Origin of the sequence: Anaerococcus lactolyticus S7-1-13, from assembly GCF_000758765.1 — a bacterium.
In the GTDB taxonomy this organism is placed as follows: domain Bacteria; phylum Bacillota; class Clostridia; order Tissierellales; family Peptoniphilaceae; genus Anaerococcus; species Anaerococcus lactolyticus.
Genome location: NZ_JRMW01000019.1, coordinates 1 through 57,671 on the forward strand (window position 1 = coordinate 1; position 57,671 = coordinate 57,671).

A 57,671-nucleotide genomic window follows, 5' to 3' on the forward strand; every position below is an offset into this window, starting at 1 on the left:
CACCTGTTCCCATACCGAACACAGAAGTTAAGCCTTATAACGCCGATGGTACTGCTCGGGCAACCGTGTGGTAGAGTAGGAAGTCGCCAAATAACTAAGGATTCACATTAAAGTGAGTCCTTTTTTAGTGCATACTTTATATTAATCTTAAAACGAGATAGTAGAGGTCGGGGAACCCTGAAATATATGTAGGAAGTCGCCAAATAACTAAGGATTCACATTAAAGTGAGTCCTTTTTTAGTGCATACTTTATATTAATCTTAAAACGAGATAGTAGAGGTCGGGGAACCCTGAAATATATGTAGGAAGTCGCAAATAGTCAAGGATTCACAGAGTTGTGAGTCCTTTTTTAGTGTTAAAAATATTTTTTATTAGTAAATGCAATTTAATATTAATCTTATAACAAGATAGTAAATTCTGGACAATCTTTTATAAGAAAATCGATTTAATGTAATCATTAAAAGCTATAAGAAAAGACGATAGTGTAATTGACTACCGTCTAATATTGATATTATTTCATTTCGTTTTTTTCTAAGTCCTTTAATGTTATGCCTTTTTCGTTTTTCCAACTTGTTCTTCCATTTGCGTTTGTCCCTAAAACAAAAGCAGCTGCATAGGATGGACTATTAAATAAATAGTTTTTATTCAACTTTCCATCTACAATTTCATTTTTATCTATACATTCCTCCCTCAATTTTTTTATTGATTTTGGAATAGCAATAGAGTCTATAATTTCTATCATACTATCTTTTAATACTACAAAACCTTCATCTGTTCTTTTACATTTTGCTTCTATCTGTCTATTTGACTTACCACTTTTTCTTGAAAGATAGAGGATTGACCCTTTGTCATTATTATTTTCATATTTTTCTTTTGTATCCTTATCAACTATAGGAACGAATATTTTATAGCCTAAGACACCAAGAACCATTTTCGAATACTCTATAAAATCTTCCAAATCTGATTCTTTTTCTTCGGTTACATTTCCTGGGTTTGGATCATTTCCATTTCTTACTTTGTACCTATCTACATCTATAGCCATGTTGGTAAATTTATTCTCTAGATATGAGATTTCTGTCGGCCCGAATGAGTTATTCTGTGTAGTTAACATGACTGCTTCAGAAAAGTATATTTCATCTTTTAAGTGTTCTGATACCCTAAATAGAACTCCCTCACCATTTTTTCTTATTCCTGCTTGGCCGATATAAACTTCGTCTTCTCCATCATCGTTCTTGCTAAATAAAAAATAAACTTCACTTTGTTTTAAATCTTGTCTATCTTTGCACTTTTCAAGATATGGCCTAGGAACTTTATAAGCTAAGCCTGTCCAATTTGATAAGGTACACTTTATTCTACCGGTAACTTCTCCATCCATAAGAAAAAGATTAAAATTTTTGCTATTTTTCATCCTAGAGCTCCAAATATTATATAATAATTACATTATACTAGTTAATATTTTTTTATTTATCATTATTTTAATAAAGATGTTTTTTGTTAGATCTAGTTTTGAAGTGCTGAATTTGACGAGTATAAGAAAAATCTTTAAAATTTATAAAAAAATTTTTATTATCGTGTTTAAAACAAATTTATCTGGGTAATATAATAATAAGAAAAATAGTTTTCTTACCCACTGGCACAGGGATTAAGAAAATTGAATAGTCTTTATGGGTTTGTTTGGTTTTGATGCTTTTATGGACGGCTGGTGATTTATGAGTTTCTAGTATATCTACTTTGCTCATAGATTTATAGAAAAAGTGGTGGAAGATAAGTGTAAAAGATGAGCCATCTGACGTTTTTCTATAAGATAGGTTGTAAAAGTTTAATTGGAATCGGATGATTTTATAAAAAGAATTGTCAGCATGTTACTAATAAAAAAGAAGATTTCACATATAATGGAAAGTTTCATCAAGTCTATGGACTTGGATATAGAAAGGATGATAAATGGTGATTGAACCTAAATCAGAATGCTGTGCCGGTGGGGAAAAATAATCGACTTTGAAGTGTAAAGAAATTTCAAGGTCGATTTTTTATTTGGAATTTTTTATAGGGTTTAACTTGTTATAAAAACGGATTTTTGAATATCTTTTGGTATAAATTTTATGGACCAATATGTTTATTTTATGAAATGAATGTATTGGTTTTTTATTATTTTTCGTCTTCTCGGACTTTTTTTATAAAAAAATGAAAACAACTATTGCGAATGATTTGCATTGGATGTATGATAGTACTTATTGCAAATGACTTGCATATTAGGAGGAAGATTTAGATGAAACATTTTAGAAATTTATTTTTTATATTTCTCCTTGCTGGGCTTTGTTTAACATCTTGTGGCAAGGAAGATAAAAATATTGAAAATAAGACAGTGGAAGATCAGAAAGTTGCAGGCAAGAAGACTATTTATGCTAGTTTTTTTCCTGTAGCTGAATTTGTTAAGATGATAGGTGGCGATAAGTATGAGGTTAAGACTATTATAAAAACAAGCGAAGAGCCTCATTCATTTGAACTCACTAGCCAAGCTATGAAGGACCTTGAAGGTGCAGACTTGATTGCTTACAATGGGGCTGGAATGGAGTCTTTTATTGACGATTTGAAGGATAATGTCAAGGATGATGATAAGTTTTTAGATTTGTCTGATGGCCTTACCCTGCTTGATTCTTCTAAGGAAGGGTCAGATATGGCGTCTATAAATCCTCACACTTGGCTTTCTATAAAGAATGCTAAGGTTATGGTTGATAATATTTACAGAAAGCTTGCTAGCATGGATCCTGCTAATGAAAAATATTATAAGGATAATCTTGATAAGGTGCTTGCTAAGTTTGATGACCTTGATAAGAAGTTTACTGATGAGCTTGCTAAGGTTAAGGATAAGGAGAAATATTTTGTAGTCTCCCATGCCGCCTTCAATTATTTGGCAGATGATTATGGTCTTAAGCAAGTGGCTGTGACTGGGATTTCTCCTGAAGAAGAGCCATCAGCTAAGGACCTTAAGACTATTGCAGACTTTGTAAAAGAAAAAAATATTAAGACTATATTTTTTGAGGGCAAGGCAACTCCTAAGGTTGCTGAAACCCTAGCAAAAAACACTGGCACAAAGACTTCAACCCTTTATACAATGGAAAATCTTGATGACGATATGGTAGCTAAGGGTTATATAGGTCTTATGGAAGAAAATTTGAAGGCCTTGGTTGAATCTTTCAATGAATAGAGAAGTTTTGAAGGTAGAAGGTCTTAGTTTTGCTTATGAAAAGGATCTAATCCTGGATAATATTAATTTCGAAATTCATGAAGGAGACCTCGTTGCCCTTGTTGGGGCGAATGGGGTTGGCAAGTCTACACTTTTAAAGTTGATTTTGGGGGATTTGAAGGCTAAGAATGGTCAAATACAAATATTAAATGATGATATAAGGAAGGATAACCACTACAGGGACCTGGCTTATATTTCACAAAATGCAGTTGCTTCTTATAGAAACTTTCCTACAAGTGTTGAAGAAGCAATTAAAATACATCTTTCGTATTTAAAAAAGAAGTCTAACCCAAAAGAATTGATGGAAAAACTTGGCTTGTATGAACATCGTAAAAAAGCTCTAAACGAATTGTCTGGTGGACAAATTCAAAGATTTGCAATAAGCCTTGCTCTTATCAAAGATGCAAGCCTTATTCTTTTAGATGAGCCAACTACAGGTATTGATGAAGATTTTTCTAGGGATTTTTTTGAAAACCTCAAAGAGCTCAAGAAAGCTGGAAAGACCATAGTAATAATTACCCACCAGCTTGACATGGCTGGGGACTTTGTGGACTATGCATTGAGGATAAGGAAGGGAAAAATCGAAAGAATAAGCAAAGATAAGCTTAGTTTGTGAGGTAGTATGCTAGATATATTTGAATATGAATTTATGCAAAGAGCCTTTATAGTAGGTGGACTTTTGGCATTGATTTTGCCCTGCATGGGCCAACTTGTCCTCCTTAAAAGGCTTTCGATGATAGGAGATACCCTTTCACACTCATCTCTTGCTGGCCTTACCATAGGCCTTGCCTTCGGCTTTAGCCCGATTCTTGCGGCAATTATTGCCTGCCTTTTTGCGGGGCTTTCCATAGAGTTGATTAGAAATAAATTAAAGAGCTACCAAGAAGTTTCGACAGTTATTATTCTCGCAGCATCTATTGGATTAGCAGGTATCTTTTCATCAATGGTCAAAAACACCAATGCAATTTCTTCTTATTTGTTTGGTTCTATTGTGACAATATCCGATGAGGAATTTTACTTGGTGATAGGAGTGGCGGCACTTGTATTAGCTATTTATTCTATACTTTATAAAAAACTTTACCTAACAATTTTTGACCAACAAGCTGCGAGGATTATGGGCATAAATACTAGGATGATCAATTTGTTTATAACATTTTTGACAGCTATCACAGTTTCTATTTCAGCCAAAACCATCGGCTCTTTGATAGTATCTTCCATCTTGGTTATACCTAGCATTTGTGCTATGCAATACACCAAAACTTACAAACAGACCTTGTTATTATCAATAGGATTTTCGATGATTTTTGTATTTTCAGGACTAATTATATCTTATTATTTAGATTTAAAACCAGGCTCTGTAATTGTTCTAATATCAGTTTTATGGCTAATTCTTAGCCTAGTAATAAAGAAAAAATAAAGGGGAAACGATGAAAAATAATAAAAATATAGGAAAAGCAGTCTTATTTGCTTGTATTTTTTTGACAAGTCTAAGCTCATGCTCCATGTTTAAAAATAAGAAAGAAGAAAAAAATCTTCAACAAAATCAAGTGAAGACAAGCCAAAAAGTCACATATGAGGCTAAAAAAACTAGCCTTAAAAAAGACACTACTACAGAAGTCTTGGTTGATGCTGAAATCAAAAAGGAAGACATAGTTAAGGTAGTAAAACATGGTGACCATTGGCATGTATTTACCAAGGATGGTAGGGAAAAAATAACCTATACTGACCCAAATCAAATAAAGGATACAGGTCATTTTGAAATGGTGAGTGTAGTAGGTAAAAACCAACTAAAAAATAAGAATGTAGTGGCAATTAAAAAGCACGGTGACCACTATCATGTCTACCTAGCAGATGGGACAGAGTATCTTACTTACGAAGACCCATCAGCTCTATTTCCTAATATAAAGATAGGAATTTATACAGGAAGCCACGGTCAGCAAAATGCTGGCAAAAGCAAGGCTCAAAAGGTGGCAGAAAATAAAAAGGTAAAAGAAAAACTAGAAAAAGATGACGAAAGAGTTATCAAAATTCTCAAGCATGGGGACCACTACCACATCTATACATCAAAGGGCAACGAATTTGTGACCTACGAAGACCCAAGGAGCCTATATCCAAATGCATCTTATGGAATATACGTTGGTAACCATGGGGATAGGAAAAAGATGATAGCCAAAATCCTTAAAGAAGATAAGGAAATGCAAGCCAAGAAAAAAGAGGCAGGCTTAGAAGATGAGATAGAAAACTCTGATAAACTTAAAGAAGACGACAAGCTGGTAAAGGTAGAAGAAAATAAGAAAACTCATAATGTAGTTAGCATATTAAGACACGGCGATCATTGGCATGTATACACATCAGATGGAAGAGAGTACATAACTTACTCAGACCCATCATCTTCTTATCCAGATGTAGCTGTGGGCACCTACCACGGTAGCCATGGGGACAAGAAAGAAAACCAAGGTAAGGGAAAGCCTGAAGATAATAACAAGGATAAGAAAGAAAATCAACAAGAAGAAGGCTCAAGCGAAGATAAACCAACAAATCCAACAGAAGACAGAAAGACAAGGATAGAAAAGCTTAAGATTTTAAGTGTCCTTGGTCAAAAAGGAGAAGTTGACCGTTATGATATAGTGGAAATTTTAAGACATGAGGACCACTACCATATTTATGACTCAAAGGGCAGAGAAGGCGTAACTTATGAAAATCCTAAAGACCTTTATCCAAAAGCTAGCTATGGTCAATACCAAGGAAGCCATTCAGCTGAGGGCAAAAACAAAGATAAAATCAATTGGCCAGAAGGTATCACAAAAATAGTGGACCATCGTGATCACTGGCATCTCTACAGGGGTGATGATGAAGTAGCGGTAGTTTATGTTAATCCGAGAGATAGGTACCCAGAAGCTGAATACATCAAAGACTATGTCGATGTTGGAAATGTAGAAGTGGAAGATAAAGATTTGTTCACTTATGATAGCGTAGATTCTGAAAAGGTTGACGGCATAGAGTCAGTTCTTAGTGATAACCTAAGAAGCATGACAGGCTATGGAAAATTGAACGACGGGATCCCAATTATGGGAACTGATGATAAAGAGGGAGAAGTATTTTACTGGCTCCACGGTAACCACTATCACGCCCTAAGCATAAAAGACTTGGTAAAAATGGAAAAGGCTGGTGCATTTAAAGGATATACAGCAAGACAAGTAGTAGCAACATTGAAATATAAGATTGCTTATCCAAAAACAGACCTAAGTTATAAATCAGATTTAAATATTGACGAGATTAAGGCTTATCTAAAATCTTATTATAAAATAAGTGATGATAGTAGAGTTTTCAGTTTGGGTGGAGAAAAAATTGATATATACACTGGAGATGTTACAAATAATTTCCATATAAGTCAATTCGAAAAGAAAGATGGAAAAATATCTTATAAAGGAAGTCTACCTAAAATACTCAGTGATGAAGAATTAGAAAAAAAAGAAGAAGAGAAGAAAAAAGAAGAAAAACAAGATAAGGAAGAGAAGCAGGATAAAGAAAATAATAATAAAACAGAAGAAAAACCATCAAAGGAAAATTCTAACGAAAAAAATGACGGAAAAAAAGATTCTGAAAATAACGAAAAAAATCTAGAAGAAGAGGGTCAAAAAGAAAAGGAAAAAGAAGAGCAAGAGAAAGAAAATCAAAATAATGATTTATCGGGTTATGCAAGTAGGGAAGAAGCAGAAAAAGCAGCCTCAAAAGCCCTAAAAAGTAACCCTGCAAAAGACTATTACGAAATCTTTCAAGGAGAAAATGGAAGATGGTTCTATACCCTCAAAGCAAACCAGAAAAAAAGCGCTTAGATGATAAGTCTAAGTGCTCTTTTGTTTGGTGGGATTTCGTATTTTATAGTATAATCTAGCTAATAAAACTTTGGAGCGAGCCCTATGGATATAAATTTCAAAAACCAGATATTGAATGATTTCTCAATCGATGAAGAAGAATTTTTTTCAAAAAACAATATTTTCACCTGCAACAATCCCTCTTGTGATTTTCTATTTTTTAATAGGGCCGATTTTTCTGCAATTTGCACATCTGGTAAGGTATTTATGAGGGCGACAAATCCAGACCTTATAAAGAAACTAAGGGAAAAAATTATCGCTTATCAAGGGGCATGGTTTGCTGAGGCAGCTAATATTAGAGAGCTTGAAAAAATTTTGGGCGAATTTGAGATGGGGATTGATAATTTCTTTCCTTTGATGAATTTATCAGATAGGGAAGTGGGGATGAGAGATTTTGATTTTAAGAGGATAGGCAGGAATGAAATCCAAAATTTTAAAGACCTAGCAAGGATGAGCTTTTGTTTTGATGAGGATGATAGGTTGGGACTTGCTTATTATGATGGGGACAGTTTGATTGCCCTTGCAGGTGCATCCTATTCTGGCAAATACCTCTGGGATATAGGCCTAGAGAAATTTAGCAGTGATGATAAGTACCAAGGCCTTGCTGCTTCGCTTTTGAGGAAGCTTTCCTTGCTTATAAGAGAAGAAAATCCAGATATTAGCCCAATAACAACTACCCAATTTTCCCACACCAAGTCGATAAACACTTCTATAAGGGCAGGATATGAGATGAACCTTTGCATTACTGGATCAAAGAAAATACAAGGATAAAAGAGGGCTTTTATCTTGACAAATGGGTCCAAAGAGGTAATTTATAAGAGTAAATAATTTTGGAATATAGCCAAGCTGGTAAGGCACCAGATTCTGACTCTGGAGAGCGTAGGTTCGAGTCCTACTATTCCAGCCAAATTCAAAATCCACCGACAAGAAGTCTGTGGATTTTTTTAGATTTTTGCAAGATTTCATTGATATTTCTTATCTTATAGTTTTTCTCAACAAAAAACCAACCCTCTTAAGGATTGGTTTTGTCTAGGATTTCCTAGCTTGGAATTCTTTTTTTTCTTAGAAGTCTACCTTTTCTCCGTAGTAGGCTGCGTGGTAGATTTTCTTGATGTCTGCTGGGCTTGTTTGTCTTGGGTTTGTGAGAGTGCAAGCGTCTTTGAAGGCATTTTCGCTCATCTTATCTAGTACCTCTAAGAAGTCTTTTTCTTCTATTATGGTATTTTTGCCATCTTTGATGGTTGCTGTGATACCTACAGCTGCATTTAATTTTCTGATTTCTTCAGCTATGTCATCAACGCCAAGGATTCTTTCGATTTCGTCATACTTATCGCAAGCTTTCCTGTTGTAGTCGATTATGTATGGTAACATGATTGCGTTAGCTTCTCCGTGGGTTAGGTGGAAGATACCGCCGATTTTGTGGGCCATAGAGTGAACTATACCAAGGGAAGCATTTGTAAATGCCATACCTGCTATACAAGATGCAATGTGCATTTTTTCACGAGCAACCATATCATCACCCTTGTCGTAGGCAGCCTTTAGGTAACCGAAAACTAATTGGATGGCTCTTATAGCGTATGGATCTGTAAAATCATCTGATGCAGTAGATACGAAAGCCTCAACAGCGTGGGTCATTACGTCCATACCGGTTGCTGCTGTGATTTTTGGTGGCATAGTTGCTGGAATTCTCATATCAAGAAGGGCTACTTCTGGAACAAAGTCTGGGTGAACAAGTGGGTACTTGATTTCTTTTTCTGTGTCAGTAATTACTGAGAAAGCAGTGATTTCACTTGCTGTACCAGATGTAGATGGGATACAAATCATCCTTGCCTTGTTCTTTAATGGTGGGTTGTCAAAATTTGCAAGTCTTTCGAAATCCCATTCAGGGTGTTCATAAAATACCCACATAGCCTTAGCGGCATCCATTGCAGATCCACCACCGATAGCGATGATCCATTCTGGTTCAAATTCAGCCATCTTAGCTCCACCAGCTAGGCAGGTTTTAACAGATGGGTCTGGTTCTACACCGTCGATTATCAAAACTTCCATACCGGCTTTTTCTAATTGTTCTTTGGCTTCATCAAGAAAACCAAATCTCTTCATAGAAGATCCACCAGTAACGAGTACTGCTTTTTTTCCCTTGAGGGTAGATAAGTATTCGAGTGCGTTTTCACCATGAACTATGGTGTTTGGAACTGAAAATGTTGTATAAGTCATAAATTCCTCCAAATCTATATTTTGTTAATTAATTAATTAACAATCTACTTTTAATATACTTCTATCTCTACAAATGTAAAGGTTTGCCTTTTGGTAGGATTTAAGATTTTTTTTGCAAGGATTGAATTAGGATACAAAACCTTATAAGTATAACAAAATTAAAGCTCGGAGCAAATAATCATGTCTATCCATGGGAAAAAATCATTTTAAAAGTATAATTAACCATAACTACATTAATACATAAACTAATTAAAGGAGATTTTTATGGGCACATCATTGGCTATGAAAATATTAAAAAAACACTTATTAAGGGGAGAGCTAAAGACTGGCGAAGAGGTTGCCATAAAAATTGACCAGACCCTAACCCAAGATTCTACTGGAACTATGGCATATCTCCAACTCGAGGCTATGGATATTAAAGATGTAGCGACAGAAAATTCTGTGGCTTATATTGATCACAATATCTTGCAAGCAGGTTTTGAAAATGCCGCTGACCATGAATTTATAAAGTCAGCTGCCAACAAGTTTGGTATTAGATTTTCTAAGGCCGGTGGTGGAATTTGCCATCAGGTCAACCTCGAACAATTCGCCAAACCAGGCGACACCCTCCTAGGCTCTGATTCTCACACACCAACAGGTGGGGGCATGGGAGAGCTTGCCATAGGCGCAGGTGGTCTTGAAGTGGCTGTTGCAATGGCAAAAGGATTTTATTTTGTGAAGGTGCCAAAAATTTACAGGGTAAAGCTCATTAATTCTTTAAATCCAGCAGCTAACGCCAAGGATGTTATCCTCTATATCCTAGGCAAACTCACTGTAAAGGGTGGCACAGGCTATATTATGGAATATACAGGAGAGGGCGTTAAGTCGCTATCTGTAACAGACAGGGCAACCATTTGTAATATGGGGGCTGAGCTTGGAGCGACAACTTCCATTTTCCCATCAGATGAAAATACTAGAGCATATTTAAAAAGCCAGGGCAGGGAAGAAGATTATTTAGAATTATCAGCTGATCCTGACGCTTTTTATGACGAATCAATAGAAATTGACTTGGCAGAAATAAAGCCTGCTGTGGCAAAACCACATTTCCCAGACCAATATTCTAAGGTTAAAGATCTTGGCAAGATAAAACTAGATCAAGTTGCCATTGGTTCTTGCACAAATTCTTCCTATATGGATTTGATGAAGGTGGCAGCCATTCTCGATGGCAGAAAGGTCCACCCAGATGTATCCCTAGTTATTTCTCCAGGATCTGCGACAATACTAGAAAAAATCTCAGAAAATGGAGCCTTGGCAACCATGATAAAGGCAGGGGCAAGAGTCCTTGAATCTGGTTGTGGACCATGCATAGGTATGGGCCAAGCGCCAAGGTCTGGAGGCGTTTCCCTAAGGTCTTTTAACAGAAACTTTAAGGGCAGGTCTGGAACTATGGATGCACAAATTTATCTAGCAAGCCCAGAAACTTGTGCAGCAAGTGCTGTTTTAGGCTATATTGCCGAGCCATCTGACCTTGATTATAAAGCGGATTTTGAAAAAAATGTAAATTTCAACCACACAGATGCTTATTTTATAGAACCAGAAAAAGACCTATCAAAGAGAATCAAGGAAACTGTCAAGGGTAAAAACATCAAGCCATTCCCAAGGGCAGAGAAAGCTTGTGATATTGATAAGAAAGTCGTTTATAAGGCTGGCGACGGGATTACAACTGACGATATTTGCCCATCAAACGCTCATCTTTTGCCATTTAGGTCTAATATTGCCTATCTTTCAGAATTTGCGTTCACAACAAAAATTGATGATTTCAAGAAAAGGTGCGAGGAAAATGCTGGGGGCATCATTGTTGCTGGCGAAAATTATGGCCAAGGCTCATCAAGAGAACACGCTGCCCTTCTTCCTTTGTATTTAGGAATTAAGGCTGTTGTTGCCAAGTCTTTTGCGAGAATCCATAGGTCTAACCTCATAAACAATGCCATCCTACCTTTGGTTTTTGAAGATGAAAGTGATTACGAAAAAATTTCTGAATACGACCATATAAAAATTTCCAACATGGAAAAGTCAATCGAAACTGGCGAATTTATCCTAGAAGATCTTACAAAAAATATAAAAATAAAATTAAGGGGAGATTTTTCCGACAGAGAAAAGGAAATTCTTCTTGAGGGTGGCTACTTAAATTACGCGAAAAACCTAGATTTGGAGGCAAAATGAAAATTACACTTATAAAAGGTGATGGAATAGGTCCTGAAATCACAGCTGCTATGAAAAAAGTTGTCGATGCCTTAAAAATCGACCTAGACTTTGAAGAAATAAATGCGGGTCTTTCTGTTTTTGAAGAAGAAGGGGTCTATATTCCTCAAAGGCTTTTTGATTCTATAAATAAAAATAAAATCGCTATTAAGGGTCCTATTACAACTCCGATTGGCCATGGCTTTAGGTCTATAAATGTGGAACTTAGAAAAAAATTCGACCTTTTTGCCAATATCAGACCAATCAAGGCGCCAGGACCTCTTGACCTAAAATTTGAAGGGGTCGATATGGTGATTTTTAGAGAAAATACTGAAGACCTTTATGCTGGAGTTGAGGAACAAATTTCCCCAGATGAGGCGCATTCTATAAAAATTATCACCAGAGAAAAATCTGAAAGAATTATCCAAAAGGCCTTTGAATATGCAAAAGCTAATAAAAGAAAAAAAGTTAGCATCATTACCAAGGCCAATATAATGAAACTTTCTGACGGACTCTTTCTTGAAGTTGGCAGAGAAGTCGCTAAAAAATTTCCGGATATAGAGTTTGAAGAGCTTTTGGTTGATAATACTGCCATGCAGATGGTGATGAATCCTGGTCGTTTTGATGTCCTTGTGACAGAAAATCTTTACGGAGATATCTTATCAGACCTCGGAGCTGGTTTGGTTGGTGGACTTGGTCTTATGCCAGGGGTTAATAAGGGCAAAGATATTGCAATTTACGAATCTATCCATGGGTCTGCACCTGACATAGCAGGGAAAAATCTTGCTAATCCTATTGCCATGATTTTGACCCTTTGCCTCCTTCTTGACGATATAAATGAAAAGGAAAATGCAGAAAAGATTAGAAAGGCAATTTATAAGACTTTGGCAGATAAGAAAAATCACACCAGAGACTTGGGTGGGGATAATACCACAAATGGCATGGCTGACGCGATTATTTCAAATCTAGGAATTTAAGATGGATAAGTTATTAGAAGAAAAATTGAAGTCCTATGCTGAGGAAATCGAAGAAGCTACAAGGATTGACAAGGAAATTTACGAAAAATATTCCATAAAAAGAGGTCTTAGGAACAAAAACGGGACAGGCGTCCTTGTTGGGGTGACTAAGGTGGGCGACGTTTGTGGTTATGAAATCAAAGACGGGGAAAAGTTGCCGGCAGAAGGCGAGCTTTATTATAGGGGTTACCCTCTAACAAGTTTGGTTCATGACATAGAAAGCACTGAAAGACTTGGTTTTGAAGAGGTAATCTATCTTTTGCTATTTGATAGACTTGCCACAAAAAACAAGCTTGAGAGATTTAAAAAAATCTTAGCAGAAAATCGTAAGCTCCCTCCGTATTTTATTGAAGATACCATAATGAAGGTGCCAGGCGCTGATATTATGAATAAGATGATGAGGTCCATGCTTGCCCTCTACACCTATGACGAAAATCCAGACGGGACAGATTCCTTAAATGTCCTAAGTCAGGCCCTATCACTGATTGCTAAGATGCCTTTAATTGCCATTTATTCCTACCAGGTAAAAATCCACAACTTTGACAAGAAATCTTTGATAATCCACAATCCTGATACAGAAAAGTCAATAGCTGAAAATATCCTAGCCATGTTAAGGATAGACCAGAAATATACAAGCGAAGAAGCTGCAATTTTAGACTTGCTTCTTATTATCCACGCCGAACACGGTGGAGGAAATAATTCTGCCTTTGCAACTCACGTAGTATCATCATCGGGTACTGATTCCTATTCGGCTATGGCAGCAGGTCTTGCCTCTCTCAAGGGACCAAGGCATGGGGGAGCTAACATTAAAGTTGCCAAGATGATTGACAATATCAAAGCAAATGTAAAAGACAAGGAAGATAAGCAAGAGATAAAAGAATATCTGGAAAAGATTTTGGATAAAAAAGCCTTCGATGGTGAAGGTTTGATCTATGGCCTGGGCCACGCAGTCTACACACTTTCTGACCCAAGGGCAGTGCTTTTAAAGGAAAAGGCAAGAGAGCTTGCGAAAATTAAGGGCAGAGAAGCTGATTTTGCCTTTGTAGAAAATATTGAAAAAATCGGGCAAAAATTGATTCAAGAAAAATTTAATCGAGCCTATCCACCATGTGCCAACGTCGATTTGTATTCGGGGTTGGTTTATGATATGTTGGGGATACCTCGCGAATTATTCTTGCCAATTTTTGCTATAGCAAGGACTGTCGGTTGGTCAGCTCACAGGTTAGAGCAAATCGCCGATAAAAAAATAATCAGACCCGCCTACAAGTCCCTAAGTGAAATGAAGGATTACATAAGCTTAGATGAGCGAGGTGGAGAGGTTTAAAAGTGTGTCTATCAGCACACTTTTTTTATGATTAAAGTATAGTAAGGGGAGAAGGGAGCGAAAATGAAAGGCAATTTAGAAACAAAAACAAATTCACAAAGGAATATAGGCCTCGATATGACAAGAATTTTGGCGTTTTTGTCTGTTATTGGTGTGCACTTTTTCCTAAATACAGATTTTTATAAAATCCCTGTAAGAGGCAAGCGAATGCTTATCCTAGCGATTATAAGAACAGGTTTTATGGTTTGCGTACCCTTGTTTTTGCTCCTAACCGGCTACTTGGTTTCAGCGAAAAATGTCCCCCTAGAGGCAAAGAGTTTAAAAAAATATTATAAAAAAATCATCCCGATTCTTTTATCATACGCCCTTGCCATGGCACTAATCTTCGCTATTTTTAGGCTTAGTGGAGATGGGTCCTATACATTTCAAAAGTTGGTTTTTGGCATCCTTGGCTACAAGGAATATTCTTGGTATGTTAATTTATACATAGGTCTTTTCCTCTTAAGTCCGTTTTTGGTAAACATTTGGACAAGTATTAAGGATAAAAAAACTCACCTAATTCTTCTTACAGTTTTCTGCCTTTTGACAGTGGGACCAACAGTTTTTAACGTCAATGACCTAACTAGCTTTAAGGCAATTTTTTCAGCCTACGATGACAATAGGATAAACCATCTCTTGCCAGGTTGGTGGTACAACATTTATCCACTCACATATTTTTTTCTAGGAGCCTACCTTAGGACCTATGTTGACTTTAAAAAAGTAAGGCCAGCAAAAGTTTTTCTTTGTTTTATTTTGATAATTTTTGCATCTGCAAGCTATAATGTTTGGAGGTCGCATGGAGGAGTTTTTCAAATTCGAGCTTGGAATTCTTGGGGAAGTTTGCAAAATACAGCAAGCTCCATTTGCTTATTCGTTTTGATAAACTCCCTAGCACCAGAGGGCGTCAATGAAAAATGTAGAAGATTTTTAGCCTACATATCAAAATTGACCTTCGCAGCCTATGTCGTATCACCAGCCAGCGATAGGTTTGTTTATGGTTTTGTAAATACAAATTTTGGTGGCGTGAAAGCATCTATGACCTACATGCCTATTATAATCCTAACTTCAGCCACCCTAGCCTTGGTTATGGCAGCAGGAGTTGAATTTATCAAGGGAAAAATTTTAAGCAAATAAAAATTAGCAAAGGCTGTTTTGATTTAGGAAAGTATAAACCAGTTTTAATTTTTTTGGAAATTAGGACTGGTTTTTGTTAGGAAATTTTTACTCTTAAGGCTAAGAGATTTGAGGGATGAGATAAAAGAAAGTGGGCTTAAAGATAAGCTAGGAATATTTTTATGAACCTAAGTAACTGGGATGTTTGATTTTAAAAACCCCAACAAAAAAGAACGAAGATATTTCGTTCTCAGAATGTCGACAAAGTATATAAACATACGTCATTCCGACAGAGAATCCATCAGGATTCGACGAGGAATCCCATAAATTGCAGGATTCTTCCTCACTTCGTTCGTCTGAATGACATCAGAAAATGACTTTGTCTATAGCCCGAGAACGAAGATATTTCGTTCTTTTTTCTAGCCTTCAGGGGTAGGAATAAAACCATTTGAAAGCTTGATTTGGGAGGGCTATTTTTTCTTGATTCTCTTTCTTGTGTCAAGGGCTACTGTTAAGATTATTAGGATACCCTTGATTATAATTTGTACATAGGAGTTAAGTCCTATGTATAAAAGACCATAGTTTATAACTTGGAGGATGATTGAACCAAGGACTATGCCTGGGATGGTTCCTATACCTCCAGAGAAGGATACGCCTCCTATTAGACAGGCTTCAATGGCGTCTAGGTCGTAGGCGTCTCCTGTTGTTGATGTTACAGATCCTAGTCTTGGTCCTTCGAGGAAACCAGATAGACCATACATCACACCAGAGATTATGAAGACTATCATGATTGTTCTTGTAACGTTGATACCAGAAACTTCAGCAGCCTCTGGGTTGCCACCTACGGCAAACATATTTTTACCAAGGACTGTTTTATTCCAGATAAACCACATGGCTACAGATGCTATGGCAGCGTAGATTATGAGGTAAGGAAATTGTAATTCAGTGCCTGGTATATGGAAACCACCTCTTACGAGGTTGGCATATCTCTCGTCAAAACCACCGATTGGTTGAGGACCAAATGGGTTGGCTGCGATGAATAATTGGAGGATACCAAAGATTGCAAGTTGGACACCTAGAGATGATATAAAGGCGTGGAGTTTAAGATATGCTACTCCAAAACCATTTATAGCTCCACAGATAGAACCAATTGCGATGGCTGCCAAAAGTCCAACTATAATTGATGGATTTTGTATATTTGGGAAGAATTTTTGGGCAAAGCCTGGTGACTGCAAGAGAGCACCAGCTATGGCTGCTGTAAATCCGACTATCCTACCTGCTGAAAGGTCTGTACCTGCGAGGATTAATAGACCACCAGTTCCTAAGGCTATGAAAAGCCTAGTTGAGGTTTGGGACAGGATATTTAGAACGTTTTTTGGGTTGGTTATAAAGGTCGGATCAACTATAATTATGCCGGTTATAAGGGCGGCGATTATGATGATCAGAGCGTTATTTAACATAAACTCTTTAAAATTAAAAGGTTTTTTATTTTCTATTTTTTCCATTTTTTTCACCTATACATACTTAGCCTGTAAAGCCATTATCTTTTCTTGGGTTAAGTTTTCGTCGTTTCTTTCTATTCCAGCAAGCCTGCCGTTACTCATTACCATAATCCTATTGCAGACCATTTGTAGTTCCGCCATTTCTGATGAGATGAAGAGAACTGACTTGCCTTCTTTAGCGAGTTGTCCAATTAGCTTATAGATTTCATATTTGGCGCCAACATCAATACCACGGGTTGGTTCATCTAAAAGGAGCACATCTGGGTCTGTCAACAACCAACGTCCGATTATTACTTTTTGCTGGTTGCCACCAGATAGATTCATAATCTTTGTAGATTGGCTTGGAGTTTTAACTTCCATTGATTCAATAACCCTGTTTGTATCTTCCTTTAGGGCCTTGTCGCTAACTATGGAATGTTTGGCGTATTTTTTGATGTTGGCAATGGTTGCATTAAGCCTTATAGCTGCATAAGGAAAGATGCCTGTTGCCCTTCTTTCTTCTGTAACAAGGGCAAAACCATTCTTTATAGCTTCGATCGGATCCTTATTTTCTACTTCCTTGCCATGGATAAAAATTTGTCCACTCGCCTTTTGTCTTAGGCCAAAGATAGTTTCAACTAGCTCTGTCCTTCTTGAACCAACAAGACCAGCTATACCGAGGATTTCACCTTTTTTCAAATCAAAACTAATGTCTGTGACTGTTGGTTTATACTTGCCTGTGAGATTTTTAACTTCAAGCATGACCTCGTCTTTTATATACTCGTCAGTTTTAAGGTTTGAAGCATCTATTTTTCTACCTACCATTAGCTTTATGATTTCATCCTTGCTAAGCTCGCTAGCAGGTTTACAATCGATAAACTTGCCATCACGCATGACTGTTACAAAGTCAGAAATAGAAAGAATTTCTTCCATCTTGTGAGAAATATAGATGATTCCTACGCCTTGTTTCCTAAGTTTATTTATAATTTCAAATAATTTGTCAACCTCAGACTCTGTAAGAGAACTGGTTGGCTCATCTAAAACTAGGATTTTGGCGTCATAGGAAACAGCCTTGGCTATTTCTATTAGCTGTCTTTCAGCAACGGAATATTTACCAATAATCTTTTTTGGATCAAAGTTTAGACCAAGCTTATCAAACAAGTCTTGGGTTTCTTGGTTCATTTTCTTGGCATCAACTATGCCATACTTATTAGGGAACCTGCCGAGCATGATATTTTCTGCGACAGATCTCATAGACACTTGGTTTAGTTCTTGGTGGACCATGGCAACCCCACTATCTAGAGCATCCTTAGGGTCCTTGTAGGAAACTTTTTTGCCGTCTATGTAAATTTCACCTGAATCTGGAGTATAAATGCCGAAAAGGCACTTCATGAGGGTAGATTTACCAGCACCATTTTCCCCCATCAAGGCATGAACGGTGCCTCTCTCTAGGGAGAAGTCTACCTCGTCTAGGGCCTTGACACCTGGGAAGGTTTTGGTAATTTTTCTCATTTCTAATAAATTACTCATATCTTCCTCTCTATAATAATTCAGAGGCAAGGAAAAACCAATGCCTCTGAATAATCAACTATTATTTGCCTGTGTAGATTTGATAATCAATTCTGATTGATTTTTTATCTGCTCCAAGCTTATATTCTGTTCCTTCAATGAAGTCGCCGTTTCCTAGTCTATTTTTCATTGTTGTGATAAGTGCTTTTGCCATACCTTCAGCGTCTTGCTTAACAGTACCAGCCATTGTTCCCTTGTCGATTTCTGCAACAGCAAGGTCTGTAGCGTCTACACCAACAACTACCATATTGTCTTTTGATGAGCCAGTATTCATACCAACTGCTTGAAGAGCTGAAATAGCACCGATTGCCATACCGTCGTTATTAGCTATAACTGCATCGATATTATCTTGGTTGGTTTGTAGCCAAGTATCCATAGCTGTTTTAGCCTTATCTGTATCCCATTTACAATCTTGGAAAGCAACTTCTTTAACCTTGATGCCATTTTCTTCAAGAGTTTTAACAGAAAATTCTGTTCTTGCTTGAGCTTCTGGGTTATCAAGACCACCGTTAAGCATAACATAATCTAAAACACCATTTTTATTTCTATCCATGTCGCCTTTTTTCCAAAGATCTGTAAGGATTTGACCTTGCATCTTACCAGCTTCTGGAGCATCTGTACCGATGAATAAGAAATTTTTTAGGTCTTCTTCCTTCATAGAAGCAGTCATATCTCTGTTAAAGAATGCTGTTGGAATACCACTTGCTTTGATAGTTTCCATAGCTGTTGGAGCTGCAGAAATATCAACGATATTCATAAAGATTCCATCAACGCCTTGAGCGATAACGTTGTTAAGTTGGTCAGTTTGGGTACCTTGGTTATTTTGACCATCTTGGTAAACAAGTTCGATAGAATCATCTTCTTCGTCAAGTTTTTCTAGTTGTTGACGAACAGAAGCGATATAGGTATCAGAACCATTGTAAAGTAAAACTGCTATTTTTTTAGCCTTACCATCTGATTTAGCTTCTTTGCCTTCTTCAGCTTTTTCTTCAACTTTAGCTTCTTCCTTGCCTTCTTCAGCTGGCTTCTTAGAACCACAGCTTGTAACTCCAAGCGACAAAGCCATCACTAATGCTAAACTTGCGAATTTTCTAATATTCATAATTCCCTCCTGTGAATATTATAATAACGATTTCCCTATTGTCATAAAATTGTTAAATGGAATCGTTCCAACCTAGCAAAACGTTTTTTGTTTGCTATTGTATTTTAAATATATACTATTTACAAATTTCTGTCAACACTTTCTGACAATAATAAACATGAAGTTTTTCTAGAACCAGGCATAACATGTAAATCAAGTGATTTGAAGATGTAGTATTAAAAATTAGGTGACTACAAGGATCAGTAGGTAAAAATTAAGAAAGCTAAATTTAAATGTTAGAAAACAGAATAGAAAGTTTTAAGGAAATCAAGAGAAACAAAAAAATAAAAACAATGCTTAATTGTTAAAAAATGGGTAAATATTAAATGAGAAAAAAGATAAACGTTTTTATTGACAAGCTGAGTTTTGAGTATATATTAATATCGAACAAAAGCAAACACAAACAAACAAAAAGGAGGCAATATGAGCAAGGATATTTATTTGGGAGTAGACGGTGGAGGCACAAAAACAGCCTTTATTCTTGAAAAAGATGGAGAAGTTTTTTTGCACAAAGAAGGCACTATTCACCTAAGCCAGATTTCTAGAGAAGAATTTAAGAAAAGAATAGGTAACGCTGTAGAAAACCTTACCAAACAAGCTGGAATTAGTAGTGATGAGATCGCCTACACCTTTGTATCTGTGCCAGGCTATGGTCAGTACCCAGAAGATGAAGCTTTTATAGATGAAAGTCTAAGAGAAATTTTAGGAACAGACAATTTTAAGGTCGGCAATGATTGCCTAAATGCTTGGGCAGGATCCTTAAATGCTAAACCAGGTATAAACTTAATCTTAGGCACAGGATCAATAGGCTTTGGACTTGATGATAAGGGCAATTCTCTAAGATGTGGTGGTTGGGGTCCACTAATAAGCGATGAATCAAGTGGATACTACCTCGGACTTAGACTTATAAATTATTTCACCAAGCAAAGTGACGGCAGAATACCTAAAACCATGCTCTATGACCTAATGAAGGAAGAATTAAAAATCACCGATGATTTTGAAATAATTCCTATGGCTGAAGGCATGACTAGGGACGAGTTGGCAAGTGTTAGTAAAATTTTAGGAAAACTTATCGAAAACAAAGATGAATGTGCCCTAGAACTCATAGACAAGGCGGGCTATGAAGCTGCACTTACAATCAATACCCTAGCAAAAAATTTAAACTTTGATGGAAAAGTCCTAGCATCATATTCAGGTGGTGTTTTCAACCTAGGAGAGGCCTTAATAGTAAAAATTAAACAATACCTAGACTCAAACATAGACCTCGTCAAACCTTACGCCGACCCAACCCAAGGCGCTTTGATATTGGCGAAAAAGTTTTTCCAAGAAAATAAGTAAAGATAGTAAAAAGTATCTTGACAAAAAAAGCGATTACTTGTATACTGAAAACGAACAAAAACGATAAAAACAAAACACAAATAAACAAAAGACGAAAGGAAGAAATATTGAAAAATCATTTTCCAAAAGATTTCTTGTTAGGCTCAGCGGCGGCGGCCTATCACAACGAAGGTGCTTTTGACCAAGACGGAAAGGGCATGATGGTTGCGGATGTATTGCCTCACTCACCTCTAGATGGGAGAGATGACAATCCAGATACCTTCAACCTTAAACACCTCGGAGTGGATTTTTATAATAGATACAAGGAAGATATAAAACTTTTTGCCGAAATGGGACTTAGGGCTTATAGGACTTCGATTTCTTGGGCTAGAATTTTCCCTAAGGGTATAGAAGAAAAGCCGAATGAAAAAGCCCTAGCCCATTATGACGATATGCTTGATGAGCTAATCAAAAATGGAATAGAACCAATTATTACCATCACTCACACAGGTGAAACTCCTCTCTATTTGGCGGATGAGTACGGTGGATTCTTAAATAAAAAAGTAATCGACTACTATATAAAATACGTAAAAACAATAGTCGGAAGATACCATACCAAGGTTAAATATTGGCTAACGTTTAATGAAATAAATATTTCTAGCGACCAACCATTTTTCCACCTAGGTGTGAGCGACGAGTTAATAAAAAAAGACCCACAAGCCAAGGAACAACTTATTTTTAATACCTTTCTAGCCTCTTCAAGGGCGATAAAGGCTATTAAGGAGATAGATGAAAACGCTTTGGTTTCGCAATCAACAGCTATAGGTCCAATTTATCCATATTCTATGGATCCAAATGATAACCTAAGTGCTTATTTTGATAATAGAAAGATGCTTTTCTATCCGGAAGTACACGCGAAAGGAAAATATCCGGCTTGGAAGATAAAAGACCTTGAGGATAGGGGTATAAAGCTAGATGCTAGCCCAGAGGAATGGGAAATCATTAAAAATAATACAGTTGATTTCTTAGCTTTTTCTTACTATATGTCAGGTTTAAGCAAGGCAAATAGTGATAATGGTGAAAAAACCTACTCAAATGAAATGACTAAGCTTAAGAATCCTTACATTTCCTATACAGAATGGGATTGGCCAGTAGACCCAGTAGGTCTTAGGATTTTGGCTAATATGCTTTGGGATAGTTATCAAAAACCACTTATGGTTGTTGAGAATGGCTTTGCCAAAATAGAGTCACTCACTAAGGGAAAAGATGGACAGTTGACTGTAGAAGATGACTACAGAATTGAAGTTCTTAGAGAGCATCTCTTGGAATTAAACAAGGCCATGGGTGATGGAGTCGAGTTTTTAGCCTACACAAATTGGGCTGTAGAAGACTTTGTATCTGGCACAACAGGCACTATGAAAAAAAGATGGGGTTTTATCTATGTGGATAGAAATGACGATGGCTCAGGAAGTCTTAATAGATATAAGAAAAAAAGTTTTTACTGGTATAAAAAAGTGATTGAAACCGAAATGGATTTTTTATTTGAAAAAGACTATTTGGAAAAAATATAAGGAGGTAGTATGAAAGTATTTCTAGCATCCGATATGGATGGAAAAGGTCTAAAGGACGCCCTTGTCGAAGAAGTTAAAAGGCTTGGTTACGCTTATGAGGACCTAACACAAGATGGTTTTGACCTAGTTGATAGTTCAAATGCTGTTTGCAAAAAACTGCTTGAAGTTGATGGTATGTTAACATCAGGTTCAGATGACCAATCAGTAGGTGTTGTTATCGACAAATATGGAGCAGGCTCATATATGGCTTGTTCTAAACACAAGGGAATGATTGCTGCAGAAGTTAGCGAAGAAAGATCAGCCCTTATGACAAAAAGACACAATGGTGCAAGAATCCTAGTTATGGGTTCTGCTATAGTAGGTGAAGAACTTGCCAAATCATGCTTAAGATCATTCTTATCTCATGGTTATGACGGTGGCCGTCACCAAATAAGAATTGATATGCTAAACAAAATGCTTTAAGGAGGTCTTTTATGAAAATAGCTTTAGGATGCGATCATATAGTAACAAGTCTTAAGATGCAGGTATCAGACCATCTTAAGAGTTTAGGACATGAGGTTTACGATGTAGGCTGCTACGATAACACTAGGACCCACTATCCGATATACGGAAAAAAAGTTGGGGAGCTTGTAGCTAGTGGCGAATGTGACCTAGGAGTTGTGCTTTGTGGTACAGGTGTTGGGATAACAACATCAGTTAACAAGGCTTTTGGCACAAGGTGTGCCCTAGTAAGGGATGTAGAAACAGCAAGAGCAGCCAGAAGGGAATTAAATGCCAATGTAATAGGCTTTGGCGGAATGATTGTCGGAAAAGACTTGGCTCTTGAAATAGTTGATGGTTTCTTAGAAACAGAATATGAACCTAGCCCAGACAGAGAAAAAATAATCGAAAAGATTATGGCAATAGAAGAATCCTACAAGGATGACAAAGCAAAACAAGTAGCAAACGATGAATTCTTTACAGAATTTATTGAAAAATGGGACAGAGGCGAATATCACGATTAAGCAAAGGAGAAAAAAATGACAAGCGAAAAAAATTTAACAAGACAAGATATAGGAATGATAGGTTTTGAAATTGTAGCTTATGCAGGAGATGCAAGAAGTTCGCTACTTGAAGCTATTAAATGTGCTAAAAGAGGTGAATTTGAAAAAATTGATGGACTTGTAAGGGATGCTCAAGAAAATTTGAATATTGCCCATGCTAAGCAAACCGAAATGCTTGCTCTAGATGCTCAAGGCAAGGAGCTTGAAATAGGATTTATTATGATTCATGCCCAAGACCATTTGATGACAACAATGCTTCTTAAAGATATTGTTTACGATATTTGTGAGATTTACAAAAAATAAATAAATTTTAGGAGAAAAATATGGATTCAATAATTAAGGGAATAGAAAAAATTACCCCATTTTTCGAGAGACTTTCCAGAAATAAATACATGGTTGCCATCAAAGATGGCTTCATGGAGACCATGCCAATAGTAATATTTTCTAGTATCTTCCTACTAGTTGCTTATATACCAAATATTTTTGGTTTCTATTGGTCAAAAGAAATGGAAACAATACTAACTAAACCTTATGCCTTATCAATGGGTCTACTTGGTCTAGTTATGTCAATTACAACAGCTAAACACTTTACAAGTGGTCTTAACAGAGAAATGCCAATTGACAACCAAATCAACGCAACATCTGTAATGTTTGCTTCTCTCGTATCCTTCATGTTCCTATCAGTAGATCAAATTGAAGGTGGTCTATCTAATGGATTTTTAGGATCAACAGGACTTATAGCAGCATTTATTTCAACATTTGTAGTAGGTAACATATACAAGGTATGTATTAAAAACAACCTTACAATCAAGATGCCTAAGGAAGTTCCACCAAACATTTCTCAAGCTTTTAAAGACATAATACCATTCGGTATATGTTTAGTAATTTTCTGGCTATTTGATATGCTTGTTAGAAATCTTACAGGATCTAACCTTGCACAGGCAATAATCATACTAATCCAACCATTATTCTCAGCAGCAGACAGCTGGTTAGGATTAGCAATTATCTACGGAGCAATGGCATTCTTCTGGTTTATAGGAATCCATGGCCCATCAATCGTAAACCCAGCTATCAACGCAATAGCTTTTATAAACCTAGCTAACAATACAGCACTTTTCCAAGCTGGCCAACACGCAACAAACATTGTTACACCAAATACTGGTGAATTTATTGCAACTCTTGGTGGTACAGGAGCAACATTTGTTGTGCCATTTATGTTCATGTGGTTATCAAAATCAAAACAAAACAAGGCAGTAGGTAGGGCAGCAGTAGTACCAACATCATTCGGTGTTAACGAACCAATCCTCTTCGGTGGACCATTAGTATTAAACCCAATGTTCATGATTCCATTTATCTTTGCACCAATTGTAAACGTATGGATCTTTAAATTCTTCGTAGAAGTTTTAGGCATGAACTCAATGATAGCACAAATGCCATGGACAACACCAGGCCCAATCGGAGCATTTATTTCAACAGGTTTTGCTCCATTATCAATCGTAATGATGGCTATTATTTTAGTAGTAGATACTATAATTTACTTCCCATTCTTCAAGGCTTATGACGCTCAAATTTTAAAACAAGAGCAAGAAGAAGAAGCTCTATTAAGGGAAGCGGGTGTAGAATCTGAAGCAGAACTTGATGCAGCCAACAGAGCTGAAGAAGAAAGATTAATTGAAGAAGGCAAACAAGCAGACAAAGAGACAACAGTCCTAGTATTGTGTGCTGGTGGTGGTACAAGTGGACTCTTAGCTAACGCTTTAAACGAAGGAGCAGCTGAAAGTGGAGTTAAACTAAGAGCTGCAGCAGGATCTTATGGTTCTCATCACGACATTTTACCAAAATATGATGTAGTAGTTTTAGCACCACAAGTTGGCTCTTTCTATGAAGATATCAAACAAGATACTGACAGGATTGGTAATCAATTAATCAAGACAGCAGGTAAAGAATATATAGCCTTAACAAGAGATCCACAAGGAGCAGTTAAGTTTATACTTGAAAAAACTAAGAATAAATAAGAAGGACCTAGAAAGGGAAGAAAATGAAATTTAAAGACGATTTTATATTCGGAGGAGCAACAGCAGCCTACCAATGTGAAGGGGCTACAAAAGAAGATGGAAAGGGACTGGTATGTTGGGATGTATTCTATGAAGAAAACAACCTCTATAACCCAGACCCGGCTAGTGGATTCTACCATGAATACAAACAAGACATAGACAACTGTGTTAAATTTGGCATAAATGGAATAAGAGTTTCTATAGCTTGGACAAGGATCTTTCCAGAAGGCTCTGGAAAAGTCAACCAAAAGGGAGTTGACCACTACCATGAGTTATTCAAATACTGCCTTGACAATAATGTTGAGCCATTTGTTACTCTCCACCACTTTGACACTCCTTTTGAGCTAAACAAAAATGGGGATTTTACAGATGAAAAAGTAAGAGAAGACTACTTAAACTATGCAAAATTCTGCTTGGATGAATTTAGTGAAGTTAAAAAATGGGCGTCATTTAATGAAATTTGGCCATGGTCAGTTAATCAATTTATTACTGGCACCTTCCCACCAGGAAATAAATATAGGTTTGACCTTGCAGTAGAAAACATACATGGCATGCTAACTTGCCACGCTAAGGCTCTAAACTATTTTAAAGATAATAATAAAGAAGGAGAATTTGGTGTAATCCATTCCCTAGAAACTTATTATTCAATAGATGAAAATCCAGAAAATATCGAAGCGGCTAAGAGATATGATGCCATAGCAAATGGTCTATGTATTGAAGCTGTACTAGCAGGTGGCTACAGCAAGGAAACTCTTGATAGAGTAAATTACATCCTAGAAGTAAATGGATTTGACAAATTTGTTCCAAACCAAGCAGACTTAGCAGAGATAAAAAAAGCTTCCCCAAGAATAGACTTTTTAGGAATAAATTCTTACCAAGCCCATTGGATGAAAGAATACAACGGTGAAAACCTTCATATTCACAATGGTACAGGCGATAAGGGTTCATTCAAAAGCCAACTTAAGGGTATGGGAGAAGAAGTTAAGAGAGATGACATTCCAAAAACAGATTGGGACTGGTCAATTTACCCACAAGGCCTCTACGACATGATTATGAGAGTTTCAGCTTATGATAACTGCAAGAAAATTTATATTACTGAAAATGGTCTAGGTCTAAAAGAAGAATTGAATAGTGAAAAAACTGTAAACGACGATGCAAGGATAGACTATGTAAGAGATCACCTAAAGGCAGTTCTTAAAGCCAATGAAAATGGAGCAAATGTAGCAGGCTACTTCTTATGGAGTTTGATGGATATGTTTTCTTGGTCAAATGGATACAATAAGAGATATGGTTTCTTCTTTGTAGACTTTGATACCCTAGAAAGGTACCCAAAAAAGAGTGCTTATTGGTGGAAAGAATTAACAGAAAGTAAAGAACTTAACTGAGTTTTTGTTAGGATTTTCAAACTTTATTAAAGCAAGGATTGAATTTGAAAAAATCTAGATAAATTAAAAAGTAAACAGACCCACTAGAAATCAAGTGACCAGTGCCTCGAATCTTAATATATAGGCTAGATAAGAGGCTAGGTTCACTTGATTTTGTAAAAGAAAGTATGAAATGATGAGAAAATTACCTGAAGATTTTATTTTTGGTGGTGCAACAGCAGCCTACCAATGCGAAGGCGCAACAAAAATAGATGGCAAGGGAGAAGTTGCTTGGGATAAGTACCTGGAAGATAACTATTGGTACACAGCAGAACCAGCTAGCGATTTTTACCACAAATATCCAGTAGACCTTAAGCTTTGCGAAGATTTTGGCATAAATGGCATAAGAATTTCTATAGCATGGTCAAGGATATTTCCAAAAGGCTTTGGCGAAGTCAACAAAAAAGGTGTTGACTTCTACCACAGGGTCTTTGCAGAATGCCATAAAAGAGGAGTGGAGCCTTTTGTAACCCTCCACCATTTTGATACACCAGAAGTCCTTCACTCAAACGGGGACTTCCTAAATAGGGAGAATATCGAACACTTTGTTGCCTATGCCAAATTCTGCTTTGAAGAATTTAAGGAAGTAAACTTCTGGACAACCTTTAATGAGATAGGACCTATAGGTGATGGCCAATACTTGGTAGGAAAATTCCCTCCGGGTATCAAATATGACCTAGCCAAAGTTTTCCAATCTCACCACAATATGATGTTGGCCCACGCCAAGGCAGTTCTTGCCTACAAGGAAAAAGGCTATGATGGAGAAATAGGAATTGTCCACGCCCTTCCAACAAAATATCCATATGATCCGACAGACGAAAGAGATGTGAGGGCTTGTGAACTTGAAGATATTATCCACAACAAGTTTATACTAGATGCAACCTATCTTGGAAAATATTCTGAAAAAACCATGGAAGGCGTTAACCACATACTAGAAGTAAATGGTGGCAGTCTTGACATTAGGGATGAAGATATAAAAACTCTAACAAAAGCCAAAGACTTAAATGACTTCTTGGGCATCAACTACTACATGAGCGATTGGATGGCACACTTTGATGGGGAAACTGAAATTACCCACAACGGCAAAGGCGATAAGGGTGGTTCGTCTTACCAAATCAAGGGAGTAGGCAAAAGAAGGTTTGATGTAGATGTTCCAAGAACTGATTGGGATTGGATGATATATCCAAAGGGTCTTTATGATCAAATAATGAGGGTGAAAAGAGATTACCCAAATTATAAAAAAATTTATATCACAGAAAATGGTCTAGGATATAAGGATAAGTTTGAAGATAATACTGTCTATGATGATGCAAGAATCGATTATATTAAAAAGCATTTCGAAGCAATTTGTGATGCCATAGATGATGGGGCTGTTGTCAAGGGATACTTCTTATGGTCGCTTATGGATGTGTTTTCCTGGTCAAATGGCTATGAAAAAAGATATGGTCTCTTTTATGTAGACTTTGACAGCCAGGAGAGATTTCCAAAGAAATCTGCCTACTGGTATAAGGACCTAGCAGAAACTAAGGAGCTTAAGTAAATTAATTATTTAAGGACTCTAGAAGTAGGAAAACAAATGTTAAAAGAAGAAAGACAAAAAATAATTCTAGACAAGCTAAAAGAGAATAACATTATTCAAGTCTCACAGATGACAGACCTTCTAGATGTTACTGACATGACTATTAGGCGTGATTTAAAGGAGCTTGAGGATAGAAATCTCCTCGTGAGGATTCATGGAGGAGCTAGCAAAATCGAAAAGGCCCGTCCCAGGGAGTTTTCTAATGAAGAAAAACGTCTCAAAAATAGGGAATTGAAGCTAGAGATTGCCAAAAAAATTGGCGAGCTTCTATTGCCAGAGCAAAATATTTACCTGGGAGCGGGAACTACTATAGAATATGTAAGCGAATTTCTTGGAGAAAAGAAACTTAATATTTTCACCAATTCACTCTACCTTTTTAGGAAATTAGTCTTTCTTGATAATGTGAATATCAAGTTGATTGGAGGAGAGTTTAGAAAGGTTACGGGGGCCTTTGTAGGAGCTCTTAGCCTTGATCTTGTATCAAAAATGAGATTTAACCAAGCCTTTATTGGTGTGAATGGTATTAATAAAGGTAAGGCCTACACCTACAGTCCAGAAGAAGGAATTTTGCAGAAGATGATTTTGGATAACTCCTTTGACAGGTACTTGGTAGCAGACTCCTCCAAGCTTGGCTATGAAGACTTGTATCATTTTTATAATATAGAAGATGCAAGATTTATTACAGATTCTAAAATAAGTCCGGACCAATCCAGTGAGATTGAAAAATATACGGAAATAATTAGATAAAATTAAAAAAAGCCTTATAATAATGGTAGTGACCATTTAATATAAAAAGGAGAAAAAATGATATTAACTATTACAGCGAATCCTTCTGTAGATATGTCCTACCAGCTTGATAAGCTTAATATAGACGGTGTCACAAGGACTGATAAGGTTATCAAACACGCTGGTGGCAAGGGTATCCATGTTGGTTATGTCCTTCATGATTTGGGTGCAGATGTTGTCCACTCAGGTTTTGTCGGGGGCAAGCTTGGTGAATTTATAGAAGAAGGTCTCGAACAAAGAGGTCAAAAATCAAAATTCATTAAGATAAAAGAGCCAACTAGAAATTGTCTTGCAATCCTTCACGAGGGAAAACAGACAGAAATCCTTGAGGCAGGTCCAACTATTAGCCAGGCTGAAAGAGAAGAATTTATAAGAAAACTCGACGATATAAGCGCAGGTTGCTCTGTAATTTCCATGTCAGGTTCCCTACCAAAGGGTCTTGATTCAAGTTTTTATGAAGAAATCATAGCCTACGCAAAAAATCACGGCATCTTTGTTGCTGTCGATACATCTGGACAGACCTTAAAAGACGTCGTAAATGCAAAAATAAAGCCAGACTTAATCAAGCCAAACGAAACTGAAGTTGCAGATCTTTTGGGCGAGGAAATAAGCAAAGACAATATAAAAGACGCTCTAACAAAAGCTCCTCTAAAGGATATTGAATACGTAATTGTATCTCTTGGTTCTCAAGGAGCAGTAGTAAAGGCAGGAGACAGAGTCTTTAAGGCAAGTGTGCCAAAAGTTGTCGCAATCAATCCTGTTGGAAGTGGAGATTCATCCCTTGCAGGGGCGATTTTTGCTATAGACAAAGACAAAAGCCCAGAAGAAGTAATTAAAACATCAATGACATGTGGACTTTTAAATGTTTTAACAGAGGAAATAGCCCACATAGAAATAGAAAAGTTTGACGAGTATTTTGAAAAAATTCAAGTAGAGGAGATAAAATGAAAATATCACAAGAAAAATTAGCAAACCTAAAAAAATTAGTAAATGAAGACGGAGCCATAGCAGCCCTAGCCATAGACCAAAGAGGATCCATGGAAAAAATGATGGAAAAAGCAAACTCAAGCCTAAACAATGTAGAAGGCATAGGAAGCTACAAGGAACTAGTATCAAAAGAACTAACTCCATACGCATCATCAATCCTCCTAGACCCAATCTATGGAGAAAAAGGAATCAAAGCCAAAGACGCAAACGCAGGCCTCATCCTATCATATGAACAAACAGGCTATGATGAATACGACGAAGGAAGACTACCAAGACTAATTGACTTCATGAGCGTATTAAGAGCCAAAGAAATGGGAGCAAACGCAATAAAAACCCTCCTATACTACGACTGCGACGACGAAGAAAAAACCAACAACATCAAAAAAGCATGGGTAGAAAGAGTAGGCTATGAATGTGAAGGACTAGGCCTCCCACACTTCCTAGAAATCATCACCTACGACAGAAACATGGACTCAGAAAAAAACGCTGAATACGCAAAAGTAAGACCACACAAAGTAAACAGCGCCATGAAAGAATTCTCAGATCCTAGATACAAAGTAGACGTACTAAAAGTAGAAACACCAACCAACATGAACTTTGTAGAAGGCCTAGGCAAAGAAGAAGCAGTTTACAGCAGAGAAGAAGCAATCAAGCACTTCAAAGCCCAATCTGAATCAACCAACCTACCATATATCTTCCTATCAGGAGGAATCACAGCAAGCCTCTTCCAAGAAACACTAAAACTAGCCAAAGAAGCAGAAGCAAACTTCAACGGCGTACTATGCGGTAGAGCTACATGGAAAGACTCAGTAGAAATCTTCGGCAAAGACCAAGCAGAAGCTAAAAAATGGCTAGAAACAACAGGCAAGGAAAACATCCAAACACTAAACGAAGTTCTAAAACAAACAGCTCATTCTGTCTTTGAAAAGATAGAAGAATAAAATATCAAAAGCTCTGGCAAGACCAGGGCTTTTTGTGTTGGGTAATTCTAAAAGTATTTTTAGTATGTAGAGGATGTTTTTTTATAAGTTGTTATTGTGTCTGAATGAAGGTAATAATTTTTTAAAAAATAATGGTAATTACCAGCAAAAGAGGGTAAATATATATTAAGAAGTTTAATAGAAAAATTACGGAGGAATTATGTTTTTTAAGGCTGATTATTTTATATTAGAAGACTCTATGCTTGAAGACTATTTTATGGAAGTTAAGGATGGAGTCATTGTTGGATTTTCTAAAAACGAACCAGATGAATACGAATATTTAGGAGAAATTGTAGCTCCAGGCTTGGTTGACACTCATATTCATGGTTATGCTGGCAAGGATATAATGAATGCTGAAGAAGGTGCTTTGAATGTGATTTCAAAAGGACTTTTGGAGTGTGGTGTTACTAGCTTTTTGCCAACTACACTTACAGATTCCAAGGAAAAGACAGATGCCGCCCTCAAAAGAGTTGCAGCAGAATATAAGGATGTGGAAGGTGCCAAGGTGAGGGGAATTTTCCTAGAAGGTCCATTTTTCACTGAGAAATACAAGGGAGCTCAAAATCCTTCCTATATGTCAGATCCAAAAATCGATTATTTAAAGGAATGGAAGGAGATTTCTGATGGATTGGTAAATAAAATTGCTATCGCTCCTGAAAGAGAGGGAGCTTCTGACTTCATCAAAAAAGCTAACGCTATGGGTGTTAGAGTTGCCCTTGGTCATTCAGATGCAAGTTTTGATCAAGCAGTAGCTGCTGTTGATGCTGGTGCAAATATTTTTGTCCATACCTACAATGGTATGAGTGGTCTCCACCACAGAGAACCTGGTATGGTTGGTGCTGCTATGTCAACTGACGCTATTTCAGAGCTTATTTGTGATGGTCACCATGTAAATCCAAATGCAGCTAATATCCTAATGAACGCCAAGGGTAGGGATAAGATTGCTCTAATTACTGACTGTATGAGTGCAGGAGGTATGGCTGATGGTGACTATATGTTGGGTGAATTTCCAGTAAGAGTAGAAGGTGGAACTGCTAGATTAAAGGAAGGTGGCTCTCTTGCAGGTTCTATCCTTAAATTAAAAGAAGCTGTTAAAAATGTGGTTGATTGGGAAATCGCAGATATTTTTGAGGCAATCCAAATGGCAAGTCTAATTCCTGCAAAATCAGTTGGCATCGACAATATTTGTGGCAAGCTTCACGAAGGATATGCAGCAGACTTCATAGTTCTAGACTATGATATGAACTTAGAAAAAACATTTTTGAATGGAAAATTAGCTTATAGTAAGTAAAAAAGATTTTTAAGCTTCCCTGATTGGGGAGCTTTTTTATCTAAGATAGTGATAATCGTTATTGACAACTCCTTGAATTTTTATTATAATTAGTTTGAAACAAGTAAGAACTCATTGCATGCTGGCGTTTTAAATGTGTGGCTTTGCAGGTGCTCATATAATTTCGGAGGTAATAATGAAAGTAAAAAGTAAAGCAAGTCTTGCTCTAGCCCTTTTGTTGGCTATAAATTTTATGCCTGGACAAATTAATAGAAGTCAGGCTGATGAAGCTGTAGCAAAAGAAGAAGCAGCAAGCGATAAAATGGAAGTTGACGATGCTATTGCCATTATTGAAGAAGCAATGGCAGATAAGGAAGATGTAAGCAAAAAAGATTTTGAAGAAAAGGTAGCTAAGGCCAAGGCAGACCTTAAAAAATATTTGGATTCAATGGACGAAAAATCAGTTGATAACCCAGCTATAGACTATGAAGGTCAAACCAAGGCAGAAATCAAAAAATCAATAGCCAGAGCTAAAGAGCTTTTAGCTGATGAATCTATTGACCAAGCTAAGCTTGAAGAAATGGAAAAGATTCCTTTCAAGAAAATAGATGGCAAGAAGAAAGGTTTATTCAGAGATTACACCCACAAGGCCCTAGTTAATTTTAAAGTTGTAGGCAAGAGAGAAAATACTAATCCTCACAACAACAAAGCTTACACAGGTCTTAAGAAAAACAAAATTATGATTAAATCAACCTTTAAGGGTCTTAAGAAGGCAGGCGAAAGCGACAGCAAGTTTATAAAATTAAACTATGTTACAGAAGCTGATTATAAGGCAATGAAGGTGGACGGAGTTTCTTCATCAACTCCAAAATATAATAAACAAGAACTACCTAAGGAAGACTACACTGTTAAAGAAGTAGCAGGTGGTTATGAAATAGAAATCAAAAAACTACCAGCAGATGTGAAATTTATAAAACCTATAGTCCTTGTAAAATTAGCTGATGGAACCTACTTTGAAAACGGCGATATAGTTTATGCAAAAAGCGAAAAAACACCAGCAAAGGCTGAAAAAGTAGATCAAAAGAGCGAAGCTAGAGAAAAGGCAAGCGAGAAAAAAGAAGAAAAGACTTCAAGCAAAAAGGCTAAGGAAGCTAAGAAGACAGACTCAACAAGCGAAGCTAAAAAGAAAGACAATAAAGAAGAAGCAAAAGCAGGGGCTAAAGCTCCAGCCAAAAACGCAAAAACAGGCGTTGCATCTTCAATAGCAGCCATCCTAACCCTAGGAGCAAGCTCAACAGCCCTCTTTGCTAGCAAGAAAAGAAAATAGAAATTAAGGCCCTGAGGGGCCTTGTTTTTTTGATGTAACCTTGATAGGAGAAATAAATTTATATTTGGAAAAATCGTTTGCTTAGTTTATAATTAGGGTAGGTACTTAATTTTTAAAGGAGTTAACGATGACAGAATATAGGATTGAAAGAGATTCTTTAGGAGAACTCAAAATCCCAAAGGACGCTTATTATGGAGCCAATGCTTATAGGGCTTATGAAAATTTTAAAATTACTTCTAAGGCCATGGACCCATATTTTATTAGAGCTATTGTTGAAATAAAAAAGGCTTGTGCCATCCAAAATAACAAGGTTGGCATCCTTTCGGATAGGAAGAGTGCGGCTATTGTGGCAGCTTGCGATGAAATCCTTGCTGGCAAATACCTGGCAGACTTTATAGTTGATCCTATCCAAGGTGGGGCTGGCACTTCTTTTAATATGAACGCCAATGAAGTTATTGCAAATATTGCTAATGTAGCTCTTGGTGGAAGTCTCGGCCACTATGAACATATCCATCCAAATGATCACGTAAACCTTGGCCAGTCAACCAACGATGTCATACCAACAGCAGGTAAAATCGCCATAATTCGCTACATAGAAGACCTTGCTAGGGATACAGAAAAATTAATAAAGGCCTTAGACGATAAGGCTAATGCCTTTGATGATTATGTAAAAATGGGCAGAACCCAGCTTCAAGATGCTGTTCCAATCACTCTTGGACAGGAATTTAAGGCCTATTCAAGGGTTGTTGAAAGAGGGCTAATGAGGTTTAAAAAAGCCATCGAAGAGCTTTCTTCAATCAATCTTGGGGGCACAGCTGTTGGCACAGGCCTTAATGCAGATGATAATTTTGTAGAAAATATTGACAAGATTCTAAGAGAAATCACAGGACTAGATTTAAGGCAGGCAGAGGACTTGATTGACTCAACCCAAAACCTAGATGGGTTTTTATTTGCATCTTCAGTCCTAAAAACTTTTGCAGCTAGCCTTTCAAAAGTGGCAAATGACCTAAGACTCTTATCTTCAGGCCCAACCACAGGAATTTCTGACTTCAAACTTCCAGCCAAACAGGCAGGATCATCAATCATGCCAGGCAAGGTAAACCCAGTTATACCAGAAGTTGTAAACCAGGTTGCCTTTTTGGTTGTAGGTAATGACCTAACAGTTACTATGGCAGTTGAGGCGGGACAACTAGAGCTAAACGCCTTTGAGCCAATCATTTTTTACGCCCTAATTCAGTCCATAACTACCCTAAGGGGAGCTATTCAAACCTTAACTGTAAATTGTATAGAAGGCATCACAGCCAACAAGGAAAAATTAAGGGCTAAGGTAGAAAATTCTGTTGGAATCATTACAGCCTTCGCCCCACACATAGGTTACGACATGGCATCATCTATTGCCAAACAATCTATGAGGGAAGCAAGGCCAATCAGAGAGTTAATTCTTGAAAGAGGGCTAATGACAAGCGAAGAAGTTGACAAGATTTTAGACTATAGAAAGATGACCCAACCGGGTATTTTAGATGAAGAACACATGGAGAAAGATTGATGGATTACAGGATTGAAAAAGATTCCATGGGAGAAATCAGGGTAGGAAATGACAAGCTTTGGGGTGCTCAAACCCAACGTTCCTACGAAAATTTCCCCCAAGGAGTGGCAAGGATGCCCTTTGATCAAATCAAATCCCTTATCCTAGTAAAAAAAGCGGCAGCTCTTGTAAATAATTCCCAGGGAAAGCTAAAAGATTCTTATAAAGACGCCATTGTCGCAGCTTGTGATAAGGTCTTGAATGAAAGCTTTGAGGACCAATTTCCACTTACAGTCTACCAAACAGGCTCAGGCACTCAGACCAATATGAATGTAAATGAGGTAATAGCCCATTTGGCAAATGAGACTTTGGGTGAAAATCTAATCCATCCTAATGACCATGTCAATATGAGTCAGTCAACCAATGATGTCTTTCCTACAGCTATGCACATCACAAGCCTTAGACTTATAAAAGAAGAACTACTTCCAGAAGTGGATGGCCTTGCCGAAGAATTTTACAAGAGGGCAGAAGACTTTAAGGGTATAATTAAAACCGGCAGGACCCACCTCCAAGATGCAACCCCTCTTAGTTTGTCAGATGAAATAAAAACTTACGCTGACCTTATAAAAAGAGACGGAGCTTATATTAGAGAAAGTGCCAAGGCCCTGGAATTTTTGGCAATCGGGGGCACAGCTGTTGGTACCGGCTTAAATACAAAAAAAGGTTATGATACAAAGATGGCAGAAACCCTATCCGACCTAACTGGCTTAAACTTAAGGGCTGACTTGAATAAATTTTTGCAATTATCAAGCAAACATGGCATGGCCAAGGCCCATGGAGCTATAAAAATTTTAGCCTCAGACCTATTGAAAATTGCTGAAGATATTAGATTTTTATCATCGGGCCCAAGGACAGGTATTGGCGAGTTAATAATTCCTTCAAACGAACCGGGCTCGTCTATAATGCCGGGCAAGGTAAACCCAACCCAGGTAGAAATGCTAACCATGATTTGCCTAGAAGTGATGGCAAATGACGTGGCTATAAGTTTGGCAAATTCCCTTGGCCAACTAGAACTAAATGCCTATATGCCATTTATAACCTATAAGATGGTGGATTCTGTAAAGATTTTATCAAAGGGACTTCATTCCTTCAATATCCACCTCGTTAGAGGCCTTGTGGCAAATGAGGAAAAAATTAAGGAAAATCTTGAAAAATCCCTTATGCTAGTGACAGCCTTATCGCCACATATCGGCTATGACAAGGCAAGTGAACTCGCCAAATACGCCCACTCAAAGGGCATAAGCCTTAGAGAAGCGAATGCAGAACTAGGTTTTGTGACAGATGAAACTTTTCTAAAGATAGTTGATCCAGAAAAGATGGTTTAAATGAAAGAATATATACAAAGAGGCTCTTGGAACGACAGGGCCTTTGACTCTATAAACAAGTTAATAGCTAATCATGGCAAGGACAATCCATCCTATACTCCAGAAAAAAAGCCCTTTGCAGTTTTTGATTGGGATAACACTTCTATAATAGGCGATGTCGAAGAGGCAACCCTATACTACCTAATTACAAATCTCGCTTTCAAAATAAATCCTGAAGAGCTTTATGAGATTATAAGGGTACATGTAGACAGGTCAGATTTTCGTGATCCCTATAGGAATTTAGAAGGAGAGAGGGTAAATATAGATAAGATTTCTGCAGATATTTACGATGTCTATAAGAAGCTTTATGGAACTAGCGACAGGCTAGGGGGAGATGTGCCTTTTGAAATGATCAAAGAAACCAACGCCTACAAGGAATTTGTAGCCAAGATGATTTTTCGCTACAAGGCAGCAGATCACGACAAAGAAGCTGAAGATTCTTATTGCTGGATGGCCTTTCTTTTTACTCATTATGAGCCAGAGGAAATCGAAAAATTTTGTGAAGAAGCCTTTGCTTTTATGAAAAATGAGGAAGTAAGAAGGGAAAAATTCATTTCGCCAAATATAGAAACCCAAGCAGGTAGGGTAGCTGTCTCTTATTTTGTAGGTCTGGGCAACATCCCAGAAATGGTAGACCTCTACCATACCCTAGAACAAGAAGGGATCGATGTTTATGTGGTATCAGCCTCATTTATAGATATAGTAAGGGCCTTTGCAACTGGAAATTCTTATAATTTTCCTAAGGAGAAAGTGCTCGGACTAAGGCTGACAAAGGATAAGAGAGGAAAAGTCATACCAGAGCTTGACAAAGCTTATCCTATGACCCAAAAGGAAGGCAAGTCAGTAACTATCAGGAAGCTCATCCAGAATGAGGCAAACTATGGTCCAATCTTAGTAGGTGGTGACAGCGACGGAGACCTTTCTATGATGACAGAATTTCCCACAACCGATCTGGGTTTGATTATTGATAGGAGGGTAAAAGGAGAGATAAACAACCTAAAGCAAGAAGCCCTAGCCGGCTCTGAACGCTACATCCTCCAAGCCAGAAATCCATATGAGAAAACTTTTATAAGGGACGAAACGTCTATTAATTAGGAAGGCGCCAAGATGTCTTGAAAATGACAATCGCATTTAAAGCTCTTGGCTTTTTATATACATAATTAATAATTAAAAAATGATAGAAAAAAATCAAAGCCAAAAGTAGGCCTAAGATAGGTTGTATTAGAAAAAATAGGATTTACTTTTATAGCCTATAATTGATGAATCTTGGAGGAGCTAAGGATTTTAATCAAACTAGGAAAAGGTATTCAGAAACTTGACGCCAATCTTAGTGGATAAGATTAGAAAAAAGTTTATCTTAAAACCCATACAAAGCAAGTGAATTTAGGTGCTTTGCGATGATGTTTTTATGTATATTTAGAATGATAGGGAAAGAGAGTTTTTATAACAAACTAATAGGAATATTGACATAATCGCCTTTTTCATATATAATTTAAGTTGATAGAAAAAGATTGGTTTTCTCAGGCATAACCAAATTTATAAATCATTTTTATTTTAGAATTGAGGGCTAAAATTCTAAAGCATGGTCATTTTTAATATTTTTCTGTCAAATTGCAAAGGTTTACACGTTGCTTTATAAACAAGGAGAATAAAATGAAAAAAATTGGTTTAATTCCAAAAATGATTTGTGGTATTATCTTAGGTATTTTAATCGGTACATATTTACCAGAATCAATCGTAAGAATTTTTGTGACATTTTCATCTATCTTTGGTAACTTCTTAGGTTTCATAATCCCACTTATGATCCTAGCCTTCGTTACTAAGGGTATAGCAGACCTTGGTGAAGGTGCTGGCAAGCTATTAGGTATTACAGTAGCTATAGCTTATTGCTCTACACTTGTTGCAGGTTCTGCATCATATTTTATGGCAAGAGCAATCTTCCCAAGCTTTATCAACGATAGCCAAGTAGCAGCAATCCAAGCTGCAGATGAAATTAAACTTGACCCATATTTCACCGTAGATATAGCACCATTCTTTACAGTTACAAGTGGTATCATCTTCGCCTTTATGTTAGGAATTTGTATATCATGGTTGAGAAAAAAAGGATCAGGAGCTTATCTATATGGAGTAGTTGATGAATTTAACAAAATCATCACCCAAGTATTAGCAGTAGCTATAGTTCCAGTCTTGCCATTCTTTATCATGGGTAATTTTGCTAAGATGGCCTTCACAGGTTCTGTATTTGCAGTACTTTCTATCTTCTGGAAAATCTTTATCTGCATCATAGCCCTCCACTTAATTTATATTACAATTATGTTTGTGATATCAGGAGCTTATTCAGGTAAAAACCCATTTGCTATGATTAAAAATGAACTTAGAGGATATTTCACAGCAGTTGGTACCCAATCTTCCGCAGCAACAATTCCTGTAAACTTAGAGTGCGCTGAGGCAAACGGAGTATCTCAACCAATCAGAGATTTTGTAATCCCACTAGGAGCTACAGTTCATATGCCAGGCTCTATGATTACAATAACTGCTTGCGTATTTACTATCTTAACAATGTATAATATGAATCACTCATATGGTCTTATGATCCAACTTATAGCTATCCTAGGTATAGCAATGGTAGCAGCACCAGGTGCACCAGGTGGAGCAATCATGTCAGCTCTTCCATTCCTACCAATCGTAGGTATTAGCCCAGAGTCAGCCATGGCTTCTCTTGCAATTTCCCTATACCTAACCCAAGATTCATTTGGTACAGCTGCAAACATCTCAGGTGATACAGCTTTAGCGGTAGCGGTAGATAAGTTCTATCATAGAAATATATTAGGAGATAAAAACTGGACAGCAGACCCAGTTAAATAAGACGTAAAATTTTGCAATATTAGGGGATGTTAACGAAATATTAATGGAAGTTAATAGGGTTAACAGCCCCTTTATAATTTTAAAAGGAGATATTATGGCAGTAAATTCTTCAATATTTGATATAATGGGACCGATTATGGTCGGACCATCAAGCTCGCATACAGCAGGAGCTTGCAAAATTGGTAATATAGCAAGAAGAATGGTTGATAGAAATTTTAATGAAGTTGATTTCTACCTCCACGGATCTTTTGCCAAAACCTATAAGGGTCATGGCACCAATAGGGCTTTGGTTGGTGGAGTTTTAGGATTTGAACCAGATGATGATAGGATAATAAATTCCTTTGACTATGCAGACAAGGCGGGAATAAAATACGAATTTTTTGAAACTGACCTTGGCGATGTGCACCCAAACACAGTGAAGATAGTCTTTAAGTACGCAGATAGAACACCACTTGAAGTTCAAGGCTCATCTATAGGTGGGGGTGCGATTGTAATTACAAAAGTAAATGGCAATGCAATCGAATACTATGCCAATAAACCAACTCTCTTTATGGCCTATGGCGAACAAAAGGGTGTAATAGCCCACGTGTCAGGGGTTCTATTTGAATATGGCTACAACATCCATATGATGAAAACAATCAAAGATGGCGACAATGTAATGCTAGTTTGTGAGTTAGATGAACCACTAAAAGAAGGCGTCCTTGAAAAAATCAGGGAAGGAAAAGACTTCACCTTCTTGAAATATATAGGATAGGATTAGATATGCTTACTACAATGAAATTATTAAAGGAAAGATGCAAGGAAGAAAATCTTAACCTTTGGCAACTAGCCATAAAAGATGAAATAGAAAATACAGGCAAAAGTGAAGAAGAAATCTTTCAAAGACTTCAAAAAACTTTAGACGTTATGAAAGCCTCGTCCGAAAAAGCTCTTGCAGAAGACGTAAGAAGCGTCACCGGCATGACAGGAGGCAATGCAAAGAAAATGCATGACTACTACCTCAAAGGCGAAGCGGTATTAGGAGAGGTTGCATCAACAGCCATGGCAATGGCATTCTCAACATCAGAAGTAAATGCAGCCATGGGTAGGATAGTAGCAGCACCAACTGCAGGATCAGCAGGCATTATCCCAGCCACCCTCATGACCATGAAACACAAATATAATTGCGACGACAGGAGTCTGTGCGAAGCCCTATTGATATCCACTCAAATTGGCCAGGTCATATTTGATAATGCAACCTTCGCAGGAGCAGAAGGAGGATGTCAGGCAGAAACAGGATCAGCCGCAGCTATGGCAGCCGCAGCAGTATGCTATCTTAGAGGTTATGATGTAGACATCCAAGAAAATGCTGCAACAGCAGCTCTCCTAAACATCATGGGTCTAATCTGCGACCCAATTGGTGGCATGGTAGAGTTCCCTTGCAACCTTAGAAATGCAAACGGCATCATGAACGCCCTAGCAAGTGCCGACATGGCAATGGCAGGAGTAGAAATGTTTGTCACCTTCGATGAAGCAGTAGAAGCGATGAAAAGAGTAGGCGACAGCCTCCCAGAAAGACTTCGTGAAACAGGTGAAGGAGGCATAGCAGTCTGTCCATCATCACTCAAACTAAAAAGAAAATATATAGACAAACTTCCTGAAGAGGAAGAATAGGTTAATTCTTATCCTAGATAAGCTATATTTTTATCCCCATCCAAGATGGGGTATTTTTTCTTATTTACTTAAATGGGTCGAGAAAATAAAAGAATATGTCAAAACTTAATTAAAATATGGTATTTACATAGATTAAATTAGTATAGAAGATGCTGTGAGCCATTTGCGAGATGGATAGTAAATAAAAACAAATGAAAAATTCAAAAACAGTAGTTGGTAAAATGGTGAAAGAAGTGGAATGCTCGACAGCACCAATAGTGGTGTGCCTGTATTAGTATATTATGTGCATTGTGAAAACTACCAGATAAGCTGGTAGTTTTTATTAGAATCATATTACAAATGAGTGTTTGTTATGATTTAATTACATAAATTCATTTTATAAATCTTATATAAAAACCATCTTCGGTTTAATTATAATAATTAACAAATGATTTCTTTAAATAATTAAAACTTTGAACAATTTATAGATGTATCGTAAGATATAATCAACGAAATTTGAATAGTGTTTTGATATATATTTTGTTTTTACCCTATGTAAATAAAATTTTGTTTTCAACTAGGGACTTCTGATAGCTGATAATTTTCTATGAGTATTGAGAATGGAATCTCAGGATCCCTTTTGCGAAAAATTAGCAAAATGTTAAAGATAGAAACAAAGATAAAAGTAGACAAGAATTGTAAAATTGGAGATGTTTTTGGAGGAAAATTTGGATAGCATATCTGTATTGATTAAGCCGGCATCATCATCTTGTAATTTAAATTGTAATTATTGTTTTTATAAGGAAGTTTCATCCTTTAGACAAGATAAGCCTTTGAAAATCTCATATAAAAACATTATTACTATGACTAAGAATATATTTTCAGGTCTTAGAGAAGAGTCTAATGTAAACCTTATTTTTCAAGGAGGTGAACCCACTATTGCACAATTAAAATTTTTTGAAGATTTTATTAAGGGTGTAAATAAATACAAAGGTTCACATCAAGTGAATTATTCTATACAGACGAATGGATTAACAATAAATGATGATTGGTGTGAACTTTTTTTGAGGGAAAATTTTCTTGTAGGGCTTTCAATCGATGCAAACAGAGAAGTGCATGATAAGTATAGGGTTGATTTATCGGGCAGACCAACTTTTGACAGAGTTATGAAATCCAAATTGATTTTGGAAAAACACAAAGTTGAATATAATATTTTGTCTGTATTAACTGAAAGCTTAATAAATAATCCTGATAGAGTTGTTAACTTTATAAAAAAAGAAAACATAAAATATATACAGTTTATTCCTTTTATTAATTCTCTTGACTATAGAAATGAAAATATAATATATCAAAGAAATCTATATAATTTTTATAAAACAATATATGAGTTTTGGAAGGAAGAATTAATTAATGGAAATTATATTTCTATAAAATTAATAGATGATATAATTAATTTGCTAGTTGCTGGTAATATTACTGCTTGTGGTATGGATGGAAGATGCAGGATTTCTTATGTTGTTGAAACGGATGGGTCAGTTTATCCTTGTGATTTTTATGCTTTAGATGAATTTAAAATAGGGAATATTTTTGAACAACCCTTGGTAGAAATGGATGAGGAAAAGATAAGAATCTTTTTAGAATACAATAATACATATAGAGAAATAAGTTTGTGCAGTGATTGTAAGTTTTATGAGATTTGCATGGGAGGATGCAAGCGTTTAAGAGGCTCAATCTATATTGATAAAGACAGCAGTATATGTCCATTTAAAAATATTATTAATTTAATAATTGAAGATTTACACTCTATATTATATCTAATTCTAAGAAGCAATACTGGAGGAAGCATTGATAAGGGAAGAAAGATTTGATCGTATATTAGCAAAAGTTGATGAAAGTGGTTATGCATCAGTTACTGACTTATCAAAACTTGTGGGAGTATCAGAAGTTACACTAAGAAGAGATTTAACTGATTTAGAAAATAAAAATTTATTGAAAAAAGTACATGGTGGTGCAAAGTCTTTAAAAAAATTTTTTGATAAAAATGAAAATTATCAGAATAAGATGGCTCAAAATGTTAGTTTAAAAAAAGAAATTGCCGAATTGGCATCCAAAGCTATCGAAGATAAAGATATAGTTTTCTTGGGTGCTGGAGCAACATCATATTTTATAACTGAGCATATTCATGAAAAAGAAATCACAGTGATTACTAATTCTCAAATTATATTAGATGTTTTATCGAATTATAAAAATATTAAATTGATTTGTATAGGTGGTACATATAGGCGTGAAACAAGAAGCTATATAGGTCCATTGTCAGAAAAAGTTGTTTCGGATATGAGGTTTAATAAATGTTTTATAGGTGTTAATGGAATTGATATCGAAAACGTATATACATCGTCCTTGGAGGCATCAATACTGTATTCCAAAGTATTAGACAACTCTACAAATAAATATATAATTGCAGATCATAATAAATTTAATGTTGTTGACTTCTCATCATTTTATAAAACCAAAGATATATCTACGATAATAACAGATGATCAAATAGATAACACACTAATGAGGCAATTTGCAAGGAAATTAAGTATTATAAATAAGAAAATTTATAATAAAACTATAAATAATTGATAATTATAAACAGTCATGGGATTTTTGTAATCTTATGACTGTTTTTTAATAATAAATTTATTGTTGACAAAATTATAATCGTAAATTATAATAAAATAAAATAAGAAAAAGAACAAAAATAATCAATAATGAAAGTGAGCGTATCCGTGAAAAGTAAACTCAAAAAGCTATGGGGATCTATGCATGATAACCTTCATAGTAATCAAATGAAAGAAATAGATGAACATATTGAGTTCATAAAAGAAGTTTATGATTTTTGGCCAATTGCCTATTATCCTTTCGGAATGAGTAAAAATCATAATGGTTTTTCTCTGGAAGATTTGTTGGATGAGAAAATAATAGAAAATGACTGGGAAATTATAAGAAAAAAAACCATAGAACAGAATAACTTAGGGTATCCAATGTTTATGGGATATGAATGGCAAGGTAGCGGAGAAGATGGAGATCATAATTTATTCTTCGTTGATAATGACTATAATATGTATCATCCTCATAGATATAATAATTTAAAGGATTATTATGAAGTTGGAAAATTTATAGCAATACCCCATCATATCGCCTATAAATTAGGTAATAGAGGCAAGAATTGGTCAACACATGATGAGGCTATATCACCTTTTGCTGAAATTTTTTCATCACATGGCTCTAGTGAGACAGACTTTACAGAAATGCCTATGGCTAGGCATATACACATGGGACCTAGGGTAGAGAATACCTCTTATAAATCAGGATTGTTAAAAGGTATTAAAATAGGATGCATATGCTCTGGAGACAATCATAAATTTTCAGGACAATATGAAAACGGTAACATGTGTGTGCTTGCTAGAGATAATTCAAAAGAAGCTATATGGGAGGGTTTGCTTAATGGCAGAGTTTATGGTCTTTCAAAAGGAAGGATGGATATTGATTGCTATTTAGATAATCATATTATAGGCTCTACAGTAAAAGCATCTTCGAATTCTAACTTGGAAGTTAGTGTAATTGGTGACTATGCTATAGACAGGATTGAAGTTCTTAAGGACGAAGTTCTTGAATATGCTTATTATAATTCTGGCAAGTGGGAAAATAAAGTCTTGCCGAAAGAATTTAAAATGAAGACAAAAATTGAATTTGGTTGGGGACCGGATATTAGAATATTCAAGGATTTAACTTCAAAAAAATGGGATGTCACACTAAAGACTACTGGTAAAATATTGGATGTTGAGAAAAATTGGAATAGCTTTGGTCAAAAAATAATCAGTCAGGATGATAAGGAACTTCGTTGTGAATTGACAACTAGAAAAAGTACGGATTCTGGTAAATGGATGGCTAGTTCTGATGTTAAAAATGAAGCATTTACCCTGGAACTATTTGGTAGCTTGGAGGATGAGTTGAGGGTTTATGTTTTTGGTAATGAATATGTTTATAAATATAAAGAGTTGTTGACCGGATCAGTGATTGAAAATGATGAAGAAGCAGTAAAGAAATTATTGATGGATAGATACTCTTTGAGTAGTTTTTATAGAAATGATTCTTGGTGGCACAATTCATATAAATTCAAAATTTATCAAGCGGTTCCTGAAGAAGCGTATACTTGCAAATTTAATAGAAAAATATCTACAATCGGAGCTAAAAGTATTAGGATAAAAGTTTTTCAAAAGAATGGTGCGGTTGCATTTGTTAGTCCAGTATTTATAGAGGGTTAAATAAAAAAATGAGAAAGATAAAGAATGTCTTTTACATCCATACTCACGATACAGGCAGGATAATAAATCCGTATGGATATAATGTATCATCAAACAATTTAACTAATTTTTTTAGAGATTCACTTACTTTTCAAAAAGCTTTTTCTGTAGCCCCTACTTGTTCACCAAGTAGGGCGGGATTGTTAACTGGTAGTTTTCCCCATCAAGTTGGAATGCTAGGACTTGCTCAAAGAGGTTTTGTTCTTGATTATACAAAACATATGGCACAATTTCTAAAGAATAATGGATTTATTACAGTCTTATCTGGAGTTCAACATGAATGTGAGTATTACACTGATCATAGTAAAGCCTATAAAAATCTAGGATATGTCTATGATTTAACATCTGATTCTAGTAAATACAGTGAAGAGGATTTGTTAATTTGGGATAAGGAAAATTCTAAGATTTTATGTGATTGGTTAAGAGATTATAGTGATGAAAAACCGTTATTTGTATCTTTTGGACTACATGGAACTCATAGAAAATACCCATCCTTTATTGATAAAGAATTTGTGGTCAATGAATCTGTACCACCAGATAATATTGTAAACAATCCTAGCAACAGAGAAGATTTTGCTAAATATAAAACAAGTTTAAAAATGACTGATGAAACAATAGGAGGTGTTTTAAATGTTTTAAAAGAAATGGGATATTTTGAGAATAGTTTAATTTTCATAACAACAGATCATGGCATAGCTTATCCATTTTCAAAGTGCTCATTAAAAGATTCTGGAGTAGGTGTTATGCTAGCAATACATACTCCATCAAATGAAAACAAGGGAAAGACGTTTGATGGATTGATATCACAACTAGATATATTTCCGACTATATGTGATTTTTTGGAAATAGAAAAGCCAGAATATTTGCAAGGAAAAAGTTTTATAGATTTATTAGAAAAAAATAGTGATATAGATCAAATAGTAATAAACGAAAATGTTTATTCTGAAAACAATTTCCACACTTCATATGAACCATGCAGGAGTATAAGGAGTGAAAGGTATAAATATATCAGATATTTTGATAAAAGTTATAATAGAATAAATTTTTCGAATATTGATAATTCGCCAGCTAAAGAATTTTTGTTAGAGAATGGATTGCTTGAGTTGGAAAAAGATGAAGAACAATTCTATGATTTGTATTACGATAAATATGAAAACAACAATCTCATTGATAGTGATGGTTACCAGTTGATAATTGATGAGTTTAGGCAAAAGCTTTATGAAAAAATGCTAGAAACCGATGATCCTCTATTAGAAGGAGAATTGAAAATTTTAGATAATTGGAAAGTTAATAAAAAAGAATGCATTGAAGCTGGATCTAAAAACCCTGAAGATTATATTAGTTTAGGAAGAAAAAAGGAATAAATATGGATATTAAAAATGTTAGAATAGATAGCAGGGGTCTACACGGACAGGTTGCTGTATCATGGATCCCAAATTTACATATTGATAGAGTGGTTATAGTAGATGATGAAATTGTAAGAAATGATGTTCAAAAAAAGATAATAAAGATGGCTTGCCCAGAGGGGGTGAAATTATCAATTATAGATATAAATAGGTTTAAAGAGAGACTTGATGAACAGGATGCATATCCTAATCAATCTGTTATGGTAATTTTTACAAGGGTTCAAAGTTTGAAATATTTAAGTGACTATGCAGATAAGATAAAAGAAATAAATATTGCAAATGTGAGTAACAAGGAATCTAGCGAATTAATCACAAAAACAGTTTATCTTACCGAAGAAGATAAAAAAATATTGAGTGATATTCAAAAACTGGGTGTTAGTTTTTATTATCAGATGGTTGTTGGAAGCAAGAAAGAAGGATTGGAGTTTTAGGAGATTTATATGACTTTATTGCAAGCAGCTTTGATAGGTATTTTTGCATACCTAGGAAGAAATCAAGTTCCATGGTTATTTGGAACAACAGGTGGATTTTATGGTATAGGAAGACCACTTGTAGCTGGTCTCATAGTAGGATTGATATTAGGAGATGTTAAAGGTGGAGTGTTGTGTGGTGTTGCTGTTCAAGCAATATTCATAGGTCAGATTGTACCAGGAGGTGCTCTACCATCAGATTTGAATTTAGCAGCATATGTTGGTATCCCACTAGCATTAATTTCTGGAGGCGATACAAATACTGCCGTGGCATTTGCCGTAACATTAGGAGCTATAGGTGTACTTTTTCATAATTTATCAATGACTCTAAATTCATTTTGGGTACATAGAGCTGATAAATATGCCTTAAATGCTGACACTAGACAAATAAAAATATCAAATATTTGTGGAACATTAATACCTTTTGTAGAAAGATTTGGAATAGTAACATGTACTTTATATTTTGGATCTGAATTTGCTCAAGATATCATTGCAGCAATGCCTGAAAGTTTAACTAAAGTTTTAGGTGTAGCTGGTTCTCTTTTGCCAGCTTTAGGATTTGCTATTTTATTAAATCAAGTTATCAACCAAAAATGGCAAGTATTACTATTTGTGTTTGGTTGGGCCATTATGTCATCATTTGAAATGACAACAACAACTGTATTAGTTATTGCTATAGCAATATCTGCATTATATGTAAAATCTATTTATGAGAATAATGGAAAAGAAGTTATTTTGTCACCTAATGTTGAAGAAGAAATACCTGAGGATTATAACTATGAAGAATGAAAAAATTTTATCAAAAAAAGATGTTTCTAAAGCAGCCTGGACATGGATGTTTTTCCATCATTGTGCTCAAAACTATGAAAGGATGCAAGGTCTTGCTTACGCACATACACTAGCAGATCCTTTGGAAAAAATATATAAAGATGACAAAGAAGGTTTATCTGAAGCCTTGAAAAGAAATCTTGTTTTCTTTAATACTGAACCACAAATTGGGTCAATAGTACCTGGTATATCATTAGCTTTAGAGGAAGATTATTATTTAGATAAGGAAAATGATGATCCAAGCCTCATGATAAATTTAAAGAATTCATTAATGGGACCGTTAGCGGGTATAGGTGATTCTCTACTTGTTGGAACTATAAACCCTATATTGTTAAGTATAGGAATTGGTTTAAGTCAAGAAGGTTCTTTTATTGGGCCATTAGTATTTCTAGCTTTATGGCTAATGATTGTGATTCCTTTAAAATATTTCTTATTTATTAAAGGATATGACCTAGGACTTGATGCTGTTAATATTATTAGCGACACTAAAATTAAAAATATGGTTACAACTTTCTTGTCAATCGTAGGATTAATAGTAATTGGTGCTGTAGCATCTACAACTGTAAAAGCACCACTTGCTTTAGAATTTGTTTCAGGAGAAATGGTTGTAAAACTTCAAGATGTTTTTGACAAGGTAATGCCAAAATTTTTACCATTAATATTAACATTGATATCATATTATTTGGTTAGAAATAAAAAATGGTCTGCTAACAAGCTTCTCCTTGCAATATTCATATTTTCGGCAGTAATGGCTTTGTTAGGCATAATGTAGGATGAACTACAAATATTATTAAATCTAATTTTTTAACCATAAAAAATAGCTAAGATTTATAGAAAATTTAAGATATAAAGGACTATGAATGATTTAAATATTTTATAATCATAGCATATTGATTAATTTTATAAGAATATTTTATATATCCCAGACTGAAAGAAGTAAATGGTTATCTAAATATGGAATATATAGAACTTGTATTTTTCTAAATGGAGATTTAGTTAGATTAAAATTTGGCTTAAGCATTAGTGATATGAAATAAAAAATCAATAATCGATTTTTCAAATAAGAAAAAATTAATATTTTTTTAAAAGACAAAGAAGAGCGTCAACAAGCCTACTAATAAATTGGGTTTGATGGCGCTTTTTCTATTATAGTTTAATTTAATATCGTCTTTTAAATCATTTTACAATTATATAAATTGTTAAATGAAATTGTTTTAGCAATAATAATTTAGTATTTAAACAAAAGTTATTTCGTTTTAAGGTACTTTCTTTTGTAGTCTTCTTCAGAAATTTCATTTAAAAGGCCCGAACATTTGAGGATTGATTTTTTTAACATAGGTCCTTTCGGTATTTTCATTTTATTTTTTTTAAATTACTCTTTTTAGGTCCTGGTTTAGTCTGTCTGTTGTGATATCTAAGGCTTCCTTAGAGGCGGCTTTTATATCGTTGGAGTTGTATATCTCAAGGCTCATAAGGGAAATCTGGGGCTTTTAGAAATTTTTTGAAATGTTTTTCATTGGTCTCGTAGTGTTTTTATTAGCCCTAATCAAGGCCGTCTATATAAAAATCTTTTTTAAAAGAATCTTTAAGGTCCTTAATTCTAGCCTTTTGATCGTCCTTGCCAGGCAACGTTATATCAAAGTCCTTAGCTGCAAAGTTGGGGGGGGCGATGTCCTTTATCACAAAGTCCCTGCCACATGATTCCCAGCCGCCAACTATAATTAAAATTGGAAGATTAAGGTCGGAGTAAACCCTAGACATCTTGCCAAGTCTGACCTCTTAAAATCCTGAAATTCTAGCTTTCTATTTATAGAAATAATATTAGCCATAAATGCTATTCGTTCATATTTTTAATTTATTTTCACCCCTCCAAAAATAATTTTTATAAAAAAAGAGGCTTGTGCCTCTTAAAAGTTTTTGAAAAATCTACTCATTTCCTCAAAGACTTGCTCGCTTTCGTCAAGGTTTGGGTGGGAGAAGGCAAAGCTGTGACCTAGGGGATAGGAGTCGTTTTTCTTAAAATCTAGGAATTTATTTTTTATATTTTTTGCGTCTAGGATTTTTTTTAGGGCGAGCGCCTGGGACCTGATAAAATCTTCTTCGCTAGTTGCGATTATAGTTTTTGGCAAGGTGGTATGCTTTAGGGCTCTTAGGATGTCATCTGTAAAAGGAATTTCTTCATCACTGAGACTACGTCTAGTAGGTTCGTTGATTAGAGCAAGGGATCCTGTTTTCATAAGTCCAGTCATGGGAGAAATAAAACCCATAGCTGAGATATTTATGTTTTTGGCAGGGATGCAAAAGATTTTCCTGAAGTTCTCATCTTTCATTAGGGCGTAGGCAGCCAGTGTCAGAAAAGAACCAGCAGAATCCGACATAAGAAAAAAATCTTCGGTATAAAGACCTAACTTGCTAGCATTTTCCACAAGATAAGTAAGTCCATCAACCACATCCCTTATTTGGTCTTTGAAAGTGACATTTGGCAAGAGCCTGTAGTTGACATTAGCGACATTAAACCCAAGTTTTGCCAGACAAACACAAGCCTGTTTGCAAATTTCCTTAGTCCCATAAACAAGGCCACCACCATGGACATTAACCACAGTAGGAAGGATTTTGCCGGTAGAATTTCCATAATATATATCAAAGTTATGGTAAAAATCTCCGTCATCCTTGTAGGCAAGGTCAGAAACAACCCTCACCTCACCTGTAGAATAATTTGCGCAAGCCAAACAGCTCTCGTCTTTTTTTCTTAAGATTTTAATAATATCCTCAAGACCCAAATCAGGATAGAGGTCCTTTTTGTTTTCATTCATAAAATTCCAACTTTCCACTTCTTATTAGCCACAAAAATCAAGGGGTTGATCAAGACTTAGACTATAGGTCTTTTAAAGGAGCTGATTTTCACAATCCATCAACTTTATATAAGGCCTTTATGTCTAGCAAAAATTTCAAATCTTATTTATATCACTCTTTAAGAAAAAAACTTCATACAGTAAGAACAAGGTCAAAATTGCAGCAATGCCAATGAAGACCCCAGTTAAGTTTGTAAAACCGGTGATATTTTTAAGCGCCAACAAGACAAGAGGGGAAACGAGCGTACCTATGTTATTAGATGCGAATATTATTCCAGTTGCCTTGGCAATATGTTTGCTTATCATTTGGTTTTCCAGGTCTCCAACCAAGTAAGATATAACTATTGATTGGAAAAATGTGGCTAGGCCAACACCAATAACCAAGAGGCTGACAGACTCGTCAGTAATTGAAATTAGAATACTGCCTATAATTACCATCAAGATCGCAACTTTTAATGTATGGTTTTTAAAAATTTCATACACCTTACCAAAGGAAAATCCACCAATCATACCAACAAACATGATAATCATTGTATAAAGGCTGATTGACTCGCCGATTATTCCGTTTTTTGCAAGCACAGTGGGAAATCTTAAGTTCATAGCACTTGTAGACATGATGACAATGAAGGATATGGCAGCATAATACTTTACAAACCTATTTGCCTTAAATTTTTCATCGCTCTCTGAGCTATCAAACTTGACCTCGGGTATGGTAGCTACAAAAAATATGAGAGGAAGGAGGGCTATTACATAGACCGCAAATGAATTATAAAAATCATTTTTGCCCAAAGATCCTGCTAGGAAAATCGCAAGGATAAGTCCAATCATCTCAAAAGCATTCCTAAAGCCTAGTAACTTAGCTTTTTTATTTCCCGAATTAAAGATGCTTATGTAGGTGGATGAGTTCGCCCCGTAGATGCCTATGCCAGTTCCTAGAATTAACCTGTTTAAAATAATACCTAGTTCGTTTCTAAAGCATAAAGGGATAAGCCCGCTTAGAATAACAAGACTAAGACCGAAGATGGTTGTCTTTCTCATGCCGAATTTTTCGTTGATATTTCCTGAAAGCAACAAAAAAATAGTGCCTGTAATGGCATTCAAGCTGAGGATAAGCTCGGTGATGCTTATAGGAATGCCTAGGCCATCAATAATGTTTGGAGCAAACTGGTTTATAGCTATGGGAGTGGTGTGAAAGAGAGCTATAAACAAGGCAGCCCAATCTTTTCTGCTTATTTTTTCCATTACATATAGGATTCCTTTCTTTATTCTTATTAGTATTTTACATTTTTAAATAACAATTAAAACCTCCACCCTTAAATCAGTGGAGGTAATGATTAATTTAAATGTTAAATGTGTGATGATTATTTATACTAATTGTATTTTTTTATTTCTATATCCTTAAAGAAGCCTTCTGTTCCAATATCTACAAATAATCCTAAGTTTCCTGAAGCTTTAGCTCCGTGAATCAAATTTTTTATTTCTAGTACTGGTTTTGAAAAATCATTTACAAAAAATGACGCTTTTTCACCATATATAACTGCTTTTAAATCTATCCATTCATTTAATCCTATATCCGCTTCAGCTTCAGTGTTTGGAATATTGAACTCTCTGAAATATTCAAATGTATAACCAGGATAGGAAAAGTATTGGCATCCATGTGACCTTCTAAGCTTATCTGGATGCCTACCGTTAGTAGGTCTTAGATAAAACGATTCGAATTTTGAGCTTTGTTCATTTACTCTAAAAGCTATTCCTATAAAGCCTCTTGCAAAGTCAGGTGCATTTTCTAGTAGTTTTGACAACATCTTAAGCCTAATTTCACCATTTCTCATATTTATATTCGTAATTTTAGCAATGGTATTTTCATCGAATTTATTTATTTTTTCACTTTTAACAACTCTAAGAACCTCTTCATTATCAATTTTTACTATTGATACCCCTGTATTAACCGCTTTAATATCAAAATTGTTAAATTTTAAAGATTCCATTATTTACTCCTATTTAGTCTAAATCTTCACCATTAGAAGCTATCACTTTTTTGTACCAATCAAATGATTTTTTCTTGCTTCTCTTAAGTGTTCCATTTCCTTCATCATCTAGGTCTACATAGATAAAGCCATATCTTTTGCTCATTTGGCCAGTTCCTGCTGATACCAGGTCGATTGGTCCCCAAGTTGTGTATCCTAATAGGTCTACTCCGTCAAGGGTGACAGCATCTCGCATTTCCTTAATGTGACTTCTGAGATAATCTATCCTGTAATCATCTTCTACATAGCCATTTTCATCTGGTTTATCAATTGCTCCATAGCCATTTTCTACTATGAAGAGTGGTTTTTGATACCTGTCATAGATTTGATTTAGGGTATACCTAAGGCCTAATGGGTCTACTTGCCAGCCCCATTCGCTTGATTTTAGATAAGGATTTTTGATTGAGAAGATTGCATTATCGCTCGTTCTATTCTTTAAAACTTCAGGATCTGTTGATGTGACTCGTGTTGAGTAGTAAGAAAATGAAACGAAATCTACGGTGTGATCTTTTAGTAATTTCATTTCTTCATCTGTTTTTTCTATTTCTATTCCAAGTCTTTCTATTTCTTTTAGAGCGTAAGCAGGATATTCACCCCTTACATGGATATCTGTAAAGAAATAATTCTTTCTATCATCTAAATATGCTTCAAATACATCCTCAGGATTGCAGGTGTAAGGATAAGTTGAGCCGCCTAGGAGCATGCAGCCAATTTTATTGTCTGGATCTATTTCGTGGCCTATTTTGGTTGCGAGTGCACTTGCAACTAGCTCGTTGTGGGCTGCTTGATATTTTATTTGATCTCTATTATCATTTTCTTCAAAGAATATACCCGCTGCATTAAAAGGTCTATGAAGTATCATGTTGATTTCATTAAAAGTTAGCCAATATTTAACTTTTCCTTTATACCTTTCAAACAAAACTTTTGCTAGCTTCGCAAAGAAGTCAATCATTTTTTTGTTTTTCCAGGAACCATATTTTTTGCTTAGATGCATTGGACAGTCAAAGTGAGAAATAGTTACGAGAGGTTCAATATCATACTTAAGTAGTTCATCTATAAGATTGTCATAGAATCTCAAACCTTCTTCATTTGGAATATCTTCATCTCCATTAGGGAATATCCTAGTCCATGAAATAGAAAATCTATAAACCTTAAAACCCATTTCAGCAAAAAGGGCGATATCTTCCTTGTATTTATGATACATATCAATGCCATAAAGAGAAGGATAATATAATTCTTTATCAAAATCCAGAGATTTTTTTTCTCCAGTAGCTATTGGATTCCTATATTTACCTATTGGCATAAGATCCTTGTTGGATATACCTCTGCCACCTTCATCATATCCACCTTCACATTGGTTAGCGGCTGTAGCACCACCCCAAAGGAAATCTTTTCTAAAACCCATTTTTGCCTCCTAAAATAAGACTGTTAGCAAATCATCTTTTGCTTTAATTTCTTTTTGGTCAGTTTCTACTAAATCTAATAAATCATCATAATTTGTTACTAGGACAGGAGTTATGGTTTCATAACCTGCTAACTTAACTTTATCTAGGTCAACTTCTATAAGAAGATCCCCAGCTTTAATCTTATCTCCTTGTTTTACATGAGCAAAGAATCCTTCTCCATCCATTTCTACAGTGTCCATGCCTATGTGGACTAGGATTTCCACTCCCTTGTCAGAGGTGATTCCTATGGCGTGGTTGGTTCTAAATAACATTGTTACTGTGCCATCAACTGGTGAGTAGACTTTGCCATCTGTTGGATTTATTGCAAGACCCTTACCAAGTGCCTCTGATGAAAAAGCTTGATCATTTATTTCTGACAACTTAAGAACATTGCCAGTCATTGGAGAATATATTCTTTCATTTGTACCAACTAGAGATTTATTATTTTCATTTTCTGTATTTACTTCTATTTTTTCATCAGGTTTCCAAAAAAACATTGTTAAAAAGAAACCTATTGTTGCAGCAATAACAATATCTAATAGTACAGGAATAAATGATCCGTTTTCTGGATTTACATAATTCATTATTCCGAAGACTCCTAAACCACCTTGATTATATCTTGTACCACCCATTAGCATAAATATGGCTCCGGATATACCTCCCCCTATACATGAGAAGATAAATGGTTTTTTAGCTGGAAGAGAGAATCCATATATAGCAGGTTCTGTAACACCGAATATTCCTGATATAATCGCTGGTATAGCTAATGCTTTTTTCTTCTTGTCTGTCATTTTTAAATACATAGCAAAAATCGCTGCTGTTTGAGCGAAAGATGCACCGAATTGACCAACCATTATTCTATCCATACCATTAGCTTGGATTGCAATTATACCGAGAGGTATTATAGACCAATGTAATCCAAATATTACAAGAATTTGCCACACAAATCCAATTAGTAAACCAAATAGTACAGGCGATATACCTATTACTGAGTTAAAGAAATCCATAAGGATGTTTGTAAGTGTGGATATAACTGGACCTATTATTAGTAAGGCGATAGGCATAGTAATTATAAGTGTAAAAAATGGTACGAAAAATCCTTGTAAGACATCAGGAACCAGGTCTTTGGCCTTTTTTTCAATTATTGAACCAAAGGCTATTATTACAAGAATTGGTATAACTGAACCAGAATAATTATTAGCTATGAAAGGTATACCTAAAAATTTGCTATAGTAATCCCCGATATAAGGAATGCTACCTAAGACATCGCCTGCCTCTAGGGCTGACTTTTGTATTGAAGGATACAATAAAATCCCAGCCATAGCAAGACCTGTTACAGGATTTAGCTTAAACTTTCTACTTGCTGAATAAGCAATCATAAATGGTAAGAAGGTAAATAGCCCATCACCAATAGCATTGAGAAGAAGATAGCTACCAGAGGATTTAAAATCAACAATAATAAACCCTAGAAGCGCCACTAAACCTTTGATTATACCAGACGCAGATAAGGCACCAAGGATTGGTTGAAAAACATCACTCATCAAGGCTATAAACTTATTAAATAATCCTTGTTGTTCTTCTTCATGGTTAGCATTATCATCACTTAGACCCGCTACTTCAACTACATCTTCATAAACTCTAGGTACATGGTTGCCTATGACCACTTGGTATTGTCCACCGCTTTTCATGAGGGTTACAACACCATCCATACTTTTTATCGCCTCATCATTTGCCTTAGACTCATCTTTAAGTCTAAATCTTAATCTTGTTATACAGTGGGTAAGGCTGTTTATATTTTCCTTACCGCCGACATTTTTGACTATTTCAGTCGCTAAATCTTTATACTTACCCATAATTCCTCCTTAAAATAGAGGTTTGGCCAACCTAATGTAACCATCCGTAAATACTAATTTTTGTAAATTACTCGCTCAATGTGTATGGTTAGATACATCTTTTCTTCATCTGATAGATTATAATCGTAGGACTTAAGCAGGAAATCCCTAATCTTATTAACGCATTTGTAAGAATTCTTGTACTTATTTCTTATAAGGTCAAATAAGTCCTCCTCGATATTATCATCATAGGTCTTTTTTTCTACGACTCTTTTTGCAAAAAATTTCAGATGAGTTAAGAATCTGAAATAATATACGCTATCTTCATCAAATTCCTTGTTAAACTCGTATTTGACAATATTTTCAATTTCTCGCACAAGTGTAGAGATTTCTATTAGATCTTGAAAACTACCTCCTTCCTCCTCAGCATTAACTATGTGAAGGGCGATAAAACCTGCCTCATCTTCTGGGAGCTTGGTATTAAACTTGCTATTAATATAGTCAAGTCCATAGATTCCTATCCTAAATGCATCAGGATAAAAGCGTTTTATATCCCATAACAAGGCATTTTTAATAAAAATCCCTTCCTTAGATCTTTGGATAGCAGCATAGATATGGTCTGTAAGGCTTATATATAATAAGTCACTAAGTTTTTTGCCAAGAGTCTCCTTAGCATAAGAAATAATTTTATCGGCAGCAAGCATGTGGTCTAGGGGTATATCTTCGACAAGTTCCATAAATTTATGAGCCATAGAATCATCATGGATTACAAAAACCTTTTCAATTTTGGATTCGTCAATCTGATCGCCAGTCTTCTTTTTAAAGCCTAGACCCCTTCCCATAACAATTTTTTCAATATTGTTTTCAATAATGCTAACTACATTATTATTTATGACCTTATTAACAAACACTCATCCTCCTTATAACAAAAAAACCTGTACACAGACCTATCATAAGGAATGCATACAGGTTTAGCTTGAAATTCAATAACTATCCTTTATTGCTATATCTATATTATAGTTTATAAGGGGGGTGCAAGTGTTTTCTTTAGTTGTTCATAGCTTCTGCTTGCTCTTTGCTTACTCTCGCACTTATCTTCATGAATGGGAGATATAATAGCACGCCTATAACTATTATCACTAATTGAACTATCACAGCTCTGAAGTCTCCACCAGTTGCTAAGAATCCGTTTAGTAGTGGTGGTGTTGTCCATGGAACAAGAACTGTACATTTATTCATAAATCCAATTGCTGTTGCAAAGTAAGCTACAATAATTCCTATAGCAGGAGTTAAAACAAATGGAATCATCATTGGAAGGTTGAATACTATTGGAAGACCAAAGATGATTGGCTCGTTTATGTTAAATAGTCCAGGCAAGAATGATAGCTCACCAATTTGTCTGTATTGTTTGTTTTTTCTAAAGAAGAGGAAGACTG

Annotated in this window: 48 protein-coding genes, 1 tRNA gene and 1 rRNA gene (1 of these 50 running past the window's edge); 37 read left to right on the forward strand and 13 right to left on the reverse strand. The window is 35.7% G+C overall.

The features are described 5' to 3' along the window. Positions 1–92 (forward strand): 5S ribosomal RNA (gene rrf / locus HMPREF1630_RS09190); the annotation flags it as partial. A gap of 419 nt (positions 93–511) precedes the next feature. On the opposite strand, the gene HMPREF1630_RS01275 is transcribed toward rrf, so the two are convergent. Beyond that, complete coding sequence (locus tag HMPREF1630_RS01275) at positions 512–1,408, reverse strand: GIY-YIG nuclease family protein (protein WP_037326341.1); 897 nt, start codon at positions 1,406–1,408, stop codon at positions 512–514. Between the two features lie 858 nt (positions 1,409–2,266). On the opposite strand from HMPREF1630_RS01275, the gene HMPREF1630_RS01280 reads away from it, so the two are divergent. The 6 genes from HMPREF1630_RS01280 (at position 2,267) to HMPREF1630_RS01305 (ending at position 8,026) form a co-directional block, all read left to right on the forward strand. Continuing rightward, positions 2,267–3,205: a metal ABC transporter substrate-binding protein gene (locus HMPREF1630_RS01280; protein ID WP_037326343.1), complete on the forward strand. Its 939-nt coding sequence runs from the start codon at positions 2,267–2,269 to the stop codon at positions 3,203–3,205. Beyond that, positions 3,198–3,860 (forward strand): metal ABC transporter ATP-binding protein, encoded by a 663-nt coding sequence (locus tag HMPREF1630_RS01285; RefSeq protein ID WP_037326345.1) that lies wholly within the window; start codon positions 3,198–3,200, stop codon positions 3,858–3,860. The genes HMPREF1630_RS01280 and HMPREF1630_RS01285 overlap by 8 nt, the downstream gene beginning before the upstream one ends. A gap of 6 nt (positions 3,861–3,866) precedes the next feature. Next, on the forward strand, positions 3,867–4,661 hold the full coding sequence (locus HMPREF1630_RS01290) for a metal ABC transporter permease (protein ID WP_037326347.1): 795 nt from the start codon (positions 3,867–3,869) through the stop codon (positions 4,659–4,661). A gap of 10 nt (positions 4,662–4,671) precedes the next feature. Continuing rightward, entirely contained in the window at positions 4,672–7,080 is a 2,409-nt protein-coding gene (locus HMPREF1630_RS01295; protein WP_037326348.1) for a DUF5633 domain-containing protein, read from the forward strand. A gap of 84 nt (positions 7,081–7,164) precedes the next feature. Then, the gene (locus tag HMPREF1630_RS01300) at positions 7,165–7,890 is read left to right on the forward strand and encodes a hypothetical protein (protein WP_037326350.1); all 726 of its coding nucleotides are present in this window, start codon (positions 7,165–7,167) and stop codon (positions 7,888–7,890) included. A gap of 60 nt (positions 7,891–7,950) precedes the next feature. Continuing rightward, a tRNA-Gln gene (locus HMPREF1630_RS01305) sits at positions 7,951–8,026 on the forward strand. Positions 8,027–8,181: 155 nt separating this feature from the next. Here HMPREF1630_RS01305 and HMPREF1630_RS01310 read toward each other — a convergent pair. Continuing rightward, positions 8,182–9,336: an iron-containing alcohol dehydrogenase gene (locus tag HMPREF1630_RS01310; RefSeq protein WP_004829369.1), complete on the reverse strand. Its 1,155-nt coding sequence runs from the start codon at positions 9,334–9,336 to the stop codon at positions 8,182–8,184. 264 nt (positions 9,337–9,600) lie between these two features. Between HMPREF1630_RS01310 and HMPREF1630_RS01315 the strand changes: the two genes are divergently transcribed. The 4 genes from HMPREF1630_RS01315 to HMPREF1630_RS01330 all read left to right on the forward strand — a co-directional run bounded on the left by HMPREF1630_RS01315 (position 9,601) and on the right by HMPREF1630_RS01330 (position 15,069). After that, entirely contained in the window at positions 9,601–11,538 is a 1,938-nt protein-coding gene (locus HMPREF1630_RS01315) for an aconitate hydratase (protein ID WP_037326353.1), read from the forward strand. Continuing rightward, entirely contained in the window at positions 11,535–12,533 is a 999-nt protein-coding gene (locus HMPREF1630_RS01320; RefSeq protein WP_037326355.1) for an isocitrate/isopropylmalate dehydrogenase family protein, read from the forward strand. Before HMPREF1630_RS01315 ends, HMPREF1630_RS01320 begins: the two co-directional genes overlap by 4 nt. A 1-nt stretch (position 12,534) precedes the next feature. Beyond that, entirely contained in the window at positions 12,535–13,896 is a 1,362-nt protein-coding gene (locus HMPREF1630_RS01325; RefSeq protein ID WP_037326356.1) for a citrate/2-methylcitrate synthase, read from the forward strand. Between the two features lie 63 nt (positions 13,897–13,959). Then, positions 13,960–15,069 (forward strand): acyltransferase, encoded by a 1,110-nt coding sequence (locus tag HMPREF1630_RS01330; RefSeq protein ID WP_037326359.1) that lies wholly within the window; start codon positions 13,960–13,962, stop codon positions 15,067–15,069. Between the two features lie 449 nt (positions 15,070–15,518). Here the strand turns inward: HMPREF1630_RS01330 and HMPREF1630_RS01335 are convergent, their stop codons facing one another. From HMPREF1630_RS01335 to HMPREF1630_RS01345, 3 genes are all read right to left on the reverse strand, one after another. After that, positions 15,519–16,553: an ABC transporter permease subunit gene (locus tag HMPREF1630_RS01335; RefSeq protein WP_037326360.1), complete on the reverse strand. Its 1,035-nt coding sequence runs from the start codon at positions 16,551–16,553 to the stop codon at positions 15,519–15,521. 9 nt (positions 16,554–16,562) lie between these two features. Next, complete coding sequence (locus HMPREF1630_RS01340; protein ID WP_037326363.1) at positions 16,563–18,059, reverse strand: sugar ABC transporter ATP-binding protein; 1,497 nt, start codon at positions 18,057–18,059, stop codon at positions 16,563–16,565. Positions 18,060–18,120: 61 nt separating this feature from the next. Beyond that, positions 18,121–19,200, reverse strand: a complete 1,080-nt coding sequence (locus tag HMPREF1630_RS01345) for a galactose ABC transporter substrate-binding protein (RefSeq protein WP_037326365.1) — start codon at positions 19,198–19,200, stop codon at positions 18,121–18,123. Positions 19,201–19,662: 462 nt separating this feature from the next. Between HMPREF1630_RS01345 and HMPREF1630_RS01350 the strand changes: the two genes are divergently transcribed. The 26 genes from HMPREF1630_RS01350 to HMPREF1630_RS01475 all read left to right on the forward strand — a co-directional run bounded on the left by HMPREF1630_RS01350 (position 19,663) and on the right by HMPREF1630_RS01475 (position 48,851). Continuing rightward, positions 19,663–20,577 carry an N-acetylglucosamine kinase gene (locus tag HMPREF1630_RS01350; protein ID WP_037326367.1) on the forward strand — a complete coding sequence of 305 codons (915 nt, stop codon included), beginning with the start codon at positions 19,663–19,665 and terminating at the stop codon, positions 20,575–20,577. A 107-nt stretch (positions 20,578–20,684) separates the two neighbouring features. Further along, a complete protein-coding gene (locus HMPREF1630_RS01355) occupies positions 20,685–22,127 on the forward strand; it encodes a glycoside hydrolase family 1 protein (RefSeq protein ID WP_037326369.1) in 1,443 nt (480 codons plus the stop codon). A gap of 9 nt (positions 22,128–22,136) precedes the next feature. Then, positions 22,137–22,589, forward strand: coding sequence for an RpiB/LacA/LacB family sugar-phosphate isomerase (locus tag HMPREF1630_RS01360; RefSeq protein ID WP_037326371.1), 453 nt, complete (start codon positions 22,137–22,139; stop codon positions 22,587–22,589). 11 nt (positions 22,590–22,600) lie between these two features. After that, the gene (lacB, locus tag HMPREF1630_RS01365) at positions 22,601–23,131 is read left to right on the forward strand and encodes a galactose-6-phosphate isomerase subunit LacB (RefSeq protein ID WP_037326373.1); all 531 of its coding nucleotides are present in this window, start codon (positions 22,601–22,603) and stop codon (positions 23,129–23,131) included. A 15-nt stretch (positions 23,132–23,146) separates the two neighbouring features. Continuing rightward, a complete protein-coding gene (locus HMPREF1630_RS01370) occupies positions 23,147–23,473 on the forward strand; it encodes a PTS lactose/cellobiose transporter subunit IIA (RefSeq protein ID WP_037326376.1) in 327 nt (108 codons plus the stop codon). Positions 23,474–23,493: 20 nt separating this feature from the next. Then, the gene (locus tag HMPREF1630_RS01375) at positions 23,494–25,185 is read left to right on the forward strand and encodes a PTS lactose transporter subunit IIBC (protein WP_037326378.1); all 1,692 of its coding nucleotides are present in this window, start codon (positions 23,494–23,496) and stop codon (positions 25,183–25,185) included. A gap of 23 nt (positions 25,186–25,208) precedes the next feature. Next, entirely contained in the window at positions 25,209–26,609 is a 1,401-nt protein-coding gene (gene lacG, locus HMPREF1630_RS01380) for a 6-phospho-beta-galactosidase (protein WP_037326381.1), read from the forward strand. A 172-nt stretch (positions 26,610–26,781) separates the two neighbouring features. After that, positions 26,782–28,188: a 6-phospho-beta-galactosidase gene (lacG, locus tag HMPREF1630_RS01385; protein ID WP_004829341.1), complete on the forward strand. Its 1,407-nt coding sequence runs from the start codon at positions 26,782–26,784 to the stop codon at positions 28,186–28,188. A gap of 36 nt (positions 28,189–28,224) precedes the next feature. Continuing rightward, positions 28,225–28,974 (forward strand): DeoR/GlpR family DNA-binding transcription regulator, encoded by a 750-nt coding sequence (locus tag HMPREF1630_RS01390; protein ID WP_037326383.1) that lies wholly within the window; start codon positions 28,225–28,227, stop codon positions 28,972–28,974. Positions 28,975–29,031: 57 nt separating this feature from the next. Further along, complete coding sequence (locus HMPREF1630_RS01395) at positions 29,032–29,961, forward strand: 1-phosphofructokinase family hexose kinase (protein WP_037326386.1); 930 nt, start codon at positions 29,032–29,034, stop codon at positions 29,959–29,961. Then, positions 29,958–30,941, forward strand: coding sequence for a tagatose 1,6-diphosphate aldolase (locus HMPREF1630_RS01400; protein ID WP_037326389.1), 984 nt, complete (start codon positions 29,958–29,960; stop codon positions 30,939–30,941). The genes HMPREF1630_RS01395 and HMPREF1630_RS01400 overlap by 4 nt, the downstream gene beginning before the upstream one ends. A 199-nt stretch (positions 30,942–31,140) precedes the next feature. Further along, entirely contained in the window at positions 31,141–32,271 is a 1,131-nt protein-coding gene (nagA, locus tag HMPREF1630_RS01405; RefSeq protein WP_037326391.1) for an N-acetylglucosamine-6-phosphate deacetylase, read from the forward strand. A gap of 175 nt (positions 32,272–32,446) precedes the next feature. Next, on the forward strand, positions 32,447–33,577 hold the full coding sequence (locus HMPREF1630_RS01410) for a sortase (protein WP_155811902.1): 1,131 nt from the start codon (positions 32,447–32,449) through the stop codon (positions 33,575–33,577). A 127-nt stretch (positions 33,578–33,704) separates the two neighbouring features. Then, positions 33,705–35,123, forward strand: coding sequence for an aspartate ammonia-lyase (locus HMPREF1630_RS01415; RefSeq protein ID WP_004829311.1), 1,419 nt, complete (start codon positions 33,705–33,707; stop codon positions 35,121–35,123). Next, positions 35,123–36,487, forward strand: coding sequence for a class II fumarate hydratase (locus tag HMPREF1630_RS01420; protein WP_004829309.1), 1,365 nt, complete (start codon positions 35,123–35,125; stop codon positions 36,485–36,487). The genes HMPREF1630_RS01415 and HMPREF1630_RS01420 overlap by 1 nt, the downstream gene beginning before the upstream one ends. Then, positions 36,488–37,621: a haloacid dehalogenase-like hydrolase gene (locus HMPREF1630_RS01425; RefSeq protein WP_037326394.1), complete on the forward strand. Its 1,134-nt coding sequence runs from the start codon at positions 36,488–36,490 to the stop codon at positions 37,619–37,621. It abuts the gene before it with no gap. A 558-nt stretch (positions 37,622–38,179) separates the two neighbouring features. Further along, complete coding sequence (locus HMPREF1630_RS01430) at positions 38,180–39,391, forward strand: dicarboxylate/amino acid:cation symporter (RefSeq protein WP_231549496.1); 1,212 nt, start codon at positions 38,180–38,182, stop codon at positions 39,389–39,391. A 94-nt stretch (positions 39,392–39,485) separates the two neighbouring features. Further along, complete coding sequence (gene sdaAB, locus HMPREF1630_RS01435; protein WP_037326397.1) at positions 39,486–40,145, forward strand: L-serine ammonia-lyase, iron-sulfur-dependent subunit beta; 660 nt, start codon at positions 39,486–39,488, stop codon at positions 40,143–40,145. Positions 40,146–40,153: 8 nt separating this feature from the next. Further along, positions 40,154–41,044, forward strand: a complete 891-nt coding sequence (gene sdaAA, locus HMPREF1630_RS01440) for an L-serine ammonia-lyase, iron-sulfur-dependent, subunit alpha (RefSeq protein WP_037326398.1) — start codon at positions 40,154–40,156, stop codon at positions 41,042–41,044. Positions 41,045–41,733: 689 nt separating this feature from the next. Further along, positions 41,734–42,891, forward strand: a complete 1,158-nt coding sequence (locus HMPREF1630_RS01445) for a radical SAM/SPASM domain-containing protein (RefSeq protein ID WP_081931846.1) — start codon at positions 41,734–41,736, stop codon at positions 42,889–42,891. Next, positions 42,869–43,651, forward strand: a complete 783-nt coding sequence (locus tag HMPREF1630_RS01450) for a DeoR/GlpR family DNA-binding transcription regulator (protein ID WP_037326400.1) — start codon at positions 42,869–42,871, stop codon at positions 43,649–43,651. Before HMPREF1630_RS01445 ends, HMPREF1630_RS01450 begins: the two co-directional genes overlap by 23 nt. A gap of 206 nt (positions 43,652–43,857) precedes the next feature. Continuing rightward, on the forward strand, positions 43,858–45,336 hold the full coding sequence (locus tag HMPREF1630_RS01455; protein ID WP_156095798.1) for a hypothetical protein: 1,479 nt from the start codon (positions 43,858–43,860) through the stop codon (positions 45,334–45,336). An 8-nt stretch (positions 45,337–45,344) separates the two neighbouring features. Beyond that, positions 45,345–46,739: a sulfatase family protein gene (locus HMPREF1630_RS01460; RefSeq protein WP_037326403.1), complete on the forward strand. Its 1,395-nt coding sequence runs from the start codon at positions 45,345–45,347 to the stop codon at positions 46,737–46,739. Positions 46,740–46,741: 2 nt separating this feature from the next. Further along, on the forward strand, positions 46,742–47,212 hold the full coding sequence (locus tag HMPREF1630_RS01465) for a PTS system mannose/fructose/N-acetylgalactosamine-transporter subunit IIB (RefSeq protein ID WP_052039341.1): 471 nt from the start codon (positions 46,742–46,744) through the stop codon (positions 47,210–47,212). Between the two features lie 9 nt (positions 47,213–47,221). Next, positions 47,222–48,040, forward strand: coding sequence for a PTS mannose/fructose/sorbose/N-acetylgalactosamine transporter subunit IIC (locus HMPREF1630_RS01470; RefSeq protein ID WP_037326405.1), 819 nt, complete (start codon positions 47,222–47,224; stop codon positions 48,038–48,040). After that, positions 48,030–48,851 carry a PTS system mannose/fructose/sorbose family transporter subunit IID gene (locus tag HMPREF1630_RS01475; protein ID WP_037326407.1) on the forward strand — a complete coding sequence of 274 codons (822 nt, stop codon included), beginning with the start codon at positions 48,030–48,032 and terminating at the stop codon, positions 48,849–48,851. Before HMPREF1630_RS01470 ends, HMPREF1630_RS01475 begins: the two co-directional genes overlap by 11 nt. A gap of 770 nt (positions 48,852–49,621) precedes the next feature. Here the strand turns inward: HMPREF1630_RS01475 and HMPREF1630_RS01480 are convergent. From HMPREF1630_RS01480 to HMPREF1630_RS01515, 8 genes are all read right to left on the reverse strand, one after another. Next, positions 49,622–49,840 (reverse strand): hypothetical protein, encoded by a 219-nt coding sequence (locus tag HMPREF1630_RS01480; RefSeq protein ID WP_037326409.1) that lies wholly within the window; start codon positions 49,838–49,840, stop codon positions 49,622–49,624. A gap of 146 nt (positions 49,841–49,986) precedes the next feature. After that, positions 49,987–50,892, reverse strand: coding sequence for an alpha/beta hydrolase (locus HMPREF1630_RS01485; protein WP_037326411.1), 906 nt, complete (start codon positions 50,890–50,892; stop codon positions 49,987–49,989). A 135-nt stretch (positions 50,893–51,027) separates the two neighbouring features. After that, positions 51,028–52,173 (reverse strand): MFS transporter, encoded by a 1,146-nt coding sequence (locus HMPREF1630_RS01490; RefSeq protein ID WP_037326413.1) that lies wholly within the window; start codon positions 52,171–52,173, stop codon positions 51,028–51,030. A 128-nt stretch (positions 52,174–52,301) separates the two neighbouring features. After that, positions 52,302–52,919: a hypothetical protein gene (locus HMPREF1630_RS01495; protein WP_037326415.1), complete on the reverse strand. Its 618-nt coding sequence runs from the start codon at positions 52,917–52,919 to the stop codon at positions 52,302–52,304. 13 nt (positions 52,920–52,932) lie between these two features. Beyond that, positions 52,933–54,363 (reverse strand): 6-phospho-beta-glucosidase, encoded by a 1,431-nt coding sequence (locus HMPREF1630_RS01500; protein ID WP_037326417.1) that lies wholly within the window; start codon positions 54,361–54,363, stop codon positions 52,933–52,935. A gap of 9 nt (positions 54,364–54,372) precedes the next feature. Then, entirely contained in the window at positions 54,373–56,256 is a 1,884-nt protein-coding gene (locus tag HMPREF1630_RS01505) for a beta-glucoside-specific PTS transporter subunit IIABC (RefSeq protein ID WP_037326420.1), read from the reverse strand. Positions 56,257–56,309: 53 nt separating this feature from the next. Then, on the reverse strand, positions 56,310–57,146 hold the full coding sequence (gene licT, locus HMPREF1630_RS01510) for a BglG family transcription antiterminator LicT (protein WP_037326423.1): 837 nt from the start codon (positions 57,144–57,146) through the stop codon (positions 56,310–56,312). Between the two features lie 136 nt (positions 57,147–57,282). Continuing rightward, positions 57,283–57,671: the final stretch of a PTS sugar transporter subunit IIC gene (locus HMPREF1630_RS01515; protein WP_037326425.1), read on the reverse strand. It continues 925 nt past the right edge of the window; only the last 389 of its 1,314 coding nucleotides appear in the window; its start codon lies off the right edge, out of view — the gene reads right to left on this strand; the stop codon is at positions 57,283–57,285.

Excerpts from the sequence above, each read along its gene's own strand:
- HMPREF1630_RS01465 (WP_052039341.1), top strand. The coding sequence starts at position 46,742 with ATGGATATTAAAAATGTTAGAATAGATAGCAGGGGTCTACACGGACAG.
- HMPREF1630_RS01340 (WP_037326363.1), bottom strand. The coding sequence starts at position 18,059 with ATGAGTAATTTATTAGAAATGAGAAAAATTACCAAAACCTTCCCAGGT.
- HMPREF1630_RS01420 (WP_004829309.1), top strand. The coding sequence starts at position 35,123 with ATGGATTACAGGATTGAAAAAGATTCCATGGGAGAAATCAGGGTAGGA.
- HMPREF1630_RS01430 (WP_231549496.1), top strand. The coding sequence starts at position 38,180 with ATGAAAAAAATTGGTTTAATTCCAAAAATGATTTGTGGTATTATCTTA.
- HMPREF1630_RS01315 (WP_037326353.1), top strand. The coding sequence starts at position 9,601 with ATGGGCACATCATTGGCTATGAAAATATTAAAAAAACACTTATTAAGG.
- HMPREF1630_RS01445 (WP_081931846.1), top strand. The coding sequence starts at position 41,734 with ATGTTTTTGGAGGAAAATTTGGATAGCATATCTGTATTGATTAAGCCG.
- HMPREF1630_RS01415 (WP_004829311.1), top strand. The coding sequence starts at position 33,705 with ATGACAGAATATAGGATTGAAAGAGATTCTTTAGGAGAACTCAAAATC.
- lacG (WP_004829341.1), top strand. The coding sequence starts at position 26,782 with ATGATGAGAAAATTACCTGAAGATTTTATTTTTGGTGGTGCAACAGCA.
- HMPREF1630_RS01345 (WP_037326365.1), bottom strand. The coding sequence starts at position 19,200 with ATGAATATTAGAAAATTCGCAAGTTTAGCATTAGTGATGGCTTTGTCG.
- HMPREF1630_RS01370 (WP_037326376.1), top strand. The coding sequence starts at position 23,147 with ATGACAAGCGAAAAAAATTTAACAAGACAAGATATAGGAATGATAGGT.
- HMPREF1630_RS01490 (WP_037326413.1), bottom strand. The coding sequence starts at position 52,173 with ATGGAAAAAATAAGCAGAAAAGATTGGGCTGCCTTGTTTATAGCTCTC.
- HMPREF1630_RS01275 (WP_037326341.1), bottom strand. The coding sequence starts at position 1,408 with ATGAAAAATAGCAAAAATTTTAATCTTTTTCTTATGGATGGAGAAGTT.
- sdaAA (WP_037326398.1), top strand. The coding sequence starts at position 40,154 with ATGCTTACTACAATGAAATTATTAAAGGAAAGATGCAAGGAAGAAAAT.
- HMPREF1630_RS01320 (WP_037326355.1), top strand. The coding sequence starts at position 11,535 with ATGAAAATTACACTTATAAAAGGTGATGGAATAGGTCCTGAAATCACA.
- HMPREF1630_RS01460 (WP_037326403.1), top strand. The coding sequence starts at position 45,345 with ATGAGAAAGATAAAGAATGTCTTTTACATCCATACTCACGATACAGGC.
- lacB (WP_037326373.1), top strand. The coding sequence starts at position 22,601 with ATGAAAATAGCTTTAGGATGCGATCATATAGTAACAAGTCTTAAGATG.
- HMPREF1630_RS01375 (WP_037326378.1), top strand. The coding sequence starts at position 23,494 with ATGGATTCAATAATTAAGGGAATAGAAAAAATTACCCCATTTTTCGAG.
- HMPREF1630_RS01300 (WP_037326350.1), top strand. The coding sequence starts at position 7,165 with ATGGATATAAATTTCAAAAACCAGATATTGAATGATTTCTCAATCGAT.
- HMPREF1630_RS01325 (WP_037326356.1), top strand. The coding sequence starts at position 12,535 with ATGGATAAGTTATTAGAAGAAAAATTGAAGTCCTATGCTGAGGAAATC.
- nagA (WP_037326391.1), top strand. The coding sequence starts at position 31,141 with ATGTTTTTTAAGGCTGATTATTTTATATTAGAAGACTCTATGCTTGAA.
- HMPREF1630_RS01280 (WP_037326343.1), top strand. The coding sequence starts at position 2,267 with ATGAAACATTTTAGAAATTTATTTTTTATATTTCTCCTTGCTGGGCTT.
- HMPREF1630_RS01470 (WP_037326405.1), top strand. The coding sequence starts at position 47,222 with ATGACTTTATTGCAAGCAGCTTTGATAGGTATTTTTGCATACCTAGGA.
- HMPREF1630_RS01505 (WP_037326420.1), bottom strand. The coding sequence starts at position 56,256 with ATGGGTAAGTATAAAGATTTAGCGACTGAAATAGTCAAAAATGTCGGC.
- HMPREF1630_RS01455 (WP_156095798.1), top strand. The coding sequence starts at position 43,858 with ATGAAAGAAATAGATGAACATATTGAGTTCATAAAAGAAGTTTATGAT.
- HMPREF1630_RS01310 (WP_004829369.1), bottom strand. The coding sequence starts at position 9,336 with ATGACTTATACAACATTTTCAGTTCCAAACACCATAGTTCATGGTGAA.
- HMPREF1630_RS01485 (WP_037326411.1), bottom strand. The coding sequence starts at position 50,892 with ATGAATGAAAACAAAAAGGACCTCTATCCTGATTTGGGTCTTGAGGAT.
- HMPREF1630_RS01400 (WP_037326389.1), top strand. The coding sequence starts at position 29,958 with ATGAAAATATCACAAGAAAAATTAGCAAACCTAAAAAAATTAGTAAAT.
- HMPREF1630_RS01330 (WP_037326359.1), top strand. The coding sequence starts at position 13,960 with ATGAAAGGCAATTTAGAAACAAAAACAAATTCACAAAGGAATATAGGC.
- HMPREF1630_RS01285 (WP_037326345.1), top strand. The coding sequence starts at position 3,198 with ATGAATAGAGAAGTTTTGAAGGTAGAAGGTCTTAGTTTTGCTTATGAA.
- HMPREF1630_RS01350 (WP_037326367.1), top strand. The coding sequence starts at position 19,663 with ATGAGCAAGGATATTTATTTGGGAGTAGACGGTGGAGGCACAAAAACA.
- HMPREF1630_RS01425 (WP_037326394.1), top strand. The coding sequence starts at position 36,488 with ATGAAAGAATATATACAAAGAGGCTCTTGGAACGACAGGGCCTTTGAC.
- HMPREF1630_RS01495 (WP_037326415.1), bottom strand. The coding sequence starts at position 52,919 with ATGGAATCTTTAAAATTTAACAATTTTGATATTAAAGCGGTTAATACA.
- HMPREF1630_RS01500 (WP_037326417.1), bottom strand. The coding sequence starts at position 54,363 with ATGGGTTTTAGAAAAGATTTCCTTTGGGGTGGTGCTACAGCCGCTAAC.
- sdaAB (WP_037326397.1), top strand. The coding sequence starts at position 39,486 with ATGGCAGTAAATTCTTCAATATTTGATATAATGGGACCGATTATGGTC.
- HMPREF1630_RS01360 (WP_037326371.1), top strand. The coding sequence starts at position 22,137 with ATGAAAGTATTTCTAGCATCCGATATGGATGGAAAAGGTCTAAAGGAC.
- HMPREF1630_RS01295 (WP_037326348.1), top strand. The coding sequence starts at position 4,672 with ATGAAAAATAATAAAAATATAGGAAAAGCAGTCTTATTTGCTTGTATT.
- HMPREF1630_RS01475 (WP_037326407.1), top strand. The coding sequence starts at position 48,030 with ATGAAGAATGAAAAAATTTTATCAAAAAAAGATGTTTCTAAAGCAGCC.
- HMPREF1630_RS01290 (WP_037326347.1), top strand. The coding sequence starts at position 3,867 with ATGCTAGATATATTTGAATATGAATTTATGCAAAGAGCCTTTATAGTA.
- HMPREF1630_RS01480 (WP_037326409.1), bottom strand. The coding sequence starts at position 49,840 with ATGTCTAGGGTTTACTCCGACCTTAATCTTCCAATTTTAATTATAGTT.
- HMPREF1630_RS01410 (WP_155811902.1), top strand. The coding sequence starts at position 32,447 with ATGAAAGTAAAAAGTAAAGCAAGTCTTGCTCTAGCCCTTTTGTTGGCT.
- HMPREF1630_RS01390 (WP_037326383.1), top strand. The coding sequence starts at position 28,225 with ATGTTAAAAGAAGAAAGACAAAAAATAATTCTAGACAAGCTAAAAGAG.
- HMPREF1630_RS01395 (WP_037326386.1), top strand. The coding sequence starts at position 29,032 with ATGATATTAACTATTACAGCGAATCCTTCTGTAGATATGTCCTACCAG.
- HMPREF1630_RS01335 (WP_037326360.1), bottom strand. The coding sequence starts at position 16,553 with ATGGAAAAAATAGAAAATAAAAAACCTTTTAATTTTAAAGAGTTTATG.
- lacG (WP_037326381.1), top strand. The coding sequence starts at position 25,209 with ATGAAATTTAAAGACGATTTTATATTCGGAGGAGCAACAGCAGCCTAC.